The following is a 55342-nucleotide window of genomic DNA, read 5'->3' on the forward strand; positions in this document are numbered from 1 at the left end:
GTAGGTACGCGCCAGGGTCTGGTTGTAGATCTTGTCCAGCAGCGCCTGCTGGTCCGGCGAAGGGAGAACGACCGGCACATGGGGGTCGATCACCCAGTCGCCAAAGCGCTCGGGAAACAGTTGCTCCAGCTTGAAGCCGGGGCGCAGGTCCGACACCCGGATGGTCGGGCGCGCCCATTGCGCCAACGCCGCAGAGCCAGCCATGGCCAGCATGGCGACCGCCGCAATTCGCCGACTGGTCATAGCACCCAACCCTTGAAGCGGCGGCCGACCCATGCCAAGCCGTGATCGCATGCAAGTATGAGTGTCAGCGCAACGATGAAGAGCACCATGCCGGCAAAGCCATGCACGAAGCCCTGCCCCGCTTCGTCACCGAAGTGGTAGGTGACGAGAACCAGGATGCAGACCCTGACGATGTTGGCGATGAAGGAGATCGGAACGATCATCATGGCCATGATCAAGTTCCGCAGCACGGACTTGTAGTTCATGATGTTCATATACAGCAGGCCCAGCGCTTCGAGCGTGAACATGGAATTCAGGCCCGCACAGGCGTCCGCGACCAGCAACTGGTAAGGGCCTACGGTCAGGACGACGCCGCTGCGGCCGATCGGGTAGCCCAAATGGTAGAGCAGCGCGCTGGCCATGGCCGATACGGCTGACTTCAGCGGCGTCGTCACGGCCACGACCAGGGCCGCCGGCAAGGGCACCATGAAGAGCATGAAGAACAGCGGGAACCACAGCAGGCGCAAGGCCGCCGTCCCCTTGAGCAGCAGCATCGCCGCACTGATCGGAATCAGCGCGCCGACTTCCAGCAACTGCACGGCCTGCGAGCGCCCAAGCACGAACATGCACAGGCCCAGCAGCAGGCACAACGAGCCACCGATGAACGCCGGCCTCGACGGCAGCGCCAGCAGCTTTTCGAGCTTGCGGTAGATCAACCACAGCACCACGGCGAAGATGAGGGGGCCGTGCCCCTGCTCGTCGCGCAACCAGACCGTCGTCGCCAGGTCGCGAAAGGTCGGCGCGAACATCAGCAGATAGCCGACGATCACCATGACCGCCGCCGGCAGGTCCAGGCCCTCAGGCGGTTTGAAGCGCGATGGCAGCATGGAAGGCTCGAAGATCTGGCCCGAAGCCATGTGCGTCAATGCTCGTTGAAGAGGACGCCAAGGATCTTGGAGCGGGTTTGCTGCAGCAGGGCGGTCAACTGGCCCAACGCCTTGACGCGCGACTCGTCACGCCGGGCCACGACGAGCACGGCACCGCAACGCGCGGCGATGACCGCGGCATCCGAGCCGTAGGCCGCCGCCGGGGTGTCGACGACCACATAATCGAACTTGCTGATCAACTCGTTGAGCAGCAGGCCGAAGGCCGGGCGCTCGACCAGCTCGACCGGGTTGGGCGGCGTCGGTCCGACCGGCAGCACGAACAGATTGGGCACCCCCGGCGCTTGCTGGATGACCTGGCTCTCGGCGCGACCGGACAGGATATTGGACAGGCCGGCCGCGTTCTGTAGGCCGAAGACCTCGTGCAGGCGCGGCGAGCGCATGTCGGCATCGACGAGCAGCGTGCGGCTGCCCAGTTGCGCCAGCGTGATCGCCAGATTGGCCGCCACGAAGGTCTTGCCGTCACCGACCTCGGGGCTGACCACCGCCAGCGGACGGCGCTCACCCTCCACGCTGGGGTCGACGCGCATGATGATCTGGCTGCGCAGGTCGCGAAATGCCTCGACCTGGCGCGAGAAGGGCTTGCTCAGCGCCACCAGTTCCTGGCTGAGCCGGGCCTGCTCGTCGAATGCGACCGGATAGTGATACTGCTGAGCCAGCGCGAAGATCACGTCGTCGGCACTCGCAACGCCCATGGCCACGGCGGCCTCGCCGAAACGCACGGCGTGCTTCTTCTGATAGGCGACGACGTTCTCGACCTGATCAGCCGTCAGGTGCCTCGTCTCGGCAATGATCGCGCCGATGGACCGTTCCCGGTTGCCCTTGCCGGCGTCGACTCGATCCGCTTGGTTGTCTTGCATGGTAGGAGGAGGCTGATGGATTTCAGTTCGCCGCGGCCGAGCCACCGGCTGCCGACAACAGGGGATTCAGCCCCCTGGACGGGCGCTTGGGCATGTTGTTGTTGGCCGGCATCGTGCCGATGACCGGCAGGCCAAGGCTGCCTTCGATGTCGTCCAGCGTGCGCACGCGGCGATCCAGGAATTCGAGGCTGAAGACCGTCGCCAGCGCGAGAAGCGCACCGACGAAGACCGACAGCAGGGCATTCAGCACGACGCGGGGCGACGAGGGCTTCAGCGGCGGCGTCGCCTGAGTCAGGGTGCTGACGTAGCTCTGCGTAGTCTGGCTCTCCAAGCTGCTCTGCGTCAGCCGGGACAGCACCGTGTCGTAGGCACGCTGGGCACTCTCGATGTCGCGGGCCAGCACGGCACCCTGGTCGCGCAGCGCCTTCATCTTCAGCACCTTGGCGCGCTGGGCTTCGAGCTGGGCCTTGATCTCGCCGGCTCGCTGCTGGTTGATGTTGTTGGCGATGCCGAGGGAACTCGTGACCTTGACGGTTTCGCCGTCGATGCGCGTCTTGAGTTCGGACAGATTGGCGCGGATCTCGATGACCTGGGGATTCTTGTCGCCGAGCTTGGCGGTGAGCTCCTGGAGCTTGGCCTCGAGCCGCGCCTGGTCGGCCTTGAGACCAGCAATCAGCGGGTTGGTCAGCACTTCCTGCATGCGATCCGCACCGTTGCCACGGGCAGCGGCCTGGCGGCTGACCGAGTCGGATGCCAGTGACTGCAGGCCGACGTATTGAGTCGACAACTCGTTCAGACGGGCGTTCTCCACGTCCAGGCGCTCATCGACGGCGATCACGCCGTTCTCGCTCTGGAACTGGCTGAGCTTGGACTGCGCCTGCTCCAGTTGGTCCCGCGCTTCCTTGGCACGAAGATCGAAGAAGCTGCTGTACTGGCGCGCAGGATCGACCTTGAGCTCCAGCGTCGTCTCGTTGTAGGCCACGACGAAGGCGTTCGCGATGCCGGCCGCAAAGCGCGGGTCGGCGCCGCGATAGGACACGCTGATCACGTTCGATTCGCGCGAGGGCTTGACGTCCAGGTTCTTCTGGAAGATTTCGGCCAGCCAGCTCTCGATCGCGCCTTCACCGCCCGTGTCGGACTGCCATTGTTCGCGGATGGTCGGGTTCTCTGCCAGCTTCAGGTCGCGCACCACGCGCAGCGCCACGCGATCGCTCTGAATCACGTCGACCTGGGTCGCCATGAAGGCCGGGTTGATCAGCGAACCCGACAGCACCGACGACAGGGGATCCGGCTTGGGGTCGACGACGACTGAGGCAACGGCGGTGTACTGCTTGGGCAGCAGCAGGCTCACCACCACCGTGAGCACCACGGTGGTTGCAAACACCGCGAACGCAAGCCGCCAGCGCGCGCGCAGCACCGCGATAAATTGTCCGAAATTCATGCTCGCCTACTTCCTTAAAACAGGCTTTCCTTGACGTAGACCACGTCGCCATCCTTGACGACGTCGTCCATCGCCGACTGCACGATCTGCACCTTGCCGTCGCTGCCCTTGCGATGCACGCGGATGCCGCGCTCGGTGCCGCGCTGGGTCAGGCCGCCGCCGGCGGCGAGCACCTGCATCAGCGTCATGCCGCGCTCCAGGCGCATCGGGCCGGGGCGCTGCACTTCGCCGTAGATGTAGACGATGGGCGCGCGGTCGACCCAGAGCACGTCGCCGTTCTGCACCAGCACGTCGTTGCTGCGGCCCTGGTCGCCGTTGGGGCCGAACACGTTCGGCAGGTCGATCTCGAGACGCAGGGGCTTGCCTTCGCGCGTGCCGGTCAGCACGACCAGGTCGCCGCCGGTGGTGGCCACGCCGCCGGCGGTGGCCAGCAGGTCGCTCATGCGCATGTCGGCGGTCTCGATCGGGTAGCGGCCCGGGCGGTTGACCTGGCCGAGCACGCTGGCCTGGTTGCCCTTGACCTGCAGCAGCACGAGCGTGACCTGCGGTGCCTTGACGTAGTTGCCGTTCCTCAGGCCGTCGGCGATGAGCTGCTCGGCGGCGCCGACGCCCAGGCCGCCGATGCGCACATTGCCCAGCAGCGGGTAGCTGATGACGCCGGTCTCGGAGACGCGGGTCTCGAGGGTCAGGTCGGGGTTCTGATAGACGACGACGCGCACGACGTCGCCGGCGCCGAGGCGGTACTCGGCCAGCGCCGCCGCGCCGGCCCGGGCCTGCGGCTGGGCCTGGACAGCCAGGCCGGCCAGGCCCAGCGCGGCGGCCATGAGGAAGAGACGCAGGCGGCTCATTTCAGGCCCATGCCCTTGGAAATGGCGGCAGGGTCGAGGCCGCTGGCGGCCGGCGCCGGCGCGTCGGAAGCCGGTGCCGCCGTCACGGCCGGCGCGCTCGCGGGCGCGGTGGCCGGCTGCGCGAACTTGCCGACGTATTCGATCTTGGAGCTGTCGCGCAGCGCCTTCAGGTCCTTCTGCACGGCCTCGGCGCGGCGCTGGTTCAGCAGGAAAGCCTCGATGGCGGGGCGGGCCTGGGCCTCGTCGACCGGCTGCGCGCGCGAGCCCACCAGATAGAGCACGGTCAGGCCGGTCGGGTTGGGGCTGAGGACGGAGTCGCCATCCTTCATCTTCGCGATGTTGTCCAGGCTGGCCAGCGGCAGTTGCTCGGCGGCACGCACGGCCTGGTTGCCGGCGAAATGGAGGCCGTTGCCCTTCAGGAATTCGACGAACTCGGCGATCGTCTTGGACGAGCTCAGCTTGGCACGGATAGCCTCGAACTGCTCGGGCTTGGCCTCGATGCTGAGTTCCTGCAGGCTGTAGATGCGCCTGTCCTTGAAGAGGGCCGGCTTGTCGGCGTAGTACCTGGCGATCTCGTCGTTGGCCGGCTTGGCAACGGCCTCGCCGAGGCGTTCGGCATAGGCGCGGGCGATGATCTCGCGCTTGGCGGCCTCGATCTGCTGCACGACGCGCGGGTCGCGGTCGAGCTTCTGCTCCTGGGCTTTCTGCACCGCGAGCTCCTGGTCGATCAGGCGCTCCAGCACCTGGCGGCCGGCGGCCTCGGCCTGCTCCGGCTTGAGCCCGGGCTGGCGCTGCAGCACGAAATTGATCTGGTGGACGGTGATCTCTTCCTTGTTGACCTTGGCGGCCGTCTGGGAAGCCTTGTCACCCTTGTCGCCGCCGCAGGCGACGAGCAGTACAGCGGTCGCAACGGCTGCCAGCAGCTGCGGCGCCCGGGGGTTGATCAGTCGCTTTGCCATCTGTTTCATGGTCCTTGTCATGCAGAGGAAGGGCTCCCAGCCCGGGTAAGCAAACGAGTGTAGCGGTGGGATATGAAGCTTCTGTGGGGGTTCCGGACCCCATGCCGAGCCTCGCCGCAAGCCCGCGGTTAGAGCCGTTTCGACGCAGAAGTTCCCCCACCCCCACGTTCGCGGGGGCGGCGCGCGGACGGCCGCGAAAGCCGCCTTCCCGGCGGCTTCGACCTCAGCGGATCAGACGGGCCACGGGGCCGGCGCCCGGGCCGCTCTCAGCACTTGATGCCGGCATGCAGCGCGACGAGGCCGGCGCTGAGGTTGTGCACGTCGACGTGGCCGAAGCCGGCCGTCTTCATCATGGCCTTGAGCGTGGCCTGGTCGGGGTGCATGCGGATGGACTCGGCCAGGTAGCGGTAGCTCTCGGCGTCGCCGGCCAGCAGCGAGCCCAGCTTGGGCAGGATGTTGAAGGAGTACCAGTCGTAGGGCTTGCGCAGCGGCTCGGCGATGCGCGAGAACTCCAGCACCAGCAGCCGGCCGCCGGGCTTGAGCACGCGGCACATCTCGGCCAGCGCCGCGTCCTTGTGCGTCATGTTGCGCAGGCCGAAGGCCACGCTGACGAGGTCGAAGCTCTCGCTCTTGAAGGGCAGCTTCTCGGCGTCGGCCAGGCTGGTGGGCAGGATCAGCCCTTCGTCCAGCAGCCGGTCGCGGCCCTGGCGCAGCATGGCCTCGTTGATGTCGGTGTGGACGACGACGCCCGTCTCGCCCACCTTGCGGGCGAAGGCGCGCGACAGGTCGCCCGTGCCGCCGGCGATGTCGAGCACGCGCTCGCCGGGCTTCAGGTTGGCCACCTGCACGGTGTAGGCCTTCCAGGCCCGGTGCAGGCCGGCCGACATCACGTCGTTCATCAGGTCGTACTTGGACGCGACGGAGTCGAAGACGCCGCGGACCTTGCCGGCCTTCTCGGATTCGTCGACCGTGCTGTAACCGAAGTGCGTCTGTGTCATGTCAGTGGCGCCCGGCCGCCCGAAGCCACTGAGCGCCCCCACGGGGGGCAGCGAGCGAATGCGAGCTTGGGGGCATGAGGTTGTTTCAATGCGAATGGCAGCTGCCGCCGGCCTTGGCCGGCATCGCGTCGTCGCGACCCTTGCCGGCGGCGGCGAGCCTGGCCTCGTAGTCGCGCCACAGCGCGTCCTGCTGGCTGCCGAGCTTGTAGAGATAGTCCCAGGCGAACAGGCCGCTGGCGTGGCCGTCGGAGAACTCGGGGCGCACGGCGTAGTGGCCGACCGGCTCCAGGCCGGTGATCAGCACGTCGCGCTTGCCGGTCTGCAGCACTTCCTGGCCCGGGCCATGGCCCATGACCTCGGCGGAGGGGCTGTAGACGCGCAGCAGCTCGAAGGGGATGCGAAAGCGCGCGCCGTCGTCGAAGGCGATCTCCAGCACGCGGGACTGCTGGTGGACGGTGATCTCGGTGGGGGCGGGCATGCCCGAAGTGTAGGTGCCGGCCTGCGAGCCGCAGGGCTTGTGGGCCGCAGGGCCTCATGCCAGCCGGCTTGCAGGCCGTCTGGCCTTCGTCCGGCGTCGGACAAGCCGCAGGGCTTGTCCTCGGTCCGGACTCAGAACACCAGATAGGTCGGCACGATGCCGTCCTTGGGCCTGACCTGCGTGAAGCGGCCCGCCAGGCGCGACTGCACGCTGACGGGCAGCGGCGCGAACCCGCTGCCGCGCGTCAGGTCGTCGCCGTGCATGAAGCACCAGTAGAGGTATTTCAAGGTCGGCGCGACCTTGCCTGACGTGGCCGGCTCGGCGTCGACGAGCACGAAGCTGGTCAGCGTGATCGGCCAGGTCTCGTTGCCGGGGCGGTCCAGCAGCGTGGCGAGGTCGTCGCCCTGGCGGTGCATGTCGCTCTCCAGGATGGCGGCGCGGAAGCCCGCCTCGGTGGGCAGCACGAACTTGCCCGCCGCGTTGCGCAGCTTCACGGCGGCCAGCCGGTCGCGCAGCACGCGGTCGAAGGAGACGTAGGCGATGGCGCCCGGCGTCGAGCGCAGCGCCTGCACCATGCCGTCGTTGCCCTCGGCCTTCAGCGGCTCGCCCGGCCAGGCCGGCATCTGGCCGATGCCGACCTCGGCCTTGAAGGCCGCCGACGCGCCGGCCAGGTAGCGGCTGAAGCCCTCGCTGGTGCCGGACTTCTCGCCGCGCACGACGCGCCTGATGGCCAGCGCCGGCAAGCCCGGGCCCGGGTTCAGCGCCGCGATGCGCGCGTCGTTCCAGGTCTTCACGCGGCCCTGGAAGATGTCGGCCAGCAGTTCGCCGTCCAGCTGGAGGGGCGCGCCCAGGCCCGGCAGGTTGACGACGGGCACGACGCCGCCGACCAGCATCGGGATCTGCACCAGGTGCTGCCTGGCCAGCTCGGCCGGCGGCAGCGGCGCATCGGTGCCGCCGAAATCGACCTTGCGGGCCGTGATCTGCTTGATGCCGTCGCCCGAGCCCGTGCCCTTGTAGGCGACCAAGCCGCCGCCCGCCTTCTCGAAGGCCTTGGCCCAGGTCTCGTAGACCTTGGACGGAAACGTGGCGCCCTGCCCCTGCACGGGCTGGGCAAAGGCGGAAGCGGCTAGCAGCAGCGAAGACGCGAGGGCCGGGATCAGGCGCTGGAAAACGGGCATGGCCGGAAGCTGGAGACTTGGTGAAAACCCGCGATCATGCCCTGTGTCTTGCGGCGCCCACCCGAGGCGGGCGATCTAATCTGGCGTTTCCATGGCTTATTTCTCCCATCCCATGTCCCGTTTTGCCCGCCACCGGCTGGCCGCCGCAGCCACCCTGCTCGGCCTGGCCGCCGCCGCACCCGCCCTCGACCTGGGCGGCCTGTCCAGGGACGTCCAGCCCTGCGACGACTTCTATGCCTTCGTCAACGGCAACTGGGAGGCCGCCACCGAGCTGCCCGCCAGCCGCGCCCGCATCGGCAGCTTCGAGCAGCTGCGCCAGAACAACGACGCGCTGCTCGGGAAGGCGCTGAAGGAGCTGGCCGAGACGCCCTCGCTGCAGACGACGCCCGGCCTCAGGCTCATTGCCGCCTATTACGCCAGCGGCATGGACGAGGCCGCCATCGAGGCCCGCGGCCTGAGCTCGCTGACGCCGCTGCTGAACCGCATCGACGGCCTGCAGCGCCGCGAGGACCTGCCCGCGCTGCTGGCGCTGCTGAACCGCAGCGGCATTGCGGCCCCGCTCGCCTTCGGCGTGCAGCCCGACCGCAAGGACACGCGGCGCAATGTGCTGGGCCTGAGCCAGTCGGGCCTGGGCCTGCCGGACCGCGACGACTATTTCCGCGACGACGAGCGCACCCGCACCGTGAAGGCGGCCTACCGCAGCTTCGCCGCAACCCTGCTCGCCGCCGCGAAACGGCCTGCCAGCGAGGCCGAGCTGGACGTGCTGGACGCCTTCGAAACCCGGCTCGCCGAGGCCACGCGCGAGCGCGCCAGGCTGCGCGACCCCAATGCCGGCTACAACCCGATGAGCCCCGCCGAGCTTGTCGCCGCGGCGCCCGGCTTCGACTGGGGCGCCTATCTCGCCGTGCTGACCGCGGGCGCCAAGGCGCCGCAGCGCGTCATCGTCGGCCAGCCCGAGTTCGCCGCGCGCGTCGCTCAGCTCGCCGCCGACACGCCGCTGCCGGTCTGGCGCCAATACCTGGCGCTGCGCGTGCTCGATGCCGCGTCGCCGCGCCTGCCCAAGGCCTTCTCGACGGCAGATTTCGACTACCGCGGCAAGACCATCACCGGCCTGCAGGCACCGGCGCCGCGCGGCGAGGACGTCATCCTGCAGATCGGCGGCCGCACCGGCGGCGAACCGGTGGCGCCGGGCCTGGGCGAGCTCTTCGTCGCCCGCGCGTTCTCGCCCGAGGCCCAGAAGCGCTCGCTGCAACTGCTGGACGACGTGCGCGCCAGCATGAAGGCGCGCATCGAGAAGCTGGACTGGATGACGCCCGCCACCAAGGCCAAGGCGCTGGACAAGCTGGCGCAGATGCAGCCGCTGATCGGCGCCCCCGACAAATGGCCGCAGTTCGACGGCCTGCAGCTGAGCAGCAACGACTACGCCGGCAACTGGCTCAGGGCCGCGCTGTGGCACAGCGGGCAGCAGATGAAGGACCTGGACGCGCCGGTGGACCGCGGCCGCTGGCGCACCAGCCCGCACATCGTCAACGCCTTCGCCGGCGGGCTGAACCAGATCACCTTCCCGGCCGGCATCCTGCAGCCGCCCTTCTTCTCCGCATCGGCCGACGATGCGGTCAACTACGGCGGCATCGGCATGGTCATCGGCCACGAGATCACCCACCACTTCGACGACAGCGGCCGCAACTTCGACGCCGGCGGCGCGCTGACCGACTGGTGGACGCCGGCCGACGCCGCCGGCTACAAGGCCCGCGCCGACAAGGTGGCCGAACGCTACGGCGCAATCTCGCCGCTGACGGGCTACACCATCAACGGGCGCCTCACGCTGGGCGAGAACATCTCAGACATGTCGGGCCTGCCCCTGGTCTTCGAAGGCCTGCAGCGGGCCTTGAAGCGCAATGGCGGCGCCGAGAAGAAGATCGACGGCTACACGCCGGCACAGCGCTTCTTCCTCAGCAATGCGCTGGTCTGGCGCAACAAGGTGCGCCCCGAGTTCCTCATCAACCAGCTGCGCACCGACCCGCACTCGCCGGCCCGCTACCGCGTGCTGACGCCGATGAGCAACTCGCCCTATTTCGCGCAGGCCTTCGGCTGCAGGCCGGGCAGCGCGATGGTGGCGAGCGACCCCGTCACGGTCTGGTGATCTGCACCTGACGAAAGCAACGGGGCCGCGGGCCCCGTTTTGCTTTCCGGCCTGTACGCTCAACGGTGAAGGAAGTCATGCGCGTCGCGTCGCCCCATGACGAGCGGCACGGAACAGCCCCGCCGTCACGAAACCGACTTCATGCAATTCAGCTGCGGTTTTCCGCGGACCGTCGCATGGCACAGGCATCTCATCGCCTCCAGCTTGGGCACGCTCAGTTACACGCCTAGCCTGAGAACAGGTCGACGCGCTGCGTCCCCTGACCCCACCGACACCCAACAGGAGCTTGTCATGTCCACCCGCTACTCGATCGCCCAACGCACGCCCGCTCTCAACACCCTGTTCGCCGGCCTCGCCTGCGCGATCGCCCTGGCCCTGAGCGCCGGCCCGGCGCTGGCCCAGTCGACCGAGATGGAGCGCGTCGAAGTGCGCGGCCATGTCGTGGAAGCACCGGTCCGCTACGACGTTCACGCCAGTTGCACCGACATCGAAGACCAGCTGCTCCGCCCGCTGGCGCAGACCTGGTTCCGCGGCGACGGCTACGGCGAGGTGAAGGTGCGGCTCGTCATGGAAAACGGCGAAGTCAGCGCCGTCCAGGCCCATGGCATTTCGATGGAGACGGCGCGCGACGTGCGCCACGCGGTCCGCCGGCTGCGTTGCGGCCCGCAGGCCGTGGCCGGCGCCCAGGTCTACCGCTTCAGCGTCGACTTCGTGGACCCGAAGGCGCCCGACGGCGACGCGCAGACGGCCGACACCCGGCGCGTCGGCATCCGCGTTTCCCAGGTCAGCCGCTGAAGACCCGGGCGACGGCCGCATCCACGGCCTGCAGCGGCTGTGCCAGCCGCGCCGCCGCGCCGGCCGGCACCTCATCGCGCAGCGGCGCCGCCCAGACGGGGGCAGGGAAATGGCTGTCCCAGTCGAAGCGGGCGATGACGTGCCAGTGCAGATGCGGCACGACATTGCCCAGCGTCGCGAGGTTGACCTTGGTCGGCGCGAGCAGCGACCTCAGCACCTGCTCGATCCGGGCGACGGCCTCCATGCAGGCCTGCCTGTCCTCGGCCGGCAGATCGCTGAACTCGGCGGCATGCGCCGTCCAGATGAGCCGGTAGAAAGCCGGGAAGCGGCGTGCCTCGTCGCCATCGATGACGCGCACGACGCGGAACTTCGGCGTGCGGACGACGACGAGACCGCCGTCCGCATCGCACAGAACACAGCTCACACCAGCACCCGCTCGATGCCGCCGTGATTGGCCTTGGCCACATAGTCCGGCATCCAGTTGGCGCCGAGGATATGGCGGGCCATCTCGACGACGATGTAGTCGGCCTCCAGCAGGCCGTTCTGCAGGTCGTCGCCGTAGCGGCTCAGGCCCTGCAGGCAGCTCGGGCAGGAGGTCAGGATCTTCAGGTTGTCCTGCGCGCCGACCTTGCCGCTTTCGCGCAGCTGGGCCTCGGTCTTGCGCAGCTCCTCTTCCTTGCGGAAGCGGATCTGCGTCGACACATCGGGCCGCGTCACGCCCAGCGTGCCGCTCTCGCCGCAGCAGCGCTCGTTCTTGACGACGTTCTCGCCGACCAGGGCCTTGACCGTCTTCATCGGCTCCTGCTGCTTCATCGGCGAATGGCAGGGGTCGTGATAAAGATAGCTCTGCTTGGAGCCCAGCGTGATGCCCTTCTCCAGCAGGTATTCGTGGATGTCGACGATGCGGCAGCCGGGGAAGATGTCCTCGAACTTGTAGCCCTGCAGCTGGTCGTAGCAGGTGCCGCAGGACACCACGACGGTCTTGATGTCGAGATAGTTCAGCGTGTTGGCGACGCGGTGGAAGAGCACCCGGTTGTCGGTGATCATCTTCTCGGCCTTGTCGAACTGGCCCGAGCCGCGCTGCGGATAGCCGCAGCAGAGGTAGCCCGGCGGCAGCACCGTCTGCACGCCGGCATGCCAGAGCATGGCCTGGGTGGCCAGGCCCACTTGGCTGAACAAACGCTCCGAGCCGCAGCCGGGGAAATAGAACACCGCCTCGGTCTCGCTCGCCGTGGCCGGCGGGCGGATGATGGGCACGTAGTTCTTGTCCTCGATGTCCAGCAGCGCCCGCGCCGTCTTCTTCGGCAGGCCGCCCGGCAGCTTCTTGTTGATGAAGTGGATGACCTGTTCCTTGACCGGTGCCGGGCCGACGGTGGCCGGCGGCGCGCTGGTCTGGCGGCGGCCGATGCGCTTGAGCAGGTCCACCGTCAGGCGCTGGGCCTTGAAGCCCACGCCCACCATGGCCGTGCGGGCCAGCTTGATGGTCTCGGGGTTGGTCGCGTTCAGCATGAACATGGCGGCCGCATTGCCCGGGCGCCAGCTCTTCTGGCCCATCTTGCGCAGCAGGTTGCGCATATTCATCGTCACGTCGCCGAAGTCAATCTTGACCGGGCAGGGCGACGCGCATTTGTGGCAAACCGTGCAGTGGTCGGCCACGTCCTCGAACTCCTGCCAGTGCTTGATGGACACGCCGCGGCGCGTCTGCTCCTCGTACAGGAAGGCCTCGACCAGCAGCGAGGTCGCCAGGATCTTGTTGCGCGGGCTGTAGAGCAGGTTGGCGCGCGGCACATGCGTGGCGCAGACCGGCTTGCACTTGCCGCAGCGCAGGCAGTCCTTGATCGAGTCGCTGATCGCGCCGATGTCGCTCTGCTGCATGATCAGCGACTCGTGGCCCATCAGGCCGAAGGACGGCGTGTAGGCATTGCGCAGGTCCGCCGCCAGCCCGCCGTGGCGGATCAGCTTGCCCTTGTTGAAGCGGCCTTCCGGGTCGACCCTGGCCTTGTAGGCCTCAAAGTTGGCGATCTCGTCGTCGGTCAGGAATTCCAGCTTGGTGATGCCGATGCCGTGCTCGCCGGAGATCACGCCGTCCAGCGAGCGGGCCAGCGTCATGATGCGAGCCACGGCCTCATGGGCCGTCTGCAGCATCTGGTAGTTGTCGCTGTTGACGGGGATGTTGGTGTGCACATTGCCGTCGCCGGCATGCATGTGCAGGGCCACCCACACGCGCCCGCGCAGCACGTCCTTGTGGATGCGCCGGCACTCGGCGATCAGCGGCTCGAAGGCGGCGCCGTTGAAGATGGCTTGCAGGGGCTTCAAGATCTGCGTCTTCCACGACGCGCGCAGCTCGTGCGTCTGCAGCCCTTCGAAGAAGCCAGCATCCAGGCCGTTCAGCCATTGCTGCCACAGCTCGCCCACCTCGCGCAGCAGGGCCAGGGCCTGCTGAACCCGGTCTTCCAGCAGCTCGGCGGTCGGAATCTCGCCCGCGTCGTCGCTCTTGCCCAGCGGCAGCTTGCCCGCCGTGAACAGCGCCTGCAGCGCCGTCACCAGCTCCAGCTTGTTGCGCAGGCTCAGCTCGATGTTGATGCGCTCGATGCCCAGCGTGTACTCGCCCATGCGCGGCAGCGGGATCACGACGTCCTCGTTCACCTTGAACGCGTTCGTGTGGCGGCTGATGGCGGCGGTGCGCTTGCGGTCCAGCCAGAACTTCTTGCGCGCATCGGCGCTGACGGCGATGAAGCCCTCGCCCGAACGGCCGTTGGCCAGGCGCACGACCTCGCTGGTGGCACGCGCCACCGCATCCGCGTCGTCGCCGACGATGTCGCCCACCAGCACCATCTTGGGCAGGCCGCCGCGCTTGCTCTTGGTCGCGTAGCCCACGGCCTTCAGGTAGCGGTCGTCCAGGTGCTCCAGGCCGGCCAGCAGCACGCCCTGGTCGGCGACCCCGAACATGTAGTCCTTGATGTCGACGATGCTGGGCACGCAGTCCCTGGGGTTGCCGAAGAACTCCAGGCAGACCGTGCGCACGGCGCTCGGCATGCGGTGCACGATCCAGCGCGCGCTGGTGATGAGGCCGTCGCAGCCTTCCTTCTGGATGCCCGGCAGGCCGGCCAGGAACTTGTCCGTCACGTCCTTGCCCAGGCCCTCCTTGCGGAAGACCCGGCCGGGGATGTCCAGGCGCTCGCTGCGCTCCAGCGTCTTGCCCGACGCATCGAAATAGCGCAGCTCGAAGCTCGCGACCTCGACGTCGTGGATCTTGCCGAGGTTGTGGTTCAGGCGCACGACCTCCAGCCACTTGGCCTCGGGCGTCACCATGCGCCAGCTGGCGAGGTTGTCCAAGGCCGTGCCCCACAGCACGGCCTTCTTGCCGCCGGCGTTCATCGCGACATTGCCGCCGATGCAGCTGGCCTCGGCCGAGGTCGGGTCCACGGCGAAGACGAAGCCATGCTGCTCGGCCAGGTCGGCCACGCGCTGCGTGACGACGCCGGCCTCGCTGAAGATGGTCGGCACTTCGCGGTCCAGGCCCGGCAGCTTCAGCATCTCGACGCCGCGCAGGGCCTCGAGCTTCTCGGTGTTGATGACGGCGCTGTTCCACACCAGCGGCACCGCGCCGCCCGTGTAGCCGGTGCCGCCGCCGCGCGGGATCACCGTCAACCCCAGCTCGAAGCAGGCCGCCACCAGGCCGGCCATCTCGGCCTCGGTGTCGGGCGTCAGCACGACGAAGGGGTATTCCACGCGCCAGTCGGTCGCGTCGGTCACATGCGACACGCGCGACAGGCCGTCGAACTTGATGTTGTCCTTGGCGGTGTGGCGGGCCAGCGTCTTGGCGGCGCGCCGGCGCAGCGTCGTGACGCTGTCGAAGAACTTGGCGAACTCGGTCACCGCGCCGCGCGCGGCGTCCAGCAGCTCGCCCACGGCGGCGTCGCGCTGCGGGTCGCTGGCCGGATCACGGCGCTTCTGCACCTCGGCCAGGCGGTGATGCAGGGCCTCGATCAGCAGGGCCCGGCGCCTGGGGTTGTCCAGCAGGTCGTCCTGCAGATAGGGGTTGCGCTGCACCACCCAGATGTCGCCCAGCACCTCGTACAGCATGCGCGCGGAGCGGCCCGTGCGCCGCTCCAGCCGCAGCTGGTCCAGCAGCTGCCAGGCCCGGGAGCCCAGCAGCCGGATGACGATCTCGCGGTCGGAGAACGAGGTGTAGTTGTAGGGGATCTCACGCAGGCGCGGCGCGCCTGCGGTGGTGTCGGTCGCGTCAGCGGCGGCCGGCATCAGGGGATGCGGTGCGTTCATGGGGAAAAGGGGGGAGCGGCCAAGGATCGTATCGCAGGGGTTTTCCCCTCAGAATTGGCGGGATGAAGCCCTGGCCCTATCCCTTGTGGCTCGCCCACCGCGGCGCGGGCAGGCTCGCCCCGGAGAACACGCTGGCCGCCTTCCGCGCCGGCGCCGGTTTCGGCTTCCGAGCCTTCGAATGTGACGTCAAGCTCAGCCGGGACGGCGAAGCCTTCCTGTTGCACGACGACACGCTGGAACGCACGACCAGCGGCCGGGGCTCGCCGGCCGGCCTCGACTGGACGGAACTGGCGCGCCTGGACGCCGGCGGCTGGCACGGCCCCGCCTATGCCGCCGAGCCGCTGCCGCGCTTTGCGCAGATCGCCGCCTTCTGCCAGGCCAATGCCTGCATGCTGAACGTCGAGATCAAGCCCTGCCCCGGCGACGAGGCGCGCACCGGCGCGGCCGTCGCGCGCGAGGCGGCGCGGCTGTGGGCGGGCGCGCTGCCGCCGCTGCTGAGCAGCTTCAAGCCCGAGGCCCTGGCCGCCGCGCGCGACGCCGAGCCCGCCCTGCCCCGCGCACTGCTGCTGGACCAGCTCTGGGACGGCTGGCCCGAGGCCGCCGAGGCGCTGGGCGTCGCGGCCGTCATCACGAACTGGCGGCTGATGGACCGCGCGCTGATCGAGCGCCTGCACGGCAGCGGCTGGCGGGCGCTGGTCTACACGGTCAACGACGCGGCCGTAGCCGGGCGGCTGATTGCCGACGGCATCGACGGCCTCATCACGGACGCCGTCGACCGGTTCGGCCCGCACCGACCGGACGCCCCCTAACGGACGACTTCCCGGCCGGCGGCGGAACATGTATGCTGCGCTGCAACATCGATTCTTCGATGCCGGTTGTCTCCTCCACCCACCGGTGGATTGACCCCTGCACGGCTCGCCGGCAGGGGTCTTTTTCCTTGCGCGGTCCGCACCTCGCCCGTCCATGGTGCGGCGCCGGCATCCGGCACGTCGACAAGACTTGTCAACGAAGGGTTAGCCTCGTACGCTCGCTCCCACTCGGGTGCGGCCGGCAACAATAACTTTTTCTCTTGGCGCACCGTCGTTGGGGCGAGTTGATCAAGGGGGATTCAGGTGCGCGCTCGGATTCCATCCGTTCTGATGCGCAGGCGGGCTTTGATCGGCGCGGGCGTGGCCGGGTGGCTGGCATCCCTGCACGGTTGCGATCGCCGCAATGCCGGCCGCGCCGAGGGGCTGTCGAAACTCCGCATCGCGACGCCCCTGGTGCCGCATTCGGGCCTGCTCCATCTCGCGTCGGCGCGCGGCTTCTTCCGTGACCAAGGGCTGGACGTCGCCCTGCTCCCCCAGATGCATGGCAAGGCTGCGCTGGCCGAACTGCTGCAGGGGCGGGCCGACCTGGCCGTCGCGGCGGACGTGCCCGTCGTCGTCGAGGTGCTCAAGGGCGCGCCGCTGGGCATCATCGCCTCGGTGGCCAGCGCGTCGAACGAGCTCGCCGTGCTTGGGCGCGTCGACCGCGGCATCCACGGCCCCGGCGATCTGCGCGGGCGCAGGGTAGGCGCCACCCTCGGGACGAGTGGCGAATACTTCCTCTGGGCCTTCCTGGTGCGTCATCGCATCGCGCCCCAGTCGCTGCAGCTGGTCGACCTGCCGCCTGCGCAGCTCATCGATTCGCTGCGCAGCGGCCTCGTGGACGGCGTCGCGGCCTGGCAGCCCGTGCGGCACGAGGCCGAGCTGGCCTTTGGCGACGCCATCGTCTCCCTCCATGCGCCGGACGCCTATGCGCAAAGGTTCGTCGTCGTGGGCCTTCGCGAGTATCTGCAGGCGCAGCCGCAGGATCTGCGCCGTCTGCTGCGCGCATTGACCGAGGCCGAAACCTTCGCGCACGCCGACCCGCGGCAGGCCAGGGCGACGCTGGCGGGCCTGCTCAGGCTCAGCCCCGGCACCCTCGACCCGTCCTGGCGGGACATGACTTTCGCGGTCGAGCAGCAGCAGGCCCAGTTGGTCACGCTCGAAGACGTGGCGACCTGGGCCATGGCGCGCGGCTATGCCCCGGCCCAGCCCATGCCCAACTTCCTGGCGCATCTGTCCCTGGACGCCCTGCTGGCGCTGGACCCGGCGCGGGTGACGGTGGTGCGATGAAGATCAGCAGCAAGGCCAAGCTGGCCGCAACGCTGATGCTGGGCACGATGGTGCTGATCGCGATCAGCATCGGCTGGGCCAATGCCCAGGTCCGCGCGGCGGTGGTCCAGCGCCGCCACAGCGTCGAGATTGCCGGCGCGCTCAACAACATCCGCATGGTCACCTTCGAATACCTGCTCAATCGCCGCGAGCGCGCGCGGCTGCAGGAGCAGGCCGTGTGGCAAAGGCTGGAGCGCCTGTTCGCAACCCCCGTTGCGCTCGACGGCGCGGCCGCCGGCATCCTGGCGAGCCTGCGCAGCCAGGGCGAGGCCAGCCATCGCCTGTTCGGCGAGGTCGATGCGGCGCCGCCCGGCACGGCGGCCGTCGACGACGTCCAGCGCCGGTTCGAGGCGCAGCTGTCGAGCCGCATCCTGATCCTGCAGCAGAACAGCCTCGTCGATGTCGAGCAGCTGATCGACGATGCGGGGGCGCGGATCGACGCGACGCAGCGCCGCGTCGTGCTGGTCACGGGCCTGGGCCTGCTGGCGATGGCGGTCCTGACCGGCCTCGCCGCGTGGCTGTTCCGGCGCGACGTGCTCGATCCGATCGCACGCCTGGAGCTGGCGACCCGCGAGGTCGCTGCCGGCAACTGGTCGTTCGAGCTCGGCGTCGGGAGCGCCGACGAACTGGGCGACATGGCGCGCCACTTCGACGCGATGACGCGCGCGCTGCGAGATTCCTTCGGCCGGCTCGAAGTCAGCAACCGCGATCTCGTGGCGCTGAACCGCGAGCTCGAATCGTTCAGCTATTCGGTGTCCCACGATCTGCGCAGCCCGCTGCGCAGCATGGACGGTTTCTCCCTCGCGCTGCTGGAGGACTACGGCGACCGGCTCGACGACGAGGCCCGCGACAGCCTGCAGCGCATACGCGGGGCCAGCCAGCGCATGGGCCGCCTGATCGACGAGCTGCTCGGCCTGGCGCGGGTCACGCGGGCCGAGTTGAGGATCCAGGACGTCGACCTCAGCGCGATGGCCGGGGAGATCGCCGCCGCGCTGGCCCGCACGCAGCCCGGGCGCCGGGTCCGGTGGGAGATCGAGAAGGGCATCGTCCTTCGCGGCGACCGCGAACTGCTCGCGATCGCGCTGCAGAACCTGCTCGACAACGCCTGGAAGTTCACCGGCAAGGTCGACGAGGCCGTCATCCGGGTCGGCACGCGGCACGAGGACGGCCGGCCGGTCTGCTTCGTCGCCGACAACGGTGCCGGATTCGACATGGCCTATGCCGCCCGCCTCTTCGGCGCCTTTCAACGCCTTCATCACGAGACCGATTTCCCGGGCACGGGGGTCGGCCTGGCCATCGTCCAGCGCGTGATGCGTCGCCATGGCTGGTCGCTCGGGGCCGACGCTGCGCCCGGCCAAGGCGCGACCTTCTATTTCCGCCCCACGGAGCGAGACGATGAACGAAGAGAACAAGACCATCCTGCTGGTTGAAGACAACCCCGACGACGTCGCGCTGACGCTGCGGGCCTTCAAGCGCAGCCACCTGATGAACCCGATCGTCGTGGTTCGCGACGGTGTCGAGGCCCTCGACTTCCTGTTCGCGCGCGGCGCCTACGCCGACCGGGCCGCGGCGCCGCTGCCGACGCTGGTCATCCTCGACCTGAAGCTGCCCAGGCTGGACGGGCTGGGCGTGCTCAAGGCGCTGCGCGCCGATGCGCGCACGATGCTGCTGCCGACGGTCATCCTGACCTCGTCCAAGGAGGAGCAGGACGTCGTCGCCGGCTATTCCTTCGGCGCCAACAGCTACGTCCGCAAGCCGGTCGACTTCATCGAGTTCGTCGAGGCCGTCAAGGTGCTCGGCCTGTACTGGCTCGCGCTCAACCAGATCCCGCCGCGGCAGACTCCATGAACGAGCGTCCGATCAAGGTTCTCGCGGTCGAGGACTCCGAGAACGACTTCCGCCTGGCCATGCGCCTGCTCCGGCGGGCGGGCTTCGCGCCGGACTGCCGGCGCGTGCAGGACCTGCCGGCACTGCGGCAGTCCCTGCTCGAAGGCCCCTGGGACGCCCTGATCTCGGACTTCAGCATGCCCGGCTTCAGCGGCCTGGAGGCGCTGGCCGAGTTCCGCAAGACGGGGCTGGACATCCCCTTCATCTTCGTCTCCGGAACGATCGGCGAAGAGACGGCCGTCGCCGCGATGCAGGCCGGCGCCAACGACTATGTGATGAAGGAGAACCTGAGCCGCCTCGGGCCGGCCCTGGAGCGCGAACTGGCGCAGGCCGCCCGGCGCGCGGCCCATCGCCAGGCCGAGGCCGAGCTGAGCCGCTTCGAGGCGCATCTGCATCAGGCCCAGAAGATGGAGTCGCTCGGCACGCTGGCCGGCGGCATCGCGCACGACTTCAACAACATCCTCGGCGCGATCCTCGGCAACGTCGAGCTCGCGCGGGCCGATCTCGAGGCCGGGCATCCGGCGCTGGCCGCCCTCACCGAGATCCAGCTGGCCAGCCTGCGCGCCCGCGACCTCGTGCGGCAGATCCTGACCTTCAGCCGCCGCCGGCCGCAGCAATTGCAGAACATCGCGCTGAGGCCGATCGTCGAAGAGACCTTCCGCCTGCTGCGCGCGACCCTGCCGGCCGGCGTCGAGCTGCGGCTGTGCCTGGACGAAGCCCCGCTGCACGCGAACGCCGATGCGACCCAGCTCCAGCAGGTGCTGATGAACCTGTGCACGAACGCCTGGCATGCGCTGCGGGGCGAGGCCGGGCAGATCGACATCGGCCTGGCCGCCGCCCACATCGATGCCGCCACCGCCCGCCTGCGCGGCCTGGCCGCCGGGTCCCACGTCCACCTGTGGGTGAAGGACACGGGCTCGGGGATGGATCCGGCGACGCTCGAAAGGATCTTCGAGCCCTTCTTCACGACCAAGTCGGCCGGCCAGGGCACCGGGCTCGGCCTGTCGGTCGTCCACGGCATCGTCGTCAGCCATCACGGCAGCATCACCGTGGACAGCCAGCCGGGCCAGGGCAGCAGCTTCCATGTCCACCTGCCGGCGACCTCCGCGCCGCCGGCCATGCCGCCGACCGCCGAGCGCACCGCGCCGGCGCGGGCCGCGCGCGGCGAGCACATCGTCTACCTCGACGACGACGAGACCGTCATGCTCGTCATGGTCAGGACCCTGCAGAGGGCGGGCTACCGGTGCAGCGGCTACCGGGAAGCCGCCGACGCGCTGTCCGCCGTCAAGGACGAGTCCCTGGGCGTCGATGTCTTCATCACCGACTACAACATGCCGGGGCTGTCCGGGCTCGAAGTGGCCCGCGAGGTGGCTGCGATCCGGCCCGGCCTGCCCATCGTCATCTGTTCGGGCCTGATCACCGAGGAACTCTGCGATGAAGCGCGGCAGGCGGGCATCAGGGCCGTGATCGAGAAGGAGGACGCCTTCCGCGAGATCGTGCCGCAGGTCGCACGCCTGTTGACCGCAGCGACGTAAACCCCGTCCCGCAATCGGGCCCCGAGCCGCCGCAGCTGCGGCTTCACTCCAGCCGCGAAAACACGCAGGTGTCGCAGGGACGACCGTCGACGTCGAGGCCGTGCCTCCTCAGCACGCCCTCCAGCTCGAAGCCGGCGCGCTCCGCCACCGCACGGCTCTTCACGTTGCGCGGGTCGCAGCGGATCTCCACGCGCCGCGCGCCCAGTTGCTCGAAGGCCAGCGCCGCCAGCAGCCGCACGGCCTCGCCGACATGCCCCTGCCCGGCCGCCTCCGGCCGTATCCAGTAGCCGACCTCGAAGCGCCGCACCGCCCAGTCGATGCGGTGCAGGCCCGCGCCGCCCAGCATGCGCCCCGGGCTGCCGTCGGCGCGGCGCGCATAGATCTGGAAGCACAGGTCGCGGCGCATGATGAAGTCGGCCTGCATGCGCCGCACGACCCGCTCGGAGCTCTCCGCCGTCGGCGCCTCCTGGGCCCAGGGCATCCACGGCCGCAGATGCGACAGCGACTGCGCGATGACGACGGCCATCTCCGCGCCCAGGCCGGCGCGCGGCGCCAGCAGCACGATGCGCTCGCCGTCAAGGCGCTCCGGCACGTCGATCAGCGGAGGGTCCGGCTCATTCATGCGGTCACGACCTCGACCGGCTTGGGCAGCTCGCGCACGCCGCGGATCACGTCATGCCGCCAGGCCAGCACGGCCAGCAGGCAGGCACCCACGCCCGAGAAGCCCAGCGCCGCGCGCAGGCCGACATGCTCGCCCAGCCAGCCGCCGACCAGCGCGCCGGGGCCGGCCGGCAGCAGGATGAGCCAGCGCATCGTGCTCGTCATGCGGCCCAGCATGGGCGCGGGCGTGACGGCCTGGCGCAGCGACAGGAAGTTGATGAAGATCAGCACCGCGCCGACGCCGAAGGCGAACAGCATCAGCCCGAAGCTGACGACGCCGAACCGCCCCGTCGGCGCGAACGCGAGCTGCAGCCAGCCGATGCCGCAGGCCGCATAGCCCAGCACCAGGCAGGGCCCCGGCCCGATGCGGCGGCTGATGCGATGGCCGAAGACGCTGGCCAGCACCGTGCCGGCGCCCAGCGCGACATAGGACAGGCCCACGGTCTGCGGGCTGAGGTGCAACTCGCGCGTGGCGAACAGGATCTGCACGACCAGGGCCGCGTTGTGGAAGAGCTGCCAGCCGCCGCAGGCCGTGGCCAGGCTCACCAGCAGCCGGCGCTCGCGCACGAAATGCAGGCCGGCCTTCAGCTCGGGCCAGAAGGCCTGGCCGCGGCGTTCGGCCAGGGCCTCCTCGACCCGGATGCCACGCAGGATGGCCGCCGACACCAGCAGCAGCAGCGCATCCACGGCCAGCGCCAGCGGCGCGCCCAGCAGCTTGATCAGCGCGCCGGCCAGGCCCGGGCCGGCGACTTCGGCGCCCGACGAGGCCAGCGCATTCTTCGCATGCGCCTCCACCAGGCGCTCGCGCGGCACGACCTGGGTCAGCACGATCTGCGCGGCACTGCCGGCCACCGTGTAGACGCAGCCCAGCACGAAGCCGACGACATAGAGCCAGCCCATGCCCAGCCAACCCATCCAGGCCGCCAGCGGCACGCTGGCCACGGCGACGGCCAGCAGGCTCTCGCCGACGACATAGACCGGCAGTTTGCGCACGCGGTCCAGCAGCACGCCGGCCGGCAGCGAGAACAGCACGAAGGGCAGGATCTCCATCGCCTGCAGCAGGCCCATCTGCGTGGGGCTGGCCTGCAGCAGCACGGCCGCCGTCAGCGGCAGGGCCAGCATGGTGATCTGGCCGCCGAGAGAGGAGATCAGGATCGACGACCACAGCCGCCGGTAGACCGCATCGCGCAGCAGGTCGCCGGGCGCGAGGGAAAGGAACTTGGAGGACATGACGCTGAGGCTCCGACAGGACTCGACAGGCGGGAGGGGCTCCGCCGGGTGGTTTGGCGCGCAGCGGCGTCAGTCGAGGTCGAGCAGCTTGGTCATGCGCGGCATGCTAGCAGCGCACCGCTGCGGCGTCGCGTGCCGGCAGTCATGTCTCACCAACCCACGGCCGCGCCGTCGCGCCGCGGGTCGCTGGCGGCCACATAGCCCGCCACGCCCGGCTCGCCCAGGCGCCAGATGAACTGGCCGGCGCCGAAGTCCTGGTAGCTGTCGTGGATGTCGCCGACCTGGTGGCCGCGCGCGCGCAGCCCCTCGATGGTGGCGGCCGGCATGTGGGGCTCGATGTTGATCGACAGGCCCTCGTTGAAGCGCCAGCGCGGCGCATCGCAGGCGGCCTGCGGGTTCTGGCCGTAGCAGAGCATGCGCACCAGCGTCTGCAGGTGGCCCTGCGGTTGCATGTTGCCGCCCATGACGCCGAAGCTCATGACCGGTGCATCGTCCTGCGTCAGGAAGGCGGGGATGATGGTGTGGAAGGGCCGCTTGCCCGGCGCGACCTGGTTGGGATGGCCGGCCTCCAGCGTGAAGCAGTGGCCACGGTTCTGCAGGCTGATGCCATAGCCCGGCAGCACGAGACCGGAGCCGAAGCCCATGTAGTTGCTCTGGATGAAGCTGACCATCATCCCGGACTCGTCGGCCGCGGTCAGGTAGATGGTGCCGCCCTTGACGGGGTTGCCGGCACCGAAGACCTGGGCGCGATCCGGATCGATGAGTCGAGCCCGCTCGGCGAGATAGCCAGGGTCGAGCAGCTGCGCCGCGCCGACGGGCATGGAGCCCGGCTCGGCGACGAAGCGGTAGACGTCGGCGAAGGCCAGCTTCATCGCCTCGATCATCAGATGCTGGGCCTCGGGGCTGTCGACCGCATGGGCCGCCAGGCCGCGGTGTTCGAGCAGGCCCAGCGCCATCTGCGCCGCGATGCCCTGGCCGTTAGGCGGGATCTCGTGCAGCGTGTAGCCGGCAAAGTCCTTGGCCAGCGGCGTGACCCATTCGGGCCGGTAGGCCGCCAGATCGGCCTCGGCCAGCGCGCCACCCGTCTCACGCGCGAAGCGGGCCAGGGCCGCCGCGATCTCGCCGCGGTAGAAGGCCTCGCCCCTGGAGTCGGCGATCAGCCTCAGGCTGCGGGCCGCATCGGCGAAGCGGAACAGCTCGCCCACCTCGGGCGCGCGGCCCTGCGGCAGGAAGGCCTGCGCAAAGCCCGGCTGCGACGTGATCTCGCCCAGGCCCGCGGCCATGGCCCATTTGCCCTGCACGATGGGCGGCACGGCATGGCCGCGCTCGGCAATCTCGATGGCCGGCTGCATCAGGTCCGCAAAGGGCAGCCTGCCGAAGCGCTCGCTCAGCGCCGCCCACGCGCCGACGGCGCCCGGCACCGTCACCGAGCCCCAGCCCCGCCGCGGCATGACCTGACCCTGGAAGAACTCGGGCGTCCACGCCGCCGGCGCCGGGCCACTGGCGTTGAGGCCATGCAGTTGCCGGCCATCCCACAGGATGCAGAAGGCGTCCGACCCCAGGCCGTTGCTGCAGGGCTCGACCACCGTCATGCAGGCCGCCGTCGCGATGGCGGCATCCACCGCATTGCCGCCGGCCTGCAGCAGCGCCAAGCCGGCCTGGGCCGCGAGCGGATGCGAGGTCGACACGATGTTGCGCGCGAACAGCGGGCTGCGCCGGCTGACGTAGCCGGCGCTCCAGTCGAAACGGGCGGAGGTATTCATGCGCGTTGATTCTGCCGTTGTAAAGCTTTGCAACCGACCGGCCCCGCGTCAACGGGCGGTGCACAGTCGCCGTTGTTTGGCCAAGCTCTCGCAAGAGCCGACCCGAAACCCCAAACCACCCTGGAGCCCTCAAGATGAACACGCTGAAGACCACCATCGCCACCGCCCTCATCACGCTTGCCTCGGGCGTGGCCCTGGCCCAGACCCCGGCCTCCGCACCGGCCGCCCCCGCCAAGCCGGCCCCCGCCGCCACCGCGGCTCCGGCCGCAGCTGCCGCCCCTGCCGAAGCCGCCAGCGGTGCCAAGCATGGCCACAAGCATCACCACCACAAGAAGGCCGCCGATGCCAAGGCCGGCGACGCCGCCAAGACCGAGACCAAGACGCAGTAAGCGCCACAGCGCTCTGCGCAAGGCCGCAGCCCGCAAGGGTTGCGGCCTTTTTCCATTGAGGGCGTACAGGCCGTGAACTGTGTCTCGAACTGCCTTCCCACCCCCCGCGTCGAGGCGTGACGCGAAGCGCCGCCGCTTCCTAGACTGGCGGGCTATGCCTTACGCCCTGCCCTGCTCGCTGCGCCGTCTCGCGCTGGCCGCCTCCCTCCTCGCCGCCGGCGCGGCCCACGCCGGCCCGATCGGCCTCGGCCTGGACTCCAGCCTGAACCTGCTCGCCTTCGGCAATATGAACGTCAGCAGCAGCGACGTGGAAGGCCGCGTGGCCGTCGGCGGCAACGCCAGCCTCGGCGGCTATTCGATCAACACCAAGACCGGCTCCAGCGCCCTCTACAACGGCACCGGCCTGACGGTGGGCGGCAACCTCAGCTTCTCCAGCGGCTCGGTCTGGGGCGGCGCCATCGTCGGCGGCAGCTACACGCCCAGCCCATCCGGCACTGTGATGGGCGGCGTGCAGGGCGGCCGGGGCTTCGCGTTCGCGAGCGAGCAGCAGCGCCTGGCCGCGCTGTCGTCGACGCTGGACGCGCTGACCAACACGGGCAGCGCCGTCGACCAGTGGGGCACGCTGCACTTCGACGCCACCGGCCAGTCGCTCGCGGTGTTCGACATCCAGGCCGCCGACGCGGCCTGGAACCTGCAGATCGACGGCCTGGCCAGCGGCGCGCAGATCCTCGTCAACGTCCACGGCGCATCGGTCGACTTCGGCAACCACGGCTACACCGGCTTCAACAAGGGCCAGGTGCTGTTCAACCTGCCCGAGGCGACCAGCATCATCCTCAACGGCGGCATCAACGCCTCGCTGCTGGCGCTGAACGCCAGCGTCGGCCAGGGCTGGGGCCAGATCAACGGCCAGGTCGTCGTGAAAAACTGGAACAGCAGCGTGCAGGTCAACGACGCGCCGATGCCGGTCCAGTCCCAATCCCAGACTCAGCATGTACCGGAGCCGGCCTCGCTGACCTTGGCCGGCCTGGGCCTGGTGGCCGCCACGCTGGCACGCCGGCGCGGCCGGCGCTGATTCAGCGGATCGGCGCCAACTCGCGCAGCGCCTTCACGGCGCCACCGCCGATGGACGCGCCGAAGCGCTTGGCCAGCCGCTCGGCGACATTCTCGCGCGGCGTGTAGTCGATGACGTCCTCGGCCTTGACCACCTCGCGGGCCACGAAATCGAGGTTGCCATAGCGGTCCGCCAGGCCGAGCTTGACGGCCTGCTCGCCGTTCCAGAACAGGCCCGAGAAGGTCTCCGGCGTTTCCTTCAGCCGCTTGCCGCGGCCCTCGCGCACGACGGCGATGAACTGCTGGTGGATCTGGTCGAGCATGGCCTGGGCATAGGCGCGCTGCCTGGGCGTCACGGGGCTGAACGGGTCCAGCATGCCCTTGTTCTCGCCGGCCGTCATCAGCCGCCGCTCGACGCCGACCTTGTCCATCAGGCCGGTGAAGCCGAAGCCGTCCATCAGCACGCCGATGGAACCGACGACCGAGGCCTTGTCGACGAAGATCTCGTCCGCCGCCGCAGCGATGTAGTAGGCCCCCGACGCGCACATCTCCTCGACGACCGCATAGACCGGCTTGTCGTACTGCTTCTTCAGCCGCTTGATCTCGTCATAGACGATGCCGGCCTGCACCGGGCTGCCGCCGGGCGAGTTGATGCGCAGCACGATGGCCTGGGCCGCGTCGTCCTTGAAGGCATCCTTCAGCGCGGCCAGCAGCAGCTCGGCGCTGGCGTCGCTGTCGGCGGCGATCTCGCCGCGCACGTCGATGAGGGCCGTGTGCGGCTCGGCGGACGGCGTCACATGCCGCGTCTGCAGCCACAGGCTGTAGACCAGCAGGGCCGCGAGGCCGAGCCAGAACAGGCGGAACAGGTTGCGCCAGCGCCGCTCGGCGCGCCGCTCGCGCAGGAAGTCGCGCGCCAGCTGCGCGAACACCGGCTCGGTCTCGGGCGTGATCGCGGGCGGCACGCCGATGGGGTCTTGCATCGGAGGCGGCAGGTCGTCGGATGGAGTGCTCATATCAGTCTTCGAAGGCGGGCTTGGTGTCGCGGGTCGGGTGCCAGTAGACCTGGCCCTCGCTCTCGGTGAGTTCGATGCGGGTCAGCCGGCCGCGGTTGCAGGGGCCCATCACGCACTGCCCGCTGAGCGGGTCGTAGACGGCACCGTGGATGCTGCACATGATGTACTTCCTGTCGCGGTCCAGGAACTCGCCGTCCTGCCAGTCCATCTCGGTCGGCACGTGGGCGCAGCGGTTCAGGTAGGCGACGGCGCGGCCGTCGAAGCGCAGCGCGAAGGCCCGCACCGGCTCGCGCCACTGGACGACGTGGAAGCTCACCGCCTTGCCGCGCTCCGGCAGGTCGGCGGACGCGCACAGGTATTGCGGCGGCGCGACGTCGGGTTCAGGCATGCTGGACCAGCCAGTCGTGCAGTTCGCGCGTGGAGTGAGCGATGAACAGCGGCTGGTGCTCGGCGAAGCTCTCGTGATCGTGCGCGCCGAAGCTGACCGCGACGCTGGGCACGCCGGCATTGGCGGCCAGCTGCAGGTCATGCGTCGTGTCGCCGACCATCAGCGTGCGCTCGGGCTCGGCGCCGAACTCGCGCATCAGCTCCAGCAGCATCTGCGGATGCGGCTTGGAGCGCGTCTCGTCGGCCGTGCGCGTGCCGTCGAACATCTGCGTCAGCTCGGCATGGGCCAGCACGCGGTCCAGGCCGACGCGGTTCTTGCCGGTGGCCACGGCCAGCCAGTGGTGGCGGGCCTTCAGCGCCTGCAGCATCTCGATGCTGCCGTCGAACAGCGACACCTCGTGCTCGGAAGCCAGGTAGTGGTGCCGGTAGCGCAGGCCCAGCTCCGGGTAGCGCTCCGCGGGCAGGCCCGGCACGGCATGCTCCAGCGCATCGCGCAGTCCCAGGCCGATGACGTATTTGGCGCGCTCGAACTCGGGCTCGGGCAGGCCGATGTCGACGGCGGCGCGCTGGATGCAGCGCGCGATCAGCGCGGTGGAGTCGAACAGGGTGCCGTCCCAGTCGAAGGCGATCAGGTCGAAGCGTTGCGGTCTCATGGGGTCATCAGCTTCTCACACTCGGGCGGCAGCGGCGCTTCGCAACTCATCTCGGCCCCGGTGGCCGGATGGGTGAAGCGCAGCTGGCGGGCGTGCAGGAACATGCGGTCGAACTTCGCGGCGCCGCGGGCCAGCTCGCGGTTGCGCTCGAAGTCGCCGTACTTGGGGTCGCCGACGATGGGGTGGCCGGCCTGCTGCAGGTGCACGCGGATCTGGTGGGTGCGGCCGGTCTTGATGGTCACGTCGAGCAGGCTGAACTGCGGCGTCTTCTGCACGACCTTGACGAGGCTGATCGAGCGCTTGGCTTCGTCCTCGTCCGGTTTGCCCGGGCGCACCCAGCGCTCGCCGTCGCCGCCGACGAACTTCACGAGCGGCACGTCGATGACCTTGAGCTTGTCGGGCCAGTCGCCCCAGACCAGGGCAGCATAGGTCTTGCCCGTCTCGCGGTCGCGCAACTGGTCCTGCAGATTCGTCAGCGCGCTGCGCTTCTTCGCGATCATCAGCAGGCCCGAGGTCTCCTTGTCCAGGCGGTGCACCAGCTCCAGGAACCTGGCCTGGGGCCGCGCACGGCGCAGCGCCTCGATGACGCCATAGCTGACGCCGGAGCCGCCATGCACGGCCACGCCGGCCGGCTTGTCGATGACGAGCAGGTGCTCGTCCTCGAACACGACCGGGAACTCGCGCGCCGGGGCCGCCGGAGCCTCGGCCTTCTCGGGCACGCGCACCGGCGGGATGCGGACTTCGTCACCGATCTCCAGCCTTGTGTCGGCATGCGCCCGGCCCTTGTTGACGCGCACTTCACCGGCGCGGATGACGCGGTAAACATGGGTCTTGGGCACGCCCTTGAGCTCGCGCAGCAGGAAGTTGTCCAGCCGCTGGCCGGCCGATCCCTCGTCGACGACGACGCGTCGGACCGCGGGTTTGTCCGTACTCACGGCGGCCTTCACCCCCGTGGCGGGGGCCGCCGGCGCTGCCCCTATAATCCTTTTCACCACGTTGCTGCCGTAAGTGTTTGATTTTTTTGATTTTAGCGGCGGCAACGAGGCGCTCGTGGGGTTCGCCCCACGGGTCAGACCAGGCGATGCAACACATCCTGCGGCCGGCAGGCGGTTTCCCCAAGCGAAAACGCGGTCAGCGGCACGGTGTGGCAGAGCGATGACACACGGAACCCTCCGGCATGTCTTCAGCCGCTGATCAGCGCGAAGCAGGCCGGATGCCAGACAAGGTTTTCACGGCGTGAGAACACGCGGGTCGCCCCGCAGCCGCTCGCGCCAGCGTCCAGCCCTCCTTCGCGGATGAGCCCTTTCCTCCCCCACCCGATGCGCCCCGCCGCGCGACCCCGGCCAGAAGCTGTGGTGGTCGCCTGGCCCGGCGCGTTCGCGTTCACGCGCGGCTGGGTCGAGGCGGGGCTTCCCCGCGGCAGGGCGGCCCGGTCGCATGCGCCAACGCCGCTCGGCGTCTGACCCCCGTCAGAAACCCGAGCGGTCCAGGGCACTCCTTCCACGGTTCCACGCTGTCGCTCGTGCGTCTTGAACGCCACCCCAGGGTGGCATGACGTGACGCGTTCCTGCACGGGACGCGAGGAGTGATGACATGAAACGCATGCTGATCAATGCGACGCAGCCGGAAGAGCGGCGCCTCGCGATCGTCGATGGCCAGAAGCTGCTCGACTTCGAGACCGAGATCGAAGGCCGGGAACAGCGCAAGGGCAATATCTACAAGGCCGTCGTGACGCGGGTCGAGCCCTCGCTCGAGGCCTGCTTCGTCGACTACGGCGAGGACCGCCACGGCTTCCTGCCGTTCAAGGAAATCTCGCGCCAGTTCTTCCGCGAGGGCACCGACGTCAAGAGCGCCACCATCAAGGACGCGATCAAGGAAGGCCAGGAACTGCTGGTCCAGGTCGAGAAGGAAGAGCGCGGCAACAAGGGCGCGGCGCTGACCACCTTCGTCAGCCTGGCCGGCCGCTACCTCGTGCTGATGCCCAACAACCCGCGCGGCGGTGGCGTGAGCCGCCGCATCGAGGGCGAGGACCGCGAGGAGCTGAAGGAGAACCTCGACCAGCTCGAATACCCCAAGGGCATGAGCCTGATCGCCCGCACCGCCGGCATCGGCCGCTCCGCCGCCGAGCTGCAGTGGGACCTGAACTACATGCTCAAGCTCTGGACCGCGATCGACGACGCGGCCAAGGGCGGCAAGGGCGCCTACCTGATCTACCAGGAAAGCAGCCTCGTCATCCGCGCGATCCGCGACTACTTCACTGCCGACATCGGCGAGATCCTGATCGACACGGACGACCTGTTCGAGCAGGCCCACCAGTTCATGAACCACGTGATGCCCGACCAGGGCCATCGCGTGAAGCGCTACCGCGACGACGCGCCGCTGTTCAGCCGCTTCCAGATCGAGAACCAGATCGAGACGGCGCACAGCCGCACGGTGAACCTGCCTTCGGGCGGCGCCATCGTCATCGACCACACCGAAGCCCTGGTCTCGGTCGACGTCAACTCCGCCCGCGCCACCCGCGGCGGCGACATCGAGGAGACCGCCACGCGCACCAACCTCGAAGCCGCCGACGAGATCGCCCGCCAGATGCGCCTGCGCGACCTGGGCGGCCTGATCGTCGTCGACTTCATCGACATGGAGGAGAGCAAGAACCGCCGCGACGTCGAACAGCGCCTGCGCGACGCGCTGCGCAACGACCGCGCCCGCGTGCAGTTCGCCTCCATCAGCAAGTTCGGCCTGCTGGAGATGAGCCGCCAGCGCCTGCGCCCGGCGCTCAGCGAAGGCAACCACATCACCTGCCCGCGCTGCAACGGCACCGGCCACATCCGCGACACCGAGAGCTCGGCGCTGCAGATCCTGCGCATGGTCCAGGAAGAGGCCATGAAGGACAACACCGCCGCCGTGCACGTGCAGGTGCCGGTGGAGGTCACGAGCTTCCTGCTGAACGAGAAGCGCACCGAGATCACCAAGATCGAACTCAAGCAGCGCGTGACCGTGCTGCTGGTGCCCAACAAGCACCTCGAGACGCCCAACTACAAGCTGGAACGCCTGCGCCACGACGACCCGCGCCTGGAGAACCTGCAGGCCAGCTACACGATGATCGAGGAGCCGCAGGACGAGGTGGGCATCACCCGCCGCGACGCCGGCGACAAGAAGAACAAGCAGGAACCCGTCATCAAGGGCATCCTGCCCGAGCAGCCCGCGCCGCTGCCGGCGCCCGCACCGGCCCCGGTCGCGGCCCCTGCGCCGGCGCCCGTCGTCGCCGCAGCGGCCCCGGCGCCCAAGGGTTTCTTCAGCCGCCTGTTCAGCTTCCTCGGTGGCGGTGCTCCGGCCCCGGTGCCGGCCGTCGAGGCTCCGGCGCCCGCAGCGACCGCGACCGACAAGCCCAAGCGCGAAGGCGGCCGTGACGGCCGCCGCGACGGTGGCCGCGATGGCCGCCGTGGCGAGCGCGGCGACCCGAAGGGCGGCCGCGACGGCCGCCGCGACGGCAAGCCGCAGGAGGCCCGTGGCGAGCGCGCCGAACGGGGCGACCGCAAGCCACGCAACGAAGCCGGCGACAAGCCCGAGCAGCAACAGCAGCGCCCCGAGCGCGCGGAGCGTGCCGAGCGCGGCGAGCGCCAGGAGCGTGGCGAGCGCGGTGATCGCCGCCCGCGCGGCGAGCGCGCCGAGCGCGCGCCGGTCGAGGCCGCGCTGCCGCTGGCCGCGCCGCTGACCGAGGAGCAGGCCGCCGTCCACGACGCGCCGCCGGCCTTCGTCGACAGCCAGGCCGATGCCGCGCTGCCGCCCACCGGCGACACGCCGGCCGGCGAAGAGCGCCAGGGCCGCGGCCGCCGCCGCCGCCGTGGTGGCCGCGACCGTGACGACCGCGCTAACGCGCCCGAGGGCACGGAAGCCGCCGAAGGCCTGGTCGACGCCGCTGCGCCTGTCGAGGGCGAGGGCACCGTCGCCGAAGCCGCCGCGCCCGAGAGCGACGACGTCGGCGAAGGCCATGACCGCGAACCGCGCCGCCGCCGCCGTGGTGGCCGCGGCCGCCGCGAGGAAGCGGGCGTCGACGGCCAGGAAGGCAGCAGCGAAGCCATCGCAGCGCCGGCCGACGCTGCCACGCCCCAGCCCGTGCAGGGCTCGCTGATCGAAGAGGCGATGAGCCAGGCACCGGCCCCCGTCGCGGCCGAACCGGTCGCCGCGCCCGCGCCCGTCGGCGAGGCCTTCAAGCTGCCGATGGACGAGCTCAACGCCATCGCCTCGGCCGCCGGCCTGAGCTGGGTCAACTCGGACGCCGACAAGATCGCCGCCGCCCGGGCCGCCATCGCAGCCGAGCCGGCGCCGGCAGCGCTGGGCCGCGAGCCCGCCGCGATCGTTGTTATCGACGAAGGCCCGCTGGTGCTCGTGGAAACCCGCAAGGATCTGAGCCAGGTGAAGCTGCCTTTCGAGGCATGATCGCGCACGGCTGACAGCCCCCGCCTGAACGCCGCCGGCCACAAGCCGCGCGGCGTTTTTCTTTTCACGAGCTTCACCGAGGCTGACGACGAATGACGACGACCACCGCGAACCTGCACGCGACGGCCCCCGCGGCCAAGATGCCGCCGCAGATCCCCTACATCATCGGCAACGAAGGATGCGAGCGCTTCAGCTTCTACGGCATGCGCAACATCCTGACGGTCTTCCTGATGACCAGCCTGCTGCTGGCCGTACCGGAAAACCTGCGCAAGGCCGAGGCCAAGGAGGTCTTCCACACCTTCGTCATCGGCGTCTACTTCTTCCCGCTGCTCGGCGGCTGGCTGGCCGACCGCTTCTTCGGCAAATACCCGACGATCTTCTGGTTCAGCATCGTCTACTGCGCGGGCCATGCCTGCCTGGCGGTCTTCGACGACAGCATCCCGGGCTTCTACGCGGGCCTGTTCCTGATCTCGCTGGGCTCGGGCGGCATCAAGCCGCTGGTCAGCGCCTTCGTCGGCGACCAGTTCGACAAGGGCAACCGGTCGCTGGCGCAGAAGGTCTATGACGCCTTCTACTGGATCATCAACTTCGGCTCCTTCTTCGCGTCGCTGTTCATGCCCATCCTGCTGAAGCAGTACGGCCCGCGCGTGGCCTTCGGCGTGCCGGGCCTGCTGATGCTGGTCGCGACGCTGATCCTGTGGAGCGGCCGTGCGAAGTACATGCACCAGCCGGCACGCGGCGCCAACCCGCACAGCTTCCTGAAGGTCGTCTGGACGGCGCTGAAGGCCGGCGGCGCGGGCGCGGCCATCGCGGCGCTGGGCGTCGTCGGCGCGCTCTACAGCCTGAGCCAGATCGGGGCCTTAAGCCTGGTGCCGGCCGTCTGCCTGGCCCTGGTGCTGGTCATGGGCTTCGGCGGCGCCGGCGCGGCGCTGCAGCTGGACCGCGCACGCGGCGCGCACCCGGACGAGGCCGTCGACGGCGCACGCGCCGTGCTGCGCCTGCTGGTGCTGTTCGCCCTCGTCACGCCGTTCTGGTCGCTGTTCGACCAGAAGGCCTCGACCTGGGTGCTGCAGGCCGACCAGATGAGCAAGCCCGAGTGGTTCCAGTCCTCCATGATGCAGGCGCTGAACCCGGCCCTGGTCATGATCCTGATCCCGTTCAACAACCTCGTGCTCTACCCGCTGCTGGGCCGCATGGGCCTGAAGGTGACCGCGCTGCGCCGCATGGGCTCGGGCATCGCGCTGGCCGGCGTGGCCTGGATCTTCGCCGGCATGCTGCAGCTGTGGCTGGACGCCGGCCAGGCGGTCAGCATCGTCTGGCAGATGCTGCCCTATGTCGCGCTGACGCTGGGCGAGGTGCTGGTCTCGGCCACCGGCCTGGAGTTCGCGTACAGCCAGGCGCCGCTGTCCATGAAGGGCACGATCACCAGCTTATGGAATCTGTCGGTGACCATCGGCAATCTGTGGGTGCTGCTGTCCAACGTCAGCGTGAAGAGCCCGGCGGCACTGGAGGCGATCAAGTCCAGCGGCTACAGCGAGACGGCCTGCCTGATGTTCTTCTTCGCCGGCTTTGCGCTGGTCGCCGCGGCGCTGTTCGGCCTGGTCGCGCGCCGCTACCCGATGCAGGACCATTACCGCGGCTGATGCGCCGGGGCGTGAATAGCGACCTTCGTTCGCGCCGGTTTCGTCAGTAAGCTGCGCCGGCCATGAACGACGCCCGCCCGCCACGCCCCTACGTCGACCCGACCCAGGCCGACCACGACAAGCCTCGGCCGGCGCCCGCGCCGGCCGCAGCGCCCGCCGCCTGGGCGCAGGCCTCGCACCAGCCGCGCCGCGCCGCGCGGCCCCGCCCGCGCGTGGCGCCCACGGAGAAGCGCCGCGGCTATTTCGCCAGCCACTGGCATGGCGAGCAGAGCCTGGTGCGCAGCTACTGGGTCAACAACATGCTGCTGGCCACGCCGCTGGCGCTGGCGCTGACGGGCCTGATGAGCTGGATCAGCGCCCAGGGCGAGTCGCTGCAGATCAGCGCCATCGTGCTGCTGCTGGGCCTGCCGCTGCTGGCCGCGCTGGACGTCTGGTGCATCGTCGGCGCCTGGCGGGCCGCCGCCCACTATCTGCGCGAAGGCGGCTCGCGGCTGTGGGGCTGGCTGGCGCGCCTCACGCTGGGGCTGGGCGCGCTGCAGCTGGCGGTTTCCATCCTGTTCGGCTTCCTGCCCGGCCTGGGCGAATACTGGCAGATGGCGCGCGGCATCGACCCCATCGGCCAGGCCACGCTGAGCCTGTCGGCCGACGGCCACAGCCTGCGGCTGGACGGCACCATCGGCATGGGCGACGGGGAGCGCCTGAGCGCGCTGCTGAAGACCGAGGCGGCCCGCGAACTGCGCCGCGTGGAGCTGACCTCGCCCGGCGGGCGCCTGCACGAGGCCGAGAAGATGGCCACCGCGCTGAAGCAGCACGGCTATGCCAGCCGCGCCGTCGGCACCTGCGCGAGCGCCTGCACGCTGGTCTTCCTGGCCGGCAGCCCGCGCCAGCTCACGCCGGGCGCCCAGCTCGGCTTCCACCGCGCGTCGACCGGCACCTACAACCCGGTCTTCGAGGAGCTGGCCAACCAGCAGCTCGCCGCCACCTACCGCGACCTGGGCCTGCCGCAGAGCATGATCGACAGGACGCTGCGCACGCCGTCGCACGGCATCTGGTTCGCGCCGCGCGAGGACCTGCTGGCGCATTCGCTGATCACGCCGCTGCCGCAGACCCTGGCCATCGCGCTGCCGCCCGCCGGCCACGCCAGCCTCGCCGACTTCGACGACGCGCTGCGCATCCACCCGGTCTGGGACGCTCTCGAAAAGCGCAACGGCGGCACCATCGCCGCGGTGGCCAAGCACATGCTCGATGCCCAGGCCGGCGGCGCCGCCGACGAGGCCGTGCAGGCCGCCGCCTGGTCGCCGCTGGCCAGGCAGATGCCCGGCCTCATCGCCGACGGCGACGGGCCCACGCGCCGGCACTATGTGCAGCTCGTGACCGACCAGCTCAAGGCCCTGCGCACGCCGCCCGGGCCCGGCCAGCGCCCCGCCTGCCGCGACCTGCTGGACGGCCGCCTGGGCTCGCGCCAGTTGCTGCCGCTGCCCCTGCAGATCCGCGAGAGCCAATGGCTGCAGGAGGCGGCCGGTGCCGCGCCGCCGCGCTGGCTGCCCAAGCCGGCCAGCGCCATCGAGATCGAGGTGCTCGACCGCACCGTGGGCTCGGCCGCGATGGGCATGCTGTCGCGCCTGTGGGCCGATGCGCCCGACGCCGCGCCCGGCCCCGGTGCCGGCTGCGACGCAGTCATCGCGACGCTGGACCGCCTGCCCTCCCTGCCGCCGGCCCGCCGCGAGCTGGTCGAGCGCCTGCTGTTCCAGCCGCGCTGAACCGGGCCGCACAAGCCCGCGACGGTGAAATTACCCCCCCCCCCCCCCGCTGCCACCCCGGCAGCGTTTTCGGAGTTGCTCCCGTGCCCCTTTTCCCGCTCCTGCGCATGGATATGGACATGGACATGGCGATGAACGCCAAGGGCGAGTCCCAGAAGAAGCCCTGAGCGGCCGTCTCGACGACGACGAAGGAGACCGGGTCGTCGCTTTCGTCAGCGACCATCATGTCTAAGCGGTTGATCAGGGCGAATCTTCTTTTTGTGTTGAACGCAAACCAACATTCACAATCGGACCCATACCGCCCGGGTTGAAAAGACGTTGAACGACATGAGGAGGCTTTCAGGAGCTGATGTCCATCAAATCAAATCGAGTACCGCTCGTGGAAGTCCGGGATCTCATCCACATCGGAAGCCCGCTTCCGTTCAAGGTTCTTGACTCGCTGGAGCGCCTGCTCCTGAACGAAGGCCAGGTGATCCAGGACGAGGGGCAGTTCGACGCCCTGAACGAGCGCGGCGCGTGGGCCGAACGCGCCAGCGTGGACGCCGAGCGCAAGGCTCGTGCCGCCGCGAATTCGCAGCCGGTCTTGTCGACCTTGTCGCATTTCGATCAATGGGAACGTCTGCAATGGCAGTTTGACAAGCTCGCCCGCGGACTGGCTCGGCGGGAACTGCCCGGCACCGCGTTGGAGCCGTTCTACGACGAACTGCTCGCGCGTCTCGACCGCGACCCCGACGCCGCCATTTTCCTCTGTACGCGCCAGGAAGACCGTCGATTCGCGCTGTACCCGATTCGACACTCGATCCATTGCGCCGTGCTCACGACCTTGACGGCTCGACATCTCGGCTGGGACAGTGCCCGCGTCCACTCGCTTGGACGCGCCGCACTCGCGATGAACCTGTGCATCCTGGAGTTGCAGGCAACCCTGGCCGAGCAAGGCGAGGCCCCGACGAAAAGGCAGATGGACCAGATCCGTGCCCACCCGAGCGCGGCCGTCACGCTGCTGAGAGAGGTCGGCATCACCGACGAGGCCATGCTTGATGCCGTCGCCGATCACCATGAGCACGACGGCGGCGGTGGCTATCCGAATGGCAAGAACAAAGTATCACCGGAGGCCCGCATCCTGCGCGCCATCGACGTCTACATGGCCAAGATCAGCCCTCGCGCGAAGCGTCCAGGCATCCTGCCGAACGACGCGGTTCGTCAGCTCTTCCAGCAGAGTCCCGGCGATGCATTGTCGATGGGCGTGATCAAGACGCTCGGCGTTCATCCGCCGGGCAGTCTGGTCAAACTTCAGTCCGGTGAAATCGCCGTGGTGACTCGAAGGCCCACGGCCGGCATACAGCCGCTGGTGGCAACGCTGAGTGACCGGCAAGGTCGCCCTCGTGCGGAGACTCATCACCGCGACTCGGCTGATCCCGAGTTCGCGATCGTGGCCGCACTGCCAGTTTCCAAGGAGTTTTCTCGAGTCGCAGCTGAGCGTGTCTACGGGTTGATCAACGACTGAAGCGTCCTCCGACACCACCGGGGTTAGATGGAGATTCCCACGTCCGCCGGCGCGATGCCCCCCGAGCCGCAAGCATCAGCCTGCACCATTGACGCGTATTCGAGCGGTATCGCTAATCGGCTTTCTCGACGACAACGAAGGAGACTGCGTAGTCGCTCTCGTCGCTCAACGTCACCTGCCCTCTCAGGTCCCGCTCGGCGAACCAGTCCGCCAGCGGGCCGCTCAGCTTCAGCAGGGGCTTGCCGCTGGCCTGGTTCAGGATCTGGCAGTCGGGCATGCGCATCGGCAGATGCAGGCCCAGGCCGATGGCCTTGCTGAAGGCCTCCTTGGCCGAGAAGCGCGTGGCCAGATAGCGCAGGCCACGCGTCTCGGAGCGCGCGCGGCGGGCGCGGAAGACCTGCAGTTCGTCCGGCCCCAGCACCTTCTCGGCAAAGCGCTCGCCGCGGCGGGCCAGCGTGGCCTCGATGCGGCGGATGTCGCAGATGTCCGTACCGATGCCGTGGATCATGCGGCGGCGATCGCGCGCAGATAGGCCTTCACCGTCTCGGCATAGCCCAGCTCCAGCGCATCGGCGATCAGTGCGTGGCCGATGGACACTTCCTTCACGCCGGGCACGGCGCGCAGGAAGGCCGCGAGGTTGTCGCGGTTCAGGTCGTGGCCGGCGTTGATGCCCAGCCCCAGCTTCAGCGCGGCCTCGGCCGTGGCCTTGAAGCCGGCCAGCACGGCGTCGCCGCCGGGCGTGGCGTAGGCGCTCGCGAAGGTCTCGGTGTAGAGCTCGATGCGGTCTGCGCCCAGCTCGGCCACCGCGGCCATCGCGGCGGGGTCGGGGTCCATGAAGAGGCTGACGCGCACGCCGAGATCCTGGGCCTCCCGGATCAGCGGCTTCAGCCGCGCGGCGTCCTGCGGCAGCGTCCAGCCGTGGTCGGACGTGAACTGGTCTTCCGCGTCGGGTACGAAGGTGACCTGGTGCGGGCGGTGCTTGCGCACGAAGTCCATCAGGTTCTGCGTCGGGTTGCCCTCGATGTTGAACTCGGCCTGCGGCCAGTCCTTCAGGAAGCCGGCAAGGTCGTCGACATCGCGCGCGCGGACGTGGCGGGCGTCCGGCCGCGGGTGCACCGTGATGCCCTGGGCGCCGGCCAGCAGGCACTGCTCCGCGGCGCGCAGCACGCTGGGGATGCCGAGGTGGCGGGTGTTGCGCAGCAGCGCGACCTTGTTGACGTTGACCGACAGCGCGCAGCGGGTGCCGGCTTGAGCGAACGGATTCATGATTCAAGCAGTTGTTGCACGTCGACCATGAGCGCGCGGGTGCGCAGCGGCTGGTGGCCCAGATGGTAGTGGAGCAGGCCCCGCAACATTGTCTTCAGGGTCTGGGGCGCGGCCACGCAGGCCTGGCGAAGTGCGGCCATGCTGCCGTGAAGGAGGGCAGCCTGGAGCTGGATCAGCAGGGCGCCGGGCAGGCCGGCGTCGCTCGTCGGCGGGATCAGGCCCGACTCGGGCGACAGCTGGTAGCGGCGCGCCGGGTCGACATGGGCCTGGGTCGGCGTGACGACGCTGAGATCGGGCAGCAGTCCCAGTTCGGCCAGCAGCTTCAGCTCGAAGGCACGCAGCACCGCGTCGCCGTCGGCCAAGTGGGCCAGCGTGTCGGCATAGGCGTCGAAGAGCTGGGGGTGCGGGTCGTGGCGGGCCAGCAGCTTCAGCAGCAGCTCGTTCAGGTAGTAGCCGGAGAACAGCGCGGCACCCGATGGCAGCGTCGCGCCGCCGCCCCATTCGGCGCCGCGCAGCGTCTGCACCTCGCCGCCATCGGTCTTGGCCGGCTTGCTCAGGCTGACGCTGATGCGCTGCAGCGGCAGCAGCACGGCGCGCAGCTGCGAGTAGGGCCGCTTGGCGCCCTTGGCCGCGACAGCGACGCGGCCGGACTCGCGCGTGAACAGGTCGAGGATGAGGCTGGACTCGCTCCAGTCGTGCTGGTGCAGCACATAGGCGGGCTGCACCGAAGGCGTTCGAGCCGCGCTCACCGCCCGACGCCGGGCCGCCCCAAGTCGGGCGAGCCCCCTCGGGGGGTGGGCGGCGTATTCGCGGACCTGGGGGCCTCACTCATAGCCGTAGCTGCGCAGGTGTTCCTCGCTGTCGGCCCAGCCGGATCGCACCTTGACCCACAGCTCCAGGAACACGCGGCCGTCCATCAGATGCTCCAGCTCCTGGCGCGACTCCGAGCCGATGCGCTTCAGCCGCTCGCCGCCCTGGCCGATGATCATGCCCTTGTGGGCGTCGCGCTCGACGACGATGCTGGCGCTGATGCGGCGCAGTTCGCCCTCCTCCTCCCACTTGTCGATGACGACGGTGGAGGTGTAGGGCAGCTCGTCGCCGGTCAGGCGGAACAGCTTCTCGCGGATGATCTCGCTGGCCAGGAACTTCTCGCTGCGGTCGGTCAGCGCGTCCTCGTCGTAGAACCAGCCCTGCTCGGGCAGATAGGGCTTGAGGATCTTGAACAGGCGCGTGACGTCGGCCTCCTTCTTGGCCGACAGCGGCACGAACTCGGCGAAGTTGCGCCGCTCCTGCATGCCCTTGAGCCAGGGCGCGAGCTCGGCACGGCGGTGCACGGCGTCGAGCTTGTTGGCGATCAGCACGACCGGCTTGTCCTCGGGCAGCAGGGACAGCACCTTGGCGTCGTCCAGGCCGAAGCGGCCTGCCTCGACGACGAAGAGCACCAGGTCCACATCGGCCAGCACGCCGTGCACGGTGCGGTTGAGCGTGCGGTTCAGCGCGGCGTTGTGCTTGGTCTGGAAGCCGGGCGTGTCGACGAAGACGAACTGGGCCTCGTCCACGGTGCGCACGCCGGTGATGCGGTGGCGCGTGGTCTGGGCCTTGTCGGACGTGATGCTGACCTTCTGGCCGACGAGGGCGTTCAGCAGCGTGGACTTGCCGACGTTGGGCCGGCCGACGATGGCGATGAGGCCGCAGCGCTGCGGGGCTCCGGTTTCAGGCTTGGCGGTCTCGGTCATGGTTTGCCTCGTTCGGCGGTCAATCTGTCCAGCAGCCGGCGGGCGGCCTCCTGCTCGGCGGTGCGGCGCGAGCGGCCTTCGCCCAGTTCGGCCATGTCCAGGGCCGGCACGGCGCATTCGACCTCGAAGGTCTGGGCGTGCGCCTGGCCCCGCGCCGCGACGATACGGTAGCTCGGCACGGCGATGCGGCGGGCCTGCAGCCATTCCTGCAGCGCGGTCTTGGCATCCTTACCGAAGTCGCCCGCGCCGGCGGCGGTCGCGATGGTCTCGCCGAGCAGGCGGCGCACGACGGCCAGGGCCGCCTCGTAGCCGGCATCGATGTAGGCGGCGCCGAGCACGGCTTCGACGGCGTCGGCCAGGATGGACGGGCGCTGCGCGCCGCCGCCGCGGGCCTCGCCGTCCGACATCTTCAGCACCTCGGGCAGGCCGAGGGCCAGGGCCAGCTTGTGCAGGCTGTCCTCGCGCACGAGGTGGGCGCGCACGCGGGTCAGGTCGCCCTCGTCGGAGCCGGCATAGCGCTCGTAGAGCAGGCTGGACACGGCCAGGCTGAGCACGGCGTCGCCGAGGAATTCGAGGCGCTCGTTGTGGTCGGCGCCGAAGCTGCGGTGGGTCAGCGCGCGCGCAAGCAGGTCGGGCCGCGCGAAGCGGTGCCCGAGGCGCTTTTGCAGGGCATCGAGCGCGGCGGAACTCATCGAGCGGTCACTTCGACCGGCCCCGGTACTTGATCAGCAGATAGACCGGCCCGAACAGGTCGATTTCCTTGTCGTAGGCGAACTCGATGACGACCTTGTCGCTGCCATCCTTGCTGACCACGAGATCGGCGCTCTTGATGCTCTGGATGGAGTATTCGGTGATCGTGGCCCGGTCGAACTCCGAGCGCACGGCCGGCACCGTGGCCGGGTTGGACGCCGCGATGCGGTCGACGGTGCGCTGGATGGTGTAGTACTCCAGCACCGTCGGGAAGAGCTTCATCGCAACGACCGCCGTGACGGCGATGAGGGCGCCCCAGAACAGCAGGCCGATCAGCGTGAGGCCGCGCTGGCGACGGAGGTTCGACGACGGCATGGGGTGGCGGCTGCGGCTCATCTGGGCATCAATTGAAGAAAGTACCGACGCGCTTGAGGTTACCGAAATTCATCCAGACCAAGAAGGCCTTGCCGACGATGTTCTCGTCCGGCACGAAGCCCCAGAAGCGCGAATCGCGCGAGTTGTCGCGGTTGTCGCCCATCATGAAGTAGTGGCCGGCCGGCACCTTGCAGCTCACGCCCTCGATGGTGTAGCGGCAGTTCTCCTGGAAGGGAAAGGGGCCGTCGGCCCGGTCGGGGCGGAAGAAGCGCTGGGCGCCCGGCTCGACGAGAAGCTGGTGCTCCTTGTCGCCGAGCTTCTCCAGGAAGCGCTGGCGGTAGACACGCGCGTCCTCGTCGTAGAAATTGCCCTGGGCCTGCACGGGCGCGGGCTGGCCGTTGATGTAGAGCTTCTGGTTGGTGTAGGTGATCTCGTCGCCCGGGACGCCCACCACGCGCTTGATGAAGTCGGTGCTCGGGTCCTCGGGGTAGCGGAACACCATCACGTCGCCGCGCTGCACATCGTGGTTGGCGATGATCTTCTTGTTGATGACCGGCAGGCGGATGCCGTAGTGGAATTTGTTGACGAGGATGAGGTCGCCCACCAGCAGCGTCGGCACCATGGAGCCGGACGGGATCTTGAACGGCTCGAACAGGAAGCTGCGCAGCAGGAAGACGATGAGGATCACCGGGAACAGACCGGCGGTCCAGTCCAGCCACCAGGGCTGCTGCAGGATCTGCTGGCGAGCCGGTTCGACGTCGCCGTCCACGCGGGAGATGCCCTGGGCCGCGAGGGCCTCGCGGCGCTTGGCGTCGTTGGACAGCAGCGCATCGGCCGCGGCACGCCGGGCCGGCGCGAAATGGAAGCGCTCGGCCAGCCAGTAGAACAGCGTCACCGTGGTCAGGATGAAGAGCAGCAGCGCGAAGTTGCCGCTCCAGCGGCCGACATACCAGCCGCCCAGGTAGGCCACCAGGGCCGCGTACAAAACACCGGTCAGAGCACTCATCGGGGAGGTATTCAAGGCAGGAAGGGGGTCAGTCGTCGACTTGCAGGATGGCGAGGAAGGCTTCTTGAGGCACCTCGACCGAGCCGATCTGCTTCATGCGCTTCTTGCCGGCTTTTTGCTTTTCCAGCAGCTTGCGCTTGCGGGTGATGTCACCGCCGTAGCATTTTGCCAGCACGTTCTTGCGCAGCGCCTTGATGTTCTCGCGGGCGATGATGTTGGCGCCGATGGCGGCCTGGATGGCCACGTCGTACATCTGGCGCGGGATCTGCTCGCGCATCTTCGCGGCCACGCCGCGGCCGCGGTACTGGCTCTGGCTGCGGTGCACGATCATGGCCAGCGGGTCGACCTTGTCGCCGTTGATCATGATGTCGACCTTGACGACGTCGGCGGCGCGGTATTCCTTGAACTCGTAGTCCATGGACGCATAGCCACGCGACGCGCTCTTGAGCTTGTCGAAGAAGTCCAGCACGATCTCGGCCAGCGGGATCTCGTAGGTCAGCATGACCTGCTTGCCGTGGTAGGCCATGTTCAGCTGCACGCCGCGCTTCTGGTTGGCCAGCGTCATGACGACGCCGACATAGTCCTGCGGCATGTAGAGGTGCACCGTGACGATGGGCTCGCGGATCTCGCGCATGCGGCCGATGTCGGGCATCTTGGACGGGTTCTCGACCTGGATGACCTCGCCGTCGTTCAGCTCCACCTCGTAGATGACGCTGGGCGCGGTGGTGACGAGGTCCTGGTCGAACTCGCGCTCCAGGCGCTCCTGCACGATCTCCATGTGCAGCAGGCCCAGGAAGCCGCAGCGGAAGCCGAAGCCCAGCGCCTGGCTGACCTCGGGCTCGTAGCGCAGCGAGGAGTCGTTCAGGCTGAGCTTTTCCAGCGCATCGCGCAGCTGGTCGTACTCGCTGGCCTCGGTCGGGTACAGGCCCGCGAACACCTGGGGCTGGATCTCCTTGAAGCCGGGCAGCGCCTCCGTTGCCGGGCCGGCGTTGTTGGGCAGCTTCTTTTCCAGCGTGACGGTGTCCCCGACCTTGGCGGCCGCCAGCTCCTTGATGCCGCAGATGATGAAGCCCACCTCGCCGGCCTTGAGCCCTTCGCGGTTCTCGCTCTTGGGCGTGAACACGCCGAGGTGCTCGATCGGGTAGACGGCGTTGGTCGCCATCATGCGGATGCGCTCGTTCTTGCGCAGCTCGCCGTCCACCACGCGCACCAGCATGACGACACCGACGTAGTTGTCGAACCAGGCGTCGATGATCATCGCGCGCGGCGGCGCGTCCGGGATGCCGCGCGGCGGCGGCATGCGGGCGATGACGGCCTCCAGGATCTCGTCGATGCCCATGCCGGTCTTGGCCGAGCAGGGGATGGCGTCGTCGGCGTCGATGCCGATGACATCCTCGATCTCGGCCTTGGCGTTGTCGGGGTCGGCGGACGGCAGGTCCATCTTGTTGAGCACCGGCACGACCTCGACGCCGAGGTCCAGCGCCGTGTAGCAGTTGGCCACCGTCTGCGCCTCGACGCCCTGCGAGGCGTCCACCACCAGCAGCGCGCCCTCGCAGGCCGACAGCGAGCGGCTCACCTCATACGAGAAGTCGACGTGGCCGGGCGTGTCGATCAGGTTGAGGTTGTAGACCTTGCCGTCCTTGGCCGTGTACTGCAGCGCCGCAGTCTGCGCCTTGATCGTGATGCCGCGCTCGCGCTCCAGGTCCATCGAGTCCAGCACCTGCGCTTCCATCTCCCGATCGCTCAAGCCCCCGCAGCGCTGGATGATGCGGTCGGCCAGCGTGCTCTTGCCGTGGTCGATGTGGGCAATGATGGAGAAGTTGCGGATGTGGTTCATGGGCTACGTGCGCAGCACGCCTGGGAGTAGGACACAACGGCGAAGCCGTTGCAGCGCAAGCTCACATCGCTTGCGATGTGAAGCCGCGAAGCGGCGTGCTGAAGCTAAAAAAAAGGCACGTCGAAGAGGTGACGCGCCTTCCAACAAAAGGTATGGCAACTGCTTGTTGGGCTTCCATTGTAGCCAAAAGGCCTGGCCGGGAAACCGCACCAGCATTGGTTTTCCGGCCGTTGCAGGCTGCCAACAAGGATTTTCATCCACAGCTTATCCACAAGTTCTTGTGGATCGCCTGTGGATCAAATCCCGGCTTCGTCGGCCGTCACGGATTCCATCGCCAGACACCGCTTTCCGGGGTGCGTCAGGGCCATATTTTAGCGGGCGGCGCGAACAATCCTGGTCTGGCCGAAAAAGTTAGCCGGCGCCAACTTCAAGAAACGGTGGACAACCTTGAGGACGCATCCGGCCGGGCTTGCCACATCGCGGAAAGCCCGAGCCGGCGGCCGAGGTTTAGGCGCCCGTTCAGCGGCTCGGCTTCAGCAGCACGAAGCTGACAACGTCATCCCGGCGCACGACCAGGTTGATGACCTTGGCCTTGTCGGCCTTCGCGATCTGCGCCTGGAAGGCCTTGACCGAGGCCACCTCGACGTTGTCCACCGACAGGATCAGGTCGCCCTCGCGCAGGCCGGCGCGCGCGGCGGCGCCGGTGACGGCGTCGACCCTGACGCCGGGCTTGCCCTTCAGGTCCTTGCGCTGGGCTTCGGTCAGCTCGGCCACCTTCAGGCCCAGAGCCGCGCTCGGCGCCGCGGCCGGCGCGGCCTCGCCGTCGCCGCCGGCGGCAGCGCCCTGGCGCCTGCTGCGCTCGTCCTCGGCGATGGTGACGGCCAGGTCCTTGTAGGCGCCGCGGCGGAACACGGTCAGCGTGGCCTTCGCGCCCGGCTTCACGGCCGCGATCAGGCGGCGCAGGTCGGCGGCCTTCTCGACCGGCTTGCCGTCGACCTTGGTGATGACGTCGCCGCCCTCGACGCCGCCCTTCTCCGCCGGGCTGCCGGCCGTCACGTTGCGCACGACGGCGCCGGCCGCCTTGCCCAGGCCGATGGCCTCGGCGACTTCCTTGGTGATGTCGTCGGGCAGCACGCCGAGGAAGCCGCGCACGACGCGGCCACCGGCGCGCAGCTCGTCGGCCACGCGCATCGCCTCGGCGATCGGGATCGCGAACGAGATGCCCATATAGCCGCCGCTCTGGCTGTAGATCTGCGAGTTGATGCCGATGACCTCGCCGCGCATGTTCACGAGCGGGCCGCCGGAGTTGCCGGGGTTGATGGCCACGTCGGTCTGGATCAGCGGCAGCAGCTCGCCGGTGTCGCGCTGCTTGGCGCTGATGATGCCGGCCGTCACCGAGTTCTCCAGGCCGAAGGGCGAGCCGATGGCCATGACCCACTCGCCGACCTTGGCCCGGCCGCTGTCGCCGACCTTGACGACCGGCAGGCCCGTGGCCTCGACCTTCACGATGGCCACGTCGGAGCGCTGGTCGGCGCCGATGATCCTGGCCTTGAACTCGCGCTTGTCGGTCAGCGTGACGATGACCTCGTCGGCGCCCTGCACGACGTGGGCGTTCGTCATCACATAGCCGTCGGCGCTGAGGATGAAGCCCGAGCCGACGCCGCGGCGCGTCGGCGCATCGTCGTCCTCGCCCGGGGCGCCGCCGCGCGGCGCGCCGCGGCGCTGGTTGGGCACGGGGATGCCGAAGCGACGGAAGAACTCCTGCATCTGCTCGTTCATCTCGCCCTGGTTGTCGGCGACCTTGACCTTCTCCGCGGTGCGGATGTTGACGACGGCCGGCCCGACGCGCTCGACCAGTTCGGTGAAGTCCGGCAGCTCGCGGGCCTGGGCGACGGCCGGCTGTCCAAGCGCAAGGGCGAGAGCCAGCGCCGTGCCCGAAAGCAGCAGGCGAGCACGGGTGGGATGGGAAAGATTCTCAGCGTGCATATTGAGTTTCCGGGGATGCGACAACGAAAGGGTCAGGTGGAACGACAGACGGATCAGCGACCGGGAGCCTCGGCGGGCCGCGAGGCTGCGGGTTCCGGCAGGCCCAAGCCCCAGCCCGGGATCTCGGGCAGGGCCTCGGCCTGCAGGCCGCCGAAGGCCGGCAGCGTACGGCCTGCGGCGGTCTGTGCAAAGCTGGCGCCGCCAAGCCCCTGCATTTGCACCGCCGGGACTGGCGCAGCGGCGACGACGGCGTCGGGTGCAGGCACCGTCGGCCTCAGCGCCCCGATGCCGACGGCCATCGCGACAAAGCCCGCCGCAACGGCCAGCGGTGCGAACCAGTCGCGCCGGCGCGGGTGCCCGGCAACCGGCGCAGGCAGTTGCGCATGCAGGGCGTCGAGCAGGGCTTCGGGATCGCGGTGCAGGTCCGGCAGTTCGGCCGCCCGCAGGCCATCACCGGCGGCATGCCAGAGCGCCCAGCGCTCGCGCAGGGACGGGTCGCGCGCCCAGGCTGCCTGCACGCGAGCCCAGTCGGCCGGCGTCGCGCGGCCGTCCATGACGGCCGACAGGGCCTCGCCCAGCATCGCTTGATCGGCGCTCACCATCGCCGCCCTCCCCCGCCGCCCAACAGCGGCCGCAGCCGCGCGGCCACGGCTTCGCGGGCGCGGAAGATGCGCGAGCGCACGGTGCCCGGCGGGCAGTCCAGCAGGTCGGCAATCTCGTCGTAGCTCAAGCCATCCACCTCTCGCAGCAGCAGGGCGCGGCGCTGGTCCTCGGCCAGGGCCTCGACCGCCGCGTTCAGCCCCTGGGCCAACTGGCGGCTGGCCAGCAGGGCCTCGGGGGTCGCATCGTCGGTTGGAGCCGCCTCGGTGACGAAAGTTCCGTCCTCGTCGTGCAGCGACTCGACGGGCCGGTGGCGGGCCCGGTGGCGCTGCGCCGCGTTGATCGCGATGCGGTAGAGCCAGGTGTAGAAGGCGCTCTCGCCGCGGAAGGCCGGCAGTGCCCGGTAGGCGGCCAGGAAGGTCTCCTGGCAGAGGTCGGCCACGTCCTCGGGCGAGCGCACGCTGCGCGCGAGCAGGCGCTCGACGCGGCGCTGGTATTTCAGCACCAGCATGTCGAAGGCGGCACGGCTGCCGGCCTGGGCCTCGCGCACCAGCAGCGCATCGGCGTCCGGGCTGTTCATGGCGGCGCCGCCGGCGCGGCGAACAGGGTCGCGCGCAGGGCGCCCCAATGGGCCGACTGCTGGTGCCGGGCCAGCGGCAGCCAGCACGGCCCCGGGCTGGCGCGCAGCAGCAGCCAGGCGTCGAGATCGATCAGCACCGCGAGCTGCACGGCGGTTTCGTCATCGCGATGGGGCTCGGCCAACCACCAGGCCTGGCCATCCCAGCGCAGCCGGCGCGGCAGCACGGCGGCGGCCCGCCAGGCCCACAGCGCCACGAGGGGCAGGGCCAGCCATGCCGGCCAGGCGGCCGCCCGATGGCTGACGGCCCAGGCGGCCAGGCCGCCCGAGGCGAGCACGGCAATGAGGGCCACCACGGCCTGCACCGCGGGCTGCGGCGCCAGCTGCACGACGACGGGCGGCGTGCGGCGCATCGCGCTGCGGCCGGCTTAGACGCGCTTGAAGATCAGCGTGCCGTTGGTGCCGCCGAAGCCGAAGTTGTTCTTCGCGGCGACCTCGATCTTCATCGGCCGCGCCTCGTTGGCGCAGTAGTCCAGATCGCATTCGGGATCGGGGTTGAAGATGTTGATCGTCGGCGGGGCGACCTGGTCGCGGATGGCCAGGGCCGTGAAGACCGACTCGATGCCGCCCGCGCCGCCCAGCAGGTGGCCGGTCATGGACTTGGTCGAGCTGACGACCATCTTCTTCGCGTGGTCGCCGAAGGCCAGCTTGATCGCGTTGGTCTCGTTCACGTCGCCCAGCGGCGTGGACGTGCCATGGGCGTTCATGTAGTGGACCTGGTCGGGGTTCATGCCCGCGTTGCGCAGCGCCGCGCGCATGGAGCGCTTGGGGCCGTCGACGTTGGGCGCGGTCATGTGGTAAGCGTCCGCACCCATGCCGAAGCCGGCCAGCTCGCAGTAGATCTTGGCGCCGCGCTTCTTGGCGTGTTCGTACTCTTCGAGCACCAGCACGCCGGCACCCTCGCCCAGCACGAAACCGTCGCGGTCCTTGTCCCAGGGGCGGGACGCGGTCGCGGGGTCGTCGTTGCGGGTGGACAGCGCCCGGGCCGAGGCGAAGCCGCCGATGCCCAGGGCCGACACCGCGCCTTCGGCGCCGCCCGCGATCATCACGTCGGCGTCGCCATACTCGATGAGGCGGCCGGCTTCGCCGATCGCGTGCAGGCCCGTGGTGCAGGCCGTCACGATCGCCAGGTTGGGGCCCTGGAAGCCGAAGTTGATGGAGACGTGGCCCGAGATCATGTTGATGATCGAGGCCGGGATGAAGAACGGCGAGATGCGGCGGGGGCCGCGGTTCATCAGCTCGGTGTGGGTGTCCTCGATCATCGGCAGGCCGCCGATGCCCGAGCCCACGAGCACGCCGATGCGCTCGGCCTGTTCTTCGGTCAGCTGATCGCCGGTCGGGATGCCGGAATCGCGCACTGCCTGGAAGGCCGCCGCCAGGCCGTAATGGATGAAGCCATCCATGTGCCGGGCTTCCTTGGCGGGGATGTAATCCTCGATGTTGAAGCCCTTGACCTCGCCCGCGAAGTGGCACGCCAGGTTGCTGGCGTCAAAGCGGGTGATGGTGGCAATGCCGGAACGCCCGGCGAGGATGTTGGCCCAGCCTTCGGCAACGGTATTGCCGACAGGACTGATCAAGCCAAGGCCGGTAACGACAACGCGGCGACGGGTCATGCAGTGCGGATCAGAGAGTTGCGAGAAAGGACTGGGCCGAGGGCCGATCAGGCCTTCTGGTGCTTGACGGCGTAGTCGATCGCCAGTTGCACGGTGGTGATCTTCTCGGCCTCTTCGTCCGGGATCTCGATGCCGAACTCGTCTTCGAGGGCCATCACCAGTTCCACGGTGTCCAGAGAATCGGCGCCCAGGTCGGCGACGAAAGCCTTTCCGTTCGTGACGTCGGCTTCCGCCACGCCGAGTTGCTCGGCGATGATTTTCTTGACTCGTGCTTCGATATCGCTCATGACTCCTCCAGGAGGGGTTTGCAAAAAACAGCCCGCCATTCTACGGGCTCTAGAGTGGCACCCCTAGTTCAAGGTGCCGGGGTGGCCTGGGAGGGTCCGCAGGCCGCCGGGGATCAGGACATGAACATGCCGCCGTTGACGTGCAGTTCGGTACCGGTAATGTAGGCCGCGCCCGGTGACGCGAGGAAGACGACGGCGGCCGCGATCTCGTCGGGCGCGCCCAGGCGGCCCAGCGGGATTTGCGCCAGCAGCGCGGCCTTCTGCGCCTCGGGCAGCACCTCGGTCATGTCGGTGGCGATGAAGCCCGGCGCGATGCAATTGACCGTGATGTTGCGGCTGCCCAGCTCGCGGGCCAGCGATCGCGTGAGGCCGGCGACGCCGGCCTTGGCCGCAGCGTAATTGGCCTGGCCGGCGTTGCCGGAGGCGCCGACGACGGAGGTGATGTTGACGATGCGACCGGCGCGCTGCTTCATCATCGGCTTGGTCGCCGCGCGGGCGAGGCGGAAGACGGCCTTCAGATTGGTGTCGATGACGGCATCCCAGTCCTCGTCCTTCATGCGCATGGACAGCATGTCGCGCGTGATGCCGGCGTTGTTGACGAGCAGTTGCAGGCCGCCTTCCTTGGCGACGATGTCGTCGATGGCGGCCTGGGCGGCGGCGCCATCGGTCACGTTCAGCACGATGCCGCGGCCGCCGTGGGCGGCGAGCGCCTCGGTGATGCCGGCGGCGCCGGACTCCGACGTGGCGGTGCCGATCACGCGCCAGCCGGCTTCGGCCAGGCGCAGCGCAATCGCGCGGCCGATGCCGCGGCTGGCGCCGGTGACGAGGGCGACGCCCTGGTTCTTGGTTTCAGGCATGGGTTCAGCCTCCCAGCAGCGCGCGGGCCTCGGCGAGCGAGGCGGGGTCGAAGACGCAGGCGGCCTGCAGTTCGGCGTCGATGCGCTTGGCCATGCCGGTCAGCACCTTGCCGGGGCCGGCCTCGATGATGTGCGTGACGCCACGAGCCTTCAGTGCCTGCACGACCTCGACCCAGCGCACCGGGCCGAAGGCCTGGCGGTAGAGGGCGTCGCGCAGCGCGTCGGCGTTGCCGGTGACGGCCACGTCGATGTTGTTGACGACCGGGAAGGCGGCCGCCTGGAACTGCACCGAGGCCAGCCTTCCCTTCAGGCGCTCGGCCGCCGGCTTCATCAGGCTGGAGTGGAAGGGAGCGGACACCGGCAGCGGCAGCGCGCGCTTGGCGCCCACGGCCTTCAGGAGCTCGGCGGCCTTCTCGGCACCGGCCTTGCTGCCGGCGATCACCGTCTGCTTGGGGTCATTGAAGTTGACGGCCTCGATGGCCTCGCCCGTCTCGGCGGCGGCCTTGGCGCAGCCCTCGCGGACGGCCTCGCCGTCCAGGCCCAGGATGGCGTACATCGCACCGGCGCCGACCGGCACGGCTTCCTGCATGGCCTGGGCGCGGAAGCGCACCAGCGGCAGCGCATCGGCCAGGCCCAAGGCACCGGCGGCGACCAGGGCCGTGTACTCGCCCAGCGAATGGCCGGCCGCGGCCACGGGCCTGGCGCCGGTCTCGGCGACGAAGGCGCGCCAGCAGGCGATGCCGGCCGTCAGCATGACGGGCTGGGTGTTGGTCGTCAGGTCCAGCTGCTCCTTGGGGCCGGCATGGATCAGCGCGCCGATGTCCTCGCCGAGGGCGGCGGAGGCTTCTTCGAGGGTGCGGCGGACTTCGGGGTGGTCGGCCCAGGCGTCCAGCATGCCCACGGCCTGGGAGCCCTGGCCGGGGAAGACGACAGCAAATTGTGCAGACATGGGAATCTCAGTAATTCAGCAGGGCCGCGCCCCAGGTGAAGCCGCCACCGACGCCTTCCAGCATCACGGTGTCGCCGCGCCGGACCTGGCCGCTGCGCACGGCGGCGTCCAGCGCCAGCGGCACGGACGCCGCCGAGGTGTTGCCATGCTCGTCGACGGTGACGATGAGCTTGTCCATCGGCATGCGCAGCTTGCGGGCCGTGCCCTGCATGATGCGGATATTGGCCTGGTGGGGGATGAGCCAGTCGATGTCGGCATCGGTCAGGCCGGCCTTGTCGAGCACCGAGCGGGCGACCTTCTCCAGCACGCCGACGGCGAGCTTGAAGACGGCCTGGCCGTCCATGCGCAGCAGCGGCGAGCCCAGCACCTGGCCGCCGGACACGGTGCCCGGCGTGCACAGGATGTCGACATGGCGGGCGTCGGCATGCAGCTCGGTGGCCAGGATGCCGGGGGTGTCGCTCGCACCGAGCACGACCGCGCCGGCGCCGTCGCCGAACAGCACACAGGTCGTGCGGTCCTTGAAGTCCAGGATGCGCGAGAAGACCTCGGCACCGACGATCAGGGCCTTGCTGGCCGCGCCGGCCTTGATCATCGAGTCGGCGACGCTGAGCGCATAGACGAAGCCAGCGCAGACGGCCTGCACGTCGAAGGCCGCGCAGCCGAAGGCGCCGAGCTTGCGCTGCAGCAGGCAGGCGGTGGACGGGAAGACCATGTCGGGCGTGGACGTCGCGACGATGATGAGGTCGAGTTCATCGGCCTTGACGCCGGCGGCTTCGAGAGCGGCCTGCGCGGCCGGGAAGGCCAGGTCGCTGGAGGTCTGGTCGGGCGCCGCAAAATGGCGGGCGCGGATGCCGGTGCGCTCGACGATCCAGGCGTCGGAGGTTTCGACGCCATCGGCCGCGAGGCGGTCGGCCAGGTCCTGGTTGGTCACCCGGTCTGCGGGCAGGAAGCTGCCGGTGCCGAGGATGCGGGAATAGCGGGGAGAAGTCATGCGGCCTGCGCGGCCGTGGCCGCGCTGTCTCCGGTGTTGTGTCCGGCATCGGTCACCGACGCTTGCAGCGTGCCGACGATGCGCTCGTGTACCCGGTCAAGCAGCCGGTTGCGGGCGGCATCATAAGCGCGGGCCAAAGCGTTCTCGAAGGCGAAGGCATCGGCGGAGCCATGGCTCTTGAAGACCAGGCCGCGCAGGCCCAACAGTGCCGCGCCGTTGAAGCGGCGATGGTCGACGCGGTGCTTGAAGCGGTTCAGGACCGGCATGGCGACGAGCGCCGACAGCTTGCTCAGCCAGCTGCGGTTGAACTCCGCCTTGATGAAGCCGCCCATCATGCTGGCAAGGCCTTCCGACGCCTTCAGCATGACGTTGCCGACGAAGCCATCGCAGACGACGATGTCGGTCGTGCCCTTGAAGATGTCGTTGCCCTCGACGTTGCCGAAGAAGTTGAGCTGGCCGGCCGCGCCCGCGGCACGCAGCAGCTCGCCGGCCTGCTTGATCGTCTCGCTGCCCTTGATGGCTTCCTCGCCGATATTGAGCAGGCCGACGCTGGGCTCCTCGATGCCGTCCACGGCACCCACCAGCGCGCTGCCCATGACGGCGAACTGCAGCAGGTTCTCGGCCGAGGAGTCGACATTGGCTCCCAGGTCCAGCACGGTCGTGAAGCGGCCGGCCGCGTTGGGCATCACGGCCGCGATGGCCGGACGGTCGATGCCCTCCAGCGTCTTGAGCAGCACCTTGGCGACGGCCATCAGCGCGCCGGTGTTGCCGGCAGACACGCAGGCATGGGCCAGCGCGGGCTCACCGCCGCGGCCCTCCTTCAGCTGCTGGATGGCGACGCGCATCGACGAGTCGCGCTTGCGGCGCAGTGCCACCTCGATGGGGTCGTCCATCGTGACCACCTCGCTCGCCGCGACGATGCGGCAGCGCGGCCAGGCCGCCGCGGCGGTCAGCGCCTCGGGCTTGCCGACGAGGATGAGCTCGGCGCCGGGATGCTTGTCCAGAAAGGCGCGGCAGGCCGGCAGCGTGACCGAGGGGCCGTGGTCGCCGCCCATGCAGTCGACGGCCAGGCGGACGGGATCGGGCAAGGGGGAGATCATGTCAGTTATCCATAGCGCTGCGCGTCACCCGCAGCTGACGAAACGACGGTATTCCGGGCCAAGCGCCGGGCCGCTCCCAAGCCGGCCCGCCTGAGGCTGTTTGCGGCTCGATGCCGCAAGCGGCCTCGTCCCCACGGGGGACCGACCAGGCTCGCCCGCGTTCAGCGCGGCGAGATGGGCGAGGGGCAATTTCACGCCAACCACAAAGACCAAACCCGGCGCTGCGCGATACGCAGGCCGGGTCGGCAGATTCTTCGAGGGTGCGGCGCCGCGGCAGGCGACGCCGAGCGTCATCAGGCCGCGTCGGCCTTGCTCTTCAGCACCTTGCGACCACGGTAGAAGCCGGTGGGGCTGATGTGGTGACGCAGATGCACTTCGCCGGTCGTCGGCTCGATGGCCGTGCCCGGGGTCACCAGGGCATTGTGGGAACGGTGCATGCCGCGCTTGGAGGGCGACTTCTTGTTTTGCTGAACGGCCATGAAATTCTCCGAAATCTGCGGGGTTTGGGGGCGCGACCCCGGGGAGTGAGGGCAAAGCTCGAACTCCAGGCCGCAGAAAAGCCCATGAGTGTAGCAGCGAAAGCCCGGATCGCCAAGACATCCCCGCTCCGGACAGCAGAAGCGGCACGCCAGGCATGGCCGTCAATCGCCCTTGCGCTTGAGCGCGGCCAGCGCGGCGAAGGGATTGGGACGCTCCTCGGGCGCTGCGTCGCCCACCTCGTCGGCATGCGCCAGCGGCTCCGGGCAGTGCTCGTGGCGAGGCACCAGCGGCAGGGCCAGCAGCAGCTCGTCCTCGATGAGCTCGCGGGCATCGAGATGGCGCGGCAGGGCCAGCACATCGTCGTCGCTGTCGGCATCCAGCGCGGCGGCCTCGGCCTCGGTGTCGACGAAACGGATCCAGCGGTCGACGTCGACAGTCTCCTGCACCGGCTTCAGGCAGCGCTGGCAGGTCTGCGCGACCTGGGCGGAGGCCGTGACGTGCAGCCAGGTCTGGACCGCCGCGGCCTTGGGCTGGCGGATCTCGCCGTGCAGGCTCCAGCTCAGCGCCGGCCAGCCGCTGGCCGGCGCCTCGGGCGCGGCCGATTCGGCCAGGCGCTCCAGCGATGCCGCGGGCCATTCGCCCTGCAGGCTGGCGCCGTCATGTGCGAACGCGGCGAGGTCGAGCTTCTCGGGAACAAAGGCGCGCGATTTCATGGGCCGGAGTTTAGGCGGGGGACAATGCCGCGATGCCCGCATTGATCCTCGCCTCGACCTCGCGCTACCGCCAGGAACTGCTGAGCCGACTGCGCCTGCCCTTCGAGACCGTGGCGCCCGAGGTGGACGAAACCGCCCTGCCCGGCGAGGCCCCGGCGGCGCTGGCCGAGCGGCTGGCCCTGGCCAAGGCCCGCGTCGTCGCCGCGGCGCACCCGGGCGCCATCGTCATCGGCTCGGACCAGGTGGCCGACCTGGGCGGCGCGGCCATCGGCAAGCCCGGCGGCCACGAACGCGCCGCCGAACAACTGCGCCAGATGAGCGGCCGGGAGGTCGTTTTCCAGACCGCCGTCGCGGTCGTCGCGCCGGGCCTGGCGGCCATCGAGCGGGCCGAGGTGCGGGTGCGCGTTCGCGAGCTGAGCGACGCGGCCATTGAGGCCTATCTGCGTGCCGACCAACCCTATGACTGCGCCGGCAGCGCCAAGGTCGAGAGCCTGGGCATCGCGTTGCTGGAGGCCGTCGAGTCCGACGACCCGACCGCACTGATCGGCCTGCCGCTGATCCGCACCTGCGCGCTGCTGCGCCGCGCCGGCCTGGAGCCGCTGGCATGAAGGGCCGGCTGATCCTGATGCCCAACACGCTGGACTTCGGCGTGGACGACAGCCTGGACCTGAGCGAGGTGCTGCCGCAACGCGTCATAGCCATGGCGGCGCGGCTGACCCACTGGGCGGCCGAGAACGCGAAGACGACGCGTTCGCTGCTGAAGCGCGTCGGCGCGATCACGCCGCTGGCGCAGCCGCTGCAGGCCCTGCAGATCGCCGAACTGCCGCGGGCCGCCAAGGGCCGTGCGGCGGGCGACGACACGGCCGCCTGGCAGGCGCTGCTGGCGCCGGCTCTCGCGGGCCACGATGTCGGGCTGATCTCGGAGGCCGGCCTGCCGGCCGTGGCCGACCCGGGCGCGCGCCTGGTGGCGCTTGCGCACGC

Annotated in this window: 54 protein-coding genes (2 of these 54 only partly in view); 16 read left to right on the forward strand and 38 right to left on the reverse strand. The window is 69.4% G+C overall.

The genetic code is table 11. The annotated features are described in order from the left end of the window. The 9 genes from epsI to pstS form a co-directional block, all read right to left on the reverse strand. Nucleotides 1-294, reverse strand: partial view of an exosortase-associated protein EpsI, B-type gene (gene epsI, locus NYP07_RS03095; RefSeq protein ID WP_338091291.1) — the 5' portion only. It extends 462 nt beyond the left edge of the window; only the first 294 of its 756 coding nucleotides appear in the window; its start codon is at nucleotides 292-294; its stop codon lies beyond the left edge, outside the window. Beyond that, nucleotides 240-1139, reverse strand: coding sequence for an exosortase B (gene xrtB, locus NYP07_RS03100; protein WP_268147310.1), 900 nt, complete (start codon nucleotides 1137-1139; stop codon nucleotides 240-242). The genes epsI and xrtB overlap by 55 nt, the downstream gene beginning before the upstream one ends. A gap of 5 nt (nucleotides 1140-1144) precedes the next feature. Continuing rightward, nucleotides 1145-2026 carry a polysaccharide biosynthesis tyrosine autokinase gene (locus tag NYP07_RS03105; RefSeq protein ID WP_268147312.1) on the reverse strand — a complete coding sequence of 294 codons (882 nt, stop codon included), beginning with the start codon at nucleotides 2024-2026 and terminating at the stop codon, nucleotides 1145-1147. A 22-nt stretch (nucleotides 2027-2048) separates the two neighbouring features. Further along, nucleotides 2049-3467 (reverse strand): chain length determinant protein EpsF, encoded by a 1419-nt coding sequence (gene epsF, locus NYP07_RS03110; protein ID WP_268147314.1) that lies wholly within the window; start codon nucleotides 3465-3467, stop codon nucleotides 2049-2051. Nucleotides 3468-3481: 14 nt separating this feature from the next. Continuing rightward, on the reverse strand, nucleotides 3482-4315 hold the full coding sequence (epsE, locus tag NYP07_RS03115) for a polysaccharide export protein EpsE (protein WP_268147317.1): 834 nt from the start codon (nucleotides 4313-4315) through the stop codon (nucleotides 3482-3484). Then, nucleotides 4312-5283 (reverse strand): EpsD family peptidyl-prolyl cis-trans isomerase, encoded by a 972-nt coding sequence (locus NYP07_RS03120; RefSeq protein ID WP_268147320.1) that lies wholly within the window; start codon nucleotides 5281-5283, stop codon nucleotides 4312-4314. The genes epsE and NYP07_RS03120 overlap by 4 nt, the downstream gene beginning before the upstream one ends. A gap of 257 nt (nucleotides 5284-5540) precedes the next feature. Further along, nucleotides 5541-6272 carry a bifunctional demethylmenaquinone methyltransferase/2-methoxy-6-polyprenyl-1,4-benzoquinol methylase UbiE gene (gene ubiE, locus NYP07_RS03125; protein WP_268147322.1) on the reverse strand — a complete coding sequence of 244 codons (732 nt, stop codon included), beginning with the start codon at nucleotides 6270-6272 and terminating at the stop codon, nucleotides 5541-5543. 85 nt (nucleotides 6273-6357) lie between these two features. Then, a complete protein-coding gene (locus NYP07_RS03130) occupies nucleotides 6358-6750 on the reverse strand; it encodes a gamma-butyrobetaine hydroxylase family protein (protein WP_268147324.1) in 393 nt (130 codons plus the stop codon). 131 nt (nucleotides 6751-6881) lie between these two features. Further along, the gene (gene pstS, locus NYP07_RS03135) at nucleotides 6882-7928 is read right to left on the reverse strand and encodes a phosphate ABC transporter substrate-binding protein PstS (RefSeq protein WP_268147326.1); all 1047 of its coding nucleotides are present in this window, start codon (nucleotides 7926-7928) and stop codon (nucleotides 6882-6884) included. Between the two features lie 112 nt (nucleotides 7929-8040). Here pstS and NYP07_RS03140 point away from each other — a divergent pair, with 112 nt between their 5' ends. Further along, nucleotides 8041-10071, forward strand: a complete 2031-nt coding sequence (locus NYP07_RS03140; RefSeq protein ID WP_268147328.1) for a M13 family metallopeptidase — start codon at nucleotides 8041-8043, stop codon at nucleotides 10069-10071. A gap of 291 nt (nucleotides 10072-10362) precedes the next feature. Continuing rightward, complete coding sequence (locus NYP07_RS03145; RefSeq protein WP_268147330.1) at nucleotides 10363-10866, forward strand: hypothetical protein; 504 nt, start codon at nucleotides 10363-10365, stop codon at nucleotides 10864-10866. Here NYP07_RS03145 and NYP07_RS03150 read toward each other — a convergent pair. Together NYP07_RS03150 and NYP07_RS03155 are read right to left on the reverse strand one after the other, a co-directional pair. After that, nucleotides 10856-11290, reverse strand: a complete 435-nt coding sequence (locus NYP07_RS03150) for an HIT family protein (protein WP_268147332.1) — start codon at nucleotides 11288-11290, stop codon at nucleotides 10856-10858. The genes NYP07_RS03145 and NYP07_RS03150 overlap by 11 nt on opposite strands. Further along, nucleotides 11287-15150, reverse strand: coding sequence for a DUF3683 domain-containing protein (locus tag NYP07_RS03155; RefSeq protein WP_378990202.1), 3864 nt, complete (start codon nucleotides 15148-15150; stop codon nucleotides 11287-11289). Before NYP07_RS03155 ends, NYP07_RS03150 begins: the two co-directional genes overlap by 4 nt. Nucleotides 15151-15212: 62 nt before the next feature. Between NYP07_RS03155 and ugpQ the strand changes: the two genes are divergently transcribed. The 5 genes from ugpQ to NYP07_RS03180 all read left to right on the forward strand — a co-directional run bounded on the left by ugpQ (nucleotide 15213) and on the right by NYP07_RS03180 (nucleotide 20749). Next, nucleotides 15213-15959, forward strand: coding sequence for a glycerophosphodiester phosphodiesterase (ugpQ, locus tag NYP07_RS03160; RefSeq protein ID WP_268147337.1), 747 nt, complete (start codon nucleotides 15213-15215; stop codon nucleotides 15957-15959). A 330-nt stretch (nucleotides 15960-16289) separates the two neighbouring features. Further along, complete coding sequence (locus NYP07_RS03165) at nucleotides 16290-17288, forward strand: ABC transporter substrate-binding protein (RefSeq protein ID WP_268147339.1); 999 nt, start codon at nucleotides 16290-16292, stop codon at nucleotides 17286-17288. After that, the gene (locus tag NYP07_RS03170) at nucleotides 17285-18757 is read left to right on the forward strand and encodes a sensor histidine kinase (RefSeq protein ID WP_268147341.1); all 1473 of its coding nucleotides are present in this window, start codon (nucleotides 17285-17287) and stop codon (nucleotides 18755-18757) included. Before NYP07_RS03165 ends, NYP07_RS03170 begins: the two co-directional genes overlap by 4 nt. Continuing rightward, a complete protein-coding gene (locus NYP07_RS03175) occupies nucleotides 18723-19175 on the forward strand; it encodes a response regulator (RefSeq protein ID WP_268147343.1) in 453 nt (150 codons plus the stop codon). The genes NYP07_RS03170 and NYP07_RS03175 overlap by 35 nt, the downstream gene beginning before the upstream one ends. After that, nucleotides 19172-20749, forward strand: coding sequence for a response regulator (locus tag NYP07_RS03180; RefSeq protein WP_268147346.1), 1578 nt, complete (start codon nucleotides 19172-19174; stop codon nucleotides 20747-20749). Before NYP07_RS03175 ends, NYP07_RS03180 begins: the two co-directional genes overlap by 4 nt. Nucleotides 20750-20792: 43 nt before the next feature. On the opposite strand, the gene NYP07_RS03185 is transcribed toward NYP07_RS03180, so the two are convergent. The 3 genes from NYP07_RS03185 to NYP07_RS03195 form a co-directional block, all read right to left on the reverse strand. Further along, the gene (locus tag NYP07_RS03185) at nucleotides 20793-21371 is read right to left on the reverse strand and encodes a GNAT family N-acetyltransferase (RefSeq protein WP_268147348.1); all 579 of its coding nucleotides are present in this window, start codon (nucleotides 21369-21371) and stop codon (nucleotides 20793-20795) included. After that, entirely contained in the window at nucleotides 21368-22639 is a 1272-nt protein-coding gene (locus tag NYP07_RS03190; RefSeq protein ID WP_268147350.1) for an MFS transporter, read from the reverse strand. Before NYP07_RS03190 ends, NYP07_RS03185 begins: the two co-directional genes overlap by 4 nt. Nucleotides 22640-22788: 149 nt before the next feature. Further along, nucleotides 22789-24402 carry a gamma-glutamyltransferase family protein gene (locus NYP07_RS03195; protein WP_268147353.1) on the reverse strand — a complete coding sequence of 538 codons (1614 nt, stop codon included), beginning with the start codon at nucleotides 24400-24402 and terminating at the stop codon, nucleotides 22789-22791. 134 nt (nucleotides 24403-24536) lie between these two features. Here NYP07_RS03195 and NYP07_RS03200 point away from each other — a divergent pair, with 134 nt between their 5' ends. After that, on the forward strand, nucleotides 24537-24791 hold the full coding sequence (locus NYP07_RS03200; protein WP_268147355.1) for a hypothetical protein: 255 nt from the start codon (nucleotides 24537-24539) through the stop codon (nucleotides 24789-24791). Between the two features lie 154 nt (nucleotides 24792-24945). Further along, a complete protein-coding gene (locus NYP07_RS03205) occupies nucleotides 24946-25863 on the forward strand; it encodes a choice-of-anchor A family protein (RefSeq protein WP_268147357.1) in 918 nt (305 codons plus the stop codon). Between the two features lies 1 nt (nucleotide 25864). On the opposite strand, the gene NYP07_RS03210 is transcribed toward NYP07_RS03205, so the two are convergent. The 4 genes from NYP07_RS03210 to NYP07_RS03225 are packed head-to-tail and all read right to left on the reverse strand — an operon-like array spanning nucleotide 25865 to nucleotide 28829. After that, nucleotides 25865-26854 carry a S49 family peptidase gene (locus NYP07_RS03210; protein WP_378990205.1) on the reverse strand — a complete coding sequence of 330 codons (990 nt, stop codon included), beginning with the start codon at nucleotides 26852-26854 and terminating at the stop codon, nucleotides 25865-25867. Between the two features lies 1 nt (nucleotide 26855). Then, a complete protein-coding gene (locus NYP07_RS03215) occupies nucleotides 26856-27242 on the reverse strand; it encodes a Rieske (2Fe-2S) protein (protein WP_268147359.1) in 387 nt (128 codons plus the stop codon). After that, entirely contained in the window at nucleotides 27235-27894 is a 660-nt protein-coding gene (locus NYP07_RS03220) for an HAD family hydrolase (protein WP_268147361.1), read from the reverse strand. Before NYP07_RS03220 ends, NYP07_RS03215 begins: the two co-directional genes overlap by 8 nt. Beyond that, nucleotides 27891-28829, reverse strand: coding sequence for an RluA family pseudouridine synthase (locus NYP07_RS03225; RefSeq protein WP_268147364.1), 939 nt, complete (start codon nucleotides 28827-28829; stop codon nucleotides 27891-27893). Before NYP07_RS03225 ends, NYP07_RS03220 begins: the two co-directional genes overlap by 4 nt. A 658-nt stretch (nucleotides 28830-29487) precedes the next feature. On the opposite strand from NYP07_RS03225, the gene NYP07_RS03230 reads away from it, so the two are divergent. From NYP07_RS03230 to NYP07_RS03245, 4 genes are all read left to right on the forward strand, one after another. Continuing rightward, nucleotides 29488-32331: an Rne/Rng family ribonuclease gene (locus NYP07_RS03230; protein ID WP_268147366.1), complete on the forward strand. Its 2844-nt coding sequence runs from the start codon at nucleotides 29488-29490 to the stop codon at nucleotides 32329-32331. A 92-nt stretch (nucleotides 32332-32423) separates the two neighbouring features. Then, on the forward strand, nucleotides 32424-33974 hold the full coding sequence (locus NYP07_RS03235; RefSeq protein ID WP_268147368.1) for a POT-type proton-dependent oligopeptide transporter: 1551 nt from the start codon (nucleotides 32424-32426) through the stop codon (nucleotides 33972-33974). Nucleotides 33975-34036: 62 nt separating this feature from the next. Further along, nucleotides 34037-35734, forward strand: a complete 1698-nt coding sequence (locus tag NYP07_RS03240) for a COG3904 family protein (protein WP_268147370.1) — start codon at nucleotides 34037-34039, stop codon at nucleotides 35732-35734. 349 nt (nucleotides 35735-36083) lie between these two features. Next, entirely contained in the window at nucleotides 36084-37238 is a 1155-nt protein-coding gene (locus tag NYP07_RS03245; RefSeq protein ID WP_268147373.1) for an HD-GYP domain-containing protein, read from the forward strand. A 112-nt stretch (nucleotides 37239-37350) separates the two neighbouring features. Here NYP07_RS03245 and acpS read toward each other — a convergent pair whose 3' ends face one another. The 8 genes from acpS to lepA form a co-directional block, all read right to left on the reverse strand. After that, complete coding sequence (gene acpS / locus NYP07_RS03250; protein ID WP_268147375.1) at nucleotides 37351-37746, reverse strand: holo-ACP synthase; 396 nt, start codon at nucleotides 37744-37746, stop codon at nucleotides 37351-37353. Beyond that, nucleotides 37743-38504: a pyridoxine 5'-phosphate synthase gene (locus NYP07_RS03255; protein WP_268147377.1), complete on the reverse strand. Its 762-nt coding sequence runs from the start codon at nucleotides 38502-38504 to the stop codon at nucleotides 37743-37745. Before NYP07_RS03255 ends, acpS begins: the two co-directional genes overlap by 4 nt. Next, complete coding sequence (gene recO, locus NYP07_RS03260) at nucleotides 38501-39253, reverse strand: DNA repair protein RecO (protein ID WP_268147379.1); 753 nt, start codon at nucleotides 39251-39253, stop codon at nucleotides 38501-38503. Before recO ends, NYP07_RS03255 begins: the two co-directional genes overlap by 4 nt. Before the next feature lie 75 nt (nucleotides 39254-39328). Next, nucleotides 39329-40240, reverse strand: a complete 912-nt coding sequence (gene era, locus NYP07_RS03265) for a GTPase Era (protein WP_268147382.1) — start codon at nucleotides 40238-40240, stop codon at nucleotides 39329-39331. After that, nucleotides 40237-40932 carry a ribonuclease III gene (rnc, locus tag NYP07_RS03270; protein WP_268147384.1) on the reverse strand — a complete coding sequence of 232 codons (696 nt, stop codon included), beginning with the start codon at nucleotides 40930-40932 and terminating at the stop codon, nucleotides 40237-40239. The genes era and rnc overlap by 4 nt, the downstream gene beginning before the upstream one ends. Before the next feature lie 7 nt (nucleotides 40933-40939). Further along, entirely contained in the window at nucleotides 40940-41326 is a 387-nt protein-coding gene (locus NYP07_RS03275; protein ID WP_268147386.1) for a DUF4845 domain-containing protein, read from the reverse strand. Between the two features lie 7 nt (nucleotides 41327-41333). Next, a complete protein-coding gene (gene lepB / locus NYP07_RS03280; RefSeq protein WP_268147388.1) occupies nucleotides 41334-42311 on the reverse strand; it encodes a signal peptidase I in 978 nt (325 codons plus the stop codon). A gap of 28 nt (nucleotides 42312-42339) precedes the next feature. Continuing rightward, nucleotides 42340-44148 (reverse strand): translation elongation factor 4, encoded by a 1809-nt coding sequence (lepA, locus tag NYP07_RS03285; protein ID WP_268147390.1) that lies wholly within the window; start codon nucleotides 44146-44148, stop codon nucleotides 42340-42342. Between the two features lie 77 nt (nucleotides 44149-44225). On the opposite strand from lepA, the gene NYP07_RS03290 reads away from it, so the two are divergent. Further along, nucleotides 44226-44699, forward strand: a complete 474-nt coding sequence (locus NYP07_RS03290) for a hypothetical protein (protein ID WP_268147392.1) — start codon at nucleotides 44226-44228, stop codon at nucleotides 44697-44699. On the opposite strand, the gene NYP07_RS03295 is transcribed toward NYP07_RS03290, so the two are convergent. From NYP07_RS03295 to NYP07_RS03350, 12 genes are all read right to left on the reverse strand, one after another. Then, nucleotides 44668-46134, reverse strand: coding sequence for a Do family serine endopeptidase (locus NYP07_RS03295; RefSeq protein WP_268147394.1), 1467 nt, complete (start codon nucleotides 46132-46134; stop codon nucleotides 44668-44670). The two genes, NYP07_RS03290 and NYP07_RS03295, sit on opposite strands and share 32 nt — an antisense overlap. A gap of 53 nt (nucleotides 46135-46187) precedes the next feature. After that, a complete protein-coding gene (locus tag NYP07_RS03300) occupies nucleotides 46188-46733 on the reverse strand; it encodes a sigma-E factor negative regulatory protein (RefSeq protein WP_268147396.1) in 546 nt (181 codons plus the stop codon). Continuing rightward, the gene (locus tag NYP07_RS03305; protein WP_268147399.1) at nucleotides 46730-47314 is read right to left on the reverse strand and encodes a sigma-70 family RNA polymerase sigma factor; all 585 of its coding nucleotides are present in this window, start codon (nucleotides 47312-47314) and stop codon (nucleotides 46730-46732) included. Before NYP07_RS03305 ends, NYP07_RS03300 begins: the two co-directional genes overlap by 4 nt. Continuing rightward, on the reverse strand, nucleotides 47311-47724 hold the full coding sequence (locus NYP07_RS03310; RefSeq protein ID WP_268147402.1) for a hypothetical protein: 414 nt from the start codon (nucleotides 47722-47724) through the stop codon (nucleotides 47311-47313). Before NYP07_RS03310 ends, NYP07_RS03305 begins: the two co-directional genes overlap by 4 nt. A gap of 15 nt (nucleotides 47725-47739) precedes the next feature. Further along, complete coding sequence (gene fabF, locus NYP07_RS03315) at nucleotides 47740-48984, reverse strand: beta-ketoacyl-ACP synthase II (RefSeq protein WP_268147403.1); 1245 nt, start codon at nucleotides 48982-48984, stop codon at nucleotides 47740-47742. Between the two features lie 47 nt (nucleotides 48985-49031). Then, nucleotides 49032-49271, reverse strand: a complete 240-nt coding sequence (gene acpP, locus NYP07_RS03320) for an acyl carrier protein (RefSeq protein WP_132573846.1) — start codon at nucleotides 49269-49271, stop codon at nucleotides 49032-49034. A gap of 113 nt (nucleotides 49272-49384) precedes the next feature. After that, complete coding sequence (gene fabG / locus NYP07_RS03325) at nucleotides 49385-50128, reverse strand: 3-oxoacyl-ACP reductase FabG (RefSeq protein WP_268147407.1); 744 nt, start codon at nucleotides 50126-50128, stop codon at nucleotides 49385-49387. A 4-nt stretch (nucleotides 50129-50132) separates the two neighbouring features. Next, on the reverse strand, nucleotides 50133-51077 hold the full coding sequence (gene fabD / locus NYP07_RS03330; protein ID WP_268147409.1) for an ACP S-malonyltransferase: 945 nt from the start codon (nucleotides 51075-51077) through the stop codon (nucleotides 50133-50135). Between the two features lie 7 nt (nucleotides 51078-51084). Beyond that, nucleotides 51085-52068: a beta-ketoacyl-ACP synthase III gene (locus tag NYP07_RS03335; protein WP_268147412.1), complete on the reverse strand. Its 984-nt coding sequence runs from the start codon at nucleotides 52066-52068 to the stop codon at nucleotides 51085-51087. After that, nucleotides 52065-53168 (reverse strand): phosphate acyltransferase PlsX, encoded by a 1104-nt coding sequence (plsX, locus tag NYP07_RS03340; RefSeq protein ID WP_268147414.1) that lies wholly within the window; start codon nucleotides 53166-53168, stop codon nucleotides 52065-52067. The genes NYP07_RS03335 and plsX overlap by 4 nt, the downstream gene beginning before the upstream one ends. A gap of 293 nt (nucleotides 53169-53461) precedes the next feature. After that, nucleotides 53462-53647, reverse strand: coding sequence for a 50S ribosomal protein L32 (rpmF, locus tag NYP07_RS03345; RefSeq protein ID WP_056876082.1), 186 nt, complete (start codon nucleotides 53645-53647; stop codon nucleotides 53462-53464). A 162-nt stretch (nucleotides 53648-53809) separates the two neighbouring features. Then, nucleotides 53810-54361, reverse strand: a complete 552-nt coding sequence (locus NYP07_RS03350; RefSeq protein WP_268147419.1) for a YceD family protein — start codon at nucleotides 54359-54361, stop codon at nucleotides 53810-53812. A gap of 32 nt (nucleotides 54362-54393) precedes the next feature. Between NYP07_RS03350 and NYP07_RS03355 the strand changes: the two genes are divergently transcribed. Together NYP07_RS03355 and NYP07_RS03360 are read left to right on the forward strand one after the other, a co-directional pair. Further along, entirely contained in the window at nucleotides 54394-54969 is a 576-nt protein-coding gene (locus NYP07_RS03355) for a Maf family nucleotide pyrophosphatase (protein ID WP_268147420.1), read from the forward strand. Next, a protein-coding gene (locus NYP07_RS03360) for an SAM-dependent methyltransferase (protein WP_268147422.1) crosses the window boundary here: on the forward strand, nucleotides 54966-55342 show its start. It continues 382 nt past the right edge of the window; 377 of the gene's 759 nt are visible here — the first part of the coding sequence; it begins with the start codon at nucleotides 54966-54968; its stop codon lies beyond the right edge, outside the window. The genes NYP07_RS03355 and NYP07_RS03360 overlap by 4 nt, the downstream gene beginning before the upstream one ends.

Origin of the sequence: Pelomonas aquatica (assembly GCF_026712205.1) — a bacterium.
Classification (GTDB): domain Bacteria; phylum Pseudomonadota; class Gammaproteobacteria; order Burkholderiales; family Burkholderiaceae_C; genus Pelomonas; species Pelomonas aquatica.

Coding starts and splice junctions, on each gene's coding strand:
- xrtB (WP_268147310.1), bottom strand. CDS start 1,139: ATGGCTTCGGGCCAGATCTTCGAGCCTTCCATGCTGCCATCGCGCTTC.
- NYP07_RS03105 (WP_268147312.1), bottom strand. CDS start 2,026: ATGCAAGACAACCAAGCGGATCGAGTCGACGCCGGCAAGGGCAACCGG.
- epsF (WP_268147314.1), bottom strand. CDS start 3,467: ATGAATTTCGGACAATTTATCGCGGTGCTGCGCGCGCGCTGGCGGCTT.
- epsE (WP_268147317.1), bottom strand. CDS start 4,315: ATGAGCCGCCTGCGTCTCTTCCTCATGGCCGCCGCGCTGGGCCTGGCC.
- NYP07_RS03120 (WP_268147320.1), bottom strand. CDS start 5,283: ATGAAACAGATGGCAAAGCGACTGATCAACCCCCGGGCGCCGCAGCTG.
- ubiE (WP_268147322.1), bottom strand. CDS start 6,272: ATGACACAGACGCACTTCGGTTACAGCACGGTCGACGAATCCGAGAAG.
- NYP07_RS03130 (WP_268147324.1), bottom strand. CDS start 6,750: ATGCCCGCCCCCACCGAGATCACCGTCCACCAGCAGTCCCGCGTGCTG.
- pstS (WP_268147326.1), bottom strand. CDS start 7,928: ATGCCCGTTTTCCAGCGCCTGATCCCGGCCCTCGCGTCTTCGCTGCTG.
- NYP07_RS03140 (WP_268147328.1), top strand. CDS start 8,041: ATGTCCCGTTTTGCCCGCCACCGGCTGGCCGCCGCAGCCACCCTGCTC.
- NYP07_RS03145 (WP_268147330.1), top strand. CDS start 10,363: ATGTCCACCCGCTACTCGATCGCCCAACGCACGCCCGCTCTCAACACC.
- NYP07_RS03155 (WP_378990202.1), bottom strand. CDS start 15,150: ATGAACGCACCGCATCCCCTGATGCCGGCCGCCGCTGACGCGACCGAC.
- ugpQ (WP_268147337.1), top strand. CDS start 15,213: ATGAAGCCCTGGCCCTATCCCTTGTGGCTCGCCCACCGCGGCGCGGGC.
- NYP07_RS03165 (WP_268147339.1), top strand. CDS start 16,290: ATGCGCAGGCGGGCTTTGATCGGCGCGGGCGTGGCCGGGTGGCTGGCA.
- NYP07_RS03170 (WP_268147341.1), top strand. CDS start 17,285: ATGAAGATCAGCAGCAAGGCCAAGCTGGCCGCAACGCTGATGCTGGGC.
- NYP07_RS03175 (WP_268147343.1), top strand. CDS start 18,723: ATGAACGAAGAGAACAAGACCATCCTGCTGGTTGAAGACAACCCCGAC.
- NYP07_RS03180 (WP_268147346.1), top strand. CDS start 19,172: ATGAACGAGCGTCCGATCAAGGTTCTCGCGGTCGAGGACTCCGAGAAC.
- NYP07_RS03185 (WP_268147348.1), bottom strand. CDS start 21,371: ATGAATGAGCCGGACCCTCCGCTGATCGACGTGCCGGAGCGCCTTGAC.
- NYP07_RS03190 (WP_268147350.1), bottom strand. CDS start 22,639: ATGTCCTCCAAGTTCCTTTCCCTCGCGCCCGGCGACCTGCTGCGCGAT.
- NYP07_RS03195 (WP_268147353.1), bottom strand. CDS start 24,402: ATGAATACCTCCGCCCGTTTCGACTGGAGCGCCGGCTACGTCAGCCGG.
- NYP07_RS03200 (WP_268147355.1), top strand. CDS start 24,537: ATGAACACGCTGAAGACCACCATCGCCACCGCCCTCATCACGCTTGCC.
- NYP07_RS03205 (WP_268147357.1), top strand. CDS start 24,946: ATGCCTTACGCCCTGCCCTGCTCGCTGCGCCGTCTCGCGCTGGCCGCC.
- NYP07_RS03210 (WP_378990205.1), bottom strand. CDS start 26,854: ATGAGCACTCCATCCGACGACCTGCCGCCTCCGATGCAAGACCCCATC.
- NYP07_RS03215 (WP_268147359.1), bottom strand. CDS start 27,242: ATGCCTGAACCCGACGTCGCGCCGCCGCAATACCTGTGCGCGTCCGCC.
- NYP07_RS03220 (WP_268147361.1), bottom strand. CDS start 27,894: ATGAGACCGCAACGCTTCGACCTGATCGCCTTCGACTGGGACGGCACC.
- NYP07_RS03230 (WP_268147366.1), top strand. CDS start 29,488: ATGAAACGCATGCTGATCAATGCGACGCAGCCGGAAGAGCGGCGCCTC.
- NYP07_RS03235 (WP_268147368.1), top strand. CDS start 32,424: ATGACGACGACCACCGCGAACCTGCACGCGACGGCCCCCGCGGCCAAG.
- NYP07_RS03240 (WP_268147370.1), top strand. CDS start 34,037: ATGAACGACGCCCGCCCGCCACGCCCCTACGTCGACCCGACCCAGGCC.
- NYP07_RS03245 (WP_268147373.1), top strand. CDS start 36,084: ATGTCCATCAAATCAAATCGAGTACCGCTCGTGGAAGTCCGGGATCTC.
- acpS (WP_268147375.1), bottom strand. CDS start 37,746: ATGATCCACGGCATCGGTACGGACATCTGCGACATCCGCCGCATCGAG.
- NYP07_RS03255 (WP_268147377.1), bottom strand. CDS start 38,504: ATGAATCCGTTCGCTCAAGCCGGCACCCGCTGCGCGCTGTCGGTCAAC.
- era (WP_268147382.1), bottom strand. CDS start 40,240: ATGACCGAGACCGCCAAGCCTGAAACCGGAGCCCCGCAGCGCTGCGGC.
- rnc (WP_268147384.1), bottom strand. CDS start 40,932: ATGAGTTCCGCCGCGCTCGATGCCCTGCAAAAGCGCCTCGGGCACCGC.
- NYP07_RS03275 (WP_268147386.1), bottom strand. CDS start 41,326: ATGAGCCGCAGCCGCCACCCCATGCCGTCGTCGAACCTCCGTCGCCAG.
- lepB (WP_268147388.1), bottom strand. CDS start 42,311: ATGAGTGCTCTGACCGGTGTTTTGTACGCGGCCCTGGTGGCCTACCTG.
- lepA (WP_268147390.1), bottom strand. CDS start 44,148: ATGAACCACATCCGCAACTTCTCCATCATTGCCCACATCGACCACGGC.
- NYP07_RS03295 (WP_268147394.1), bottom strand. CDS start 46,134: ATGCACGCTGAGAATCTTTCCCATCCCACCCGTGCTCGCCTGCTGCTT.
- NYP07_RS03305 (WP_268147399.1), bottom strand. CDS start 47,314: ATGAACAGCCCGGACGCCGATGCGCTGCTGGTGCGCGAGGCCCAGGCC.
- NYP07_RS03310 (WP_268147402.1), bottom strand. CDS start 47,724: ATGCGCCGCACGCCGCCCGTCGTCGTGCAGCTGGCGCCGCAGCCCGCG.
- fabF (WP_268147403.1), bottom strand. CDS start 48,984: ATGACCCGTCGCCGCGTTGTCGTTACCGGCCTTGGCTTGATCAGTCCT.
- acpP (WP_132573846.1), bottom strand. CDS start 49,271: ATGAGCGATATCGAAGCACGAGTCAAGAAAATCATCGCCGAGCAACTC.
- fabG (WP_268147407.1), bottom strand. CDS start 50,128: ATGCCTGAAACCAAGAACCAGGGCGTCGCCCTCGTCACCGGCGCCAGC.
- fabD (WP_268147409.1), bottom strand. CDS start 51,077: ATGTCTGCACAATTTGCTGTCGTCTTCCCCGGCCAGGGCTCCCAGGCC.
- NYP07_RS03335 (WP_268147412.1), bottom strand. CDS start 52,068: ATGACTTCTCCCCGCTATTCCCGCATCCTCGGCACCGGCAGCTTCCTG.
- plsX (WP_268147414.1), bottom strand. CDS start 53,168: ATGATCTCCCCCTTGCCCGATCCCGTCCGCCTGGCCGTCGACTGCATG.
- rpmF (WP_056876082.1), bottom strand. CDS start 53,647: ATGGCCGTTCAGCAAAACAAGAAGTCGCCCTCCAAGCGCGGCATGCAC.
- NYP07_RS03350 (WP_268147419.1), bottom strand. CDS start 54,361: ATGAAATCGCGCGCCTTTGTTCCCGAGAAGCTCGACCTCGCCGCGTTC.
- NYP07_RS03355 (WP_268147420.1), top strand. CDS start 54,394: ATGCCCGCATTGATCCTCGCCTCGACCTCGCGCTACCGCCAGGAACTG.